59 protein-coding genes, 1 other RNA gene and 1 pseudogene (2 of these 61 cut by a window edge) are annotated in these 54680 nt (G+C 68.8%); 40 read left to right on the top strand and 21 right to left on the bottom strand.

Going from position 1 to position 54680, the window contains the following annotated elements; genetic code table 11:
* The 5 genes from V8246_RS08185 to V8246_RS08165 form a co-directional block, all read right to left on the bottom strand.
* Positions 1-158 carry the 5' portion of a hypothetical protein gene (locus V8246_RS08185; RefSeq protein WP_336188723.1) on the bottom strand. 223 nt of this gene lie to the left of the window's left edge, so the window shows 158 of its 381 coding nt (coding positions 1-158); it begins with the start codon at positions 156-158; its stop codon lies off the left edge, out of view.
* A 15-nt stretch (positions 159-173) separates the two neighbouring features.
* A complete protein-coding gene (locus tag V8246_RS08180; RefSeq protein WP_336188722.1) occupies positions 174-2345 on the bottom strand; it encodes a bifunctional (p)ppGpp synthetase/guanosine-3',5'-bis(diphosphate) 3'-pyrophosphohydrolase in 2172 nt (723 codons plus the stop codon).
* 125 nt (positions 2346-2470) lie between these two features.
* Positions 2471-2770, bottom strand: coding sequence for a DNA-directed RNA polymerase subunit omega (gene rpoZ, locus V8246_RS08175; protein WP_162108735.1), 300 nt, complete (start codon positions 2768-2770; stop codon positions 2471-2473).
* A gap of 134 nt (positions 2771-2904) precedes the next feature.
* Complete coding sequence (gene gmk, locus V8246_RS08170; protein ID WP_336188721.1) at positions 2905-3519, bottom strand: guanylate kinase; 615 nt, start codon at positions 3517-3519, stop codon at positions 2905-2907.
* Positions 3520-3651: 132 nt separating this feature from the next.
* Positions 3652-4512: a YicC/YloC family endoribonuclease gene (locus tag V8246_RS08165; protein WP_336188720.1), complete on the bottom strand. Its 861-nt coding sequence runs from the start codon at positions 4510-4512 to the stop codon at positions 3652-3654.
* Between the two features lie 111 nt (positions 4513-4623).
* On the opposite strand from V8246_RS08165, the gene rph reads away from it, so the two are divergent.
* The 11 genes from rph (at position 4624) to V8246_RS08110 (ending at position 13571) form a co-directional block, all read left to right on the top strand.
* Positions 4624-5349, top strand: coding sequence for a ribonuclease PH (rph, locus tag V8246_RS08160; RefSeq protein ID WP_298149683.1), 726 nt, complete (start codon positions 4624-4626; stop codon positions 5347-5349).
* Between the two features lie 106 nt (positions 5350-5455).
* Positions 5456-5845, top strand: coding sequence for a VOC family protein (locus V8246_RS08155; protein ID WP_162108731.1), 390 nt, complete (start codon positions 5456-5458; stop codon positions 5843-5845).
* Positions 5846-5849: 4 nt separating this feature from the next.
* Positions 5850-6443, top strand: a complete 594-nt coding sequence (rdgB, locus tag V8246_RS08150; RefSeq protein ID WP_336188719.1) for an RdgB/HAM1 family non-canonical purine NTP pyrophosphatase — start codon at positions 5850-5852, stop codon at positions 6441-6443.
* A 3-nt stretch (positions 6444-6446) separates the two neighbouring features.
* Positions 6447-7601, top strand: a complete 1155-nt coding sequence (gene hemW / locus V8246_RS08145; protein ID WP_336188718.1) for a radical SAM family heme chaperone HemW — start codon at positions 6447-6449, stop codon at positions 7599-7601.
* A gap of 88 nt (positions 7602-7689) precedes the next feature.
* Complete coding sequence (locus V8246_RS08140) at positions 7690-10170, top strand: DUF1631 domain-containing protein (protein WP_336188717.1); 2481 nt, start codon at positions 7690-7692, stop codon at positions 10168-10170.
* Entirely contained in the window at positions 10167-10514 is a 348-nt protein-coding gene (locus V8246_RS08135) for a PilZ domain-containing protein (RefSeq protein ID WP_336188716.1), read from the top strand. The genes V8246_RS08140 and V8246_RS08135 overlap by 4 nt, the downstream gene beginning before the upstream one ends.
* A gap of 67 nt (positions 10515-10581) precedes the next feature.
* Complete coding sequence (gene pepQ, locus V8246_RS08130) at positions 10582-11922, top strand: Xaa-Pro dipeptidase (protein ID WP_336188715.1); 1341 nt, start codon at positions 10582-10584, stop codon at positions 11920-11922.
* 24 nt (positions 11923-11946) lie between these two features.
* On the top strand, positions 11947-12279 hold the full coding sequence (locus V8246_RS08125) for a hypothetical protein (protein ID WP_336188714.1): 333 nt from the start codon (positions 11947-11949) through the stop codon (positions 12277-12279).
* Between the two features lie 56 nt (positions 12280-12335).
* Complete coding sequence (locus V8246_RS08120) at positions 12336-12716, top strand: VOC family protein (RefSeq protein WP_336188713.1); 381 nt, start codon at positions 12336-12338, stop codon at positions 12714-12716.
* Positions 12717-12731: 15 nt separating this feature from the next.
* A complete protein-coding gene (locus tag V8246_RS08115) occupies positions 12732-13127 on the top strand; it encodes a YciI family protein (protein ID WP_336188712.1) in 396 nt (131 codons plus the stop codon).
* Between the two features lie 18 nt (positions 13128-13145).
* Entirely contained in the window at positions 13146-13571 is a 426-nt protein-coding gene (locus tag V8246_RS08110; RefSeq protein WP_336188711.1) for a GFA family protein, read from the top strand.
* Positions 13572-13581: 10 nt separating this feature from the next.
* Here V8246_RS08110 and V8246_RS08105 read toward each other — a convergent pair whose 3' ends face one another.
* From V8246_RS08105 to V8246_RS08095, 3 genes are all read right to left on the bottom strand, one after another.
* Positions 13582-15117 (bottom strand): serine hydrolase domain-containing protein, encoded by a 1536-nt coding sequence (locus tag V8246_RS08105; RefSeq protein ID WP_336188710.1) that lies wholly within the window; start codon positions 15115-15117, stop codon positions 13582-13584.
* 67 nt (positions 15118-15184) lie between these two features.
* Positions 15185-16510: an aminopeptidase P N-terminal domain-containing protein gene (locus V8246_RS08100; RefSeq protein ID WP_336188709.1), complete on the bottom strand. Its 1326-nt coding sequence runs from the start codon at positions 16508-16510 to the stop codon at positions 15185-15187.
* On the bottom strand, positions 16510-17052 hold the full coding sequence (locus V8246_RS08095) for a UPF0149 family protein (protein ID WP_336188708.1): 543 nt from the start codon (positions 17050-17052) through the stop codon (positions 16510-16512). The genes V8246_RS08100 and V8246_RS08095 overlap by 1 nt, the downstream gene beginning before the upstream one ends.
* Before the next feature lie 202 nt (positions 17053-17254).
* Here V8246_RS08095 and V8246_RS08090 point away from each other — a divergent pair, with 202 nt between their 5' ends.
* From V8246_RS08090 to rpiA, 7 genes are all read left to right on the top strand, one after another.
* The gene (locus V8246_RS08090; protein ID WP_336188707.1) at positions 17255-19450 is read left to right on the top strand and encodes an EAL domain-containing protein; all 2196 of its coding nucleotides are present in this window, start codon (positions 17255-17257) and stop codon (positions 19448-19450) included.
* Between the two features lie 139 nt (positions 19451-19589).
* Positions 19590-19811: a TIGR02449 family protein gene (locus V8246_RS08085; RefSeq protein ID WP_336188706.1), complete on the top strand. Its 222-nt coding sequence runs from the start codon at positions 19590-19592 to the stop codon at positions 19809-19811.
* Positions 19808-20104: a cell division protein ZapA gene (locus V8246_RS08080; RefSeq protein WP_185894202.1), complete on the top strand. Its 297-nt coding sequence runs from the start codon at positions 19808-19810 to the stop codon at positions 20102-20104. The genes V8246_RS08085 and V8246_RS08080 overlap by 4 nt, the downstream gene beginning before the upstream one ends.
* Before the next feature lie 84 nt (positions 20105-20188).
* A non-coding RNA gene (gene ssrS / locus V8246_RS08075) (6S RNA) lies at positions 20189-20375 on the top strand.
* Positions 20376-20553: 178 nt separating this feature from the next.
* Positions 20554-21180 carry a 5-formyltetrahydrofolate cyclo-ligase gene (locus V8246_RS08070; RefSeq protein WP_336188705.1) on the top strand — a complete coding sequence of 209 codons (627 nt, stop codon included), beginning with the start codon at positions 20554-20556 and terminating at the stop codon, positions 21178-21180.
* Complete coding sequence (locus tag V8246_RS08065) at positions 21177-21644, top strand: EVE domain-containing protein (RefSeq protein WP_336188704.1); 468 nt, start codon at positions 21177-21179, stop codon at positions 21642-21644. The genes V8246_RS08070 and V8246_RS08065 overlap by 4 nt, the downstream gene beginning before the upstream one ends.
* Positions 21645-21785: 141 nt before the next feature.
* Entirely contained in the window at positions 21786-22436 is a 651-nt protein-coding gene (gene rpiA, locus V8246_RS08060) for a ribose-5-phosphate isomerase RpiA (protein ID WP_336188703.1), read from the top strand.
* Positions 22437-22459: 23 nt separating this feature from the next.
* Here the strand turns inward: rpiA and V8246_RS08055 are convergent, their stop codons facing one another.
* Positions 22460-22804 (bottom strand): hypothetical protein, encoded by a 345-nt coding sequence (locus tag V8246_RS08055; RefSeq protein ID WP_202923478.1) that lies wholly within the window; start codon positions 22802-22804, stop codon positions 22460-22462.
* Positions 22805-23010: 206 nt separating this feature from the next.
* On the opposite strand from V8246_RS08055, the gene V8246_RS08050 reads away from it, so the two are divergent.
* From V8246_RS08050 to V8246_RS08040, 3 genes are read left to right on the top strand one after another with little or no spacing between them, the layout of a single operon-like run.
* Positions 23011-23439, top strand: a complete 429-nt coding sequence (locus V8246_RS08050; RefSeq protein WP_336188702.1) for a hypothetical protein — start codon at positions 23011-23013, stop codon at positions 23437-23439.
* Positions 23440-23497: 58 nt separating this feature from the next.
* Positions 23498-23947, top strand: coding sequence for a DUF192 domain-containing protein (locus tag V8246_RS08045; protein ID WP_336188701.1), 450 nt, complete (start codon positions 23498-23500; stop codon positions 23945-23947).
* Positions 23948-23985: 38 nt separating this feature from the next.
* Entirely contained in the window at positions 23986-24834 is an 849-nt protein-coding gene (locus V8246_RS08040; protein ID WP_336188700.1) for a SirB1 family protein, read from the top strand.
* A gap of 196 nt (positions 24835-25030) precedes the next feature.
* Here V8246_RS08040 and V8246_RS08035 read toward each other — a convergent pair whose 3' ends face one another.
* Positions 25031-25261, bottom strand: a complete 231-nt coding sequence (locus V8246_RS08035) for a rubredoxin (RefSeq protein ID WP_185894209.1) — start codon at positions 25259-25261, stop codon at positions 25031-25033.
* A 27-nt stretch (positions 25262-25288) separates the two neighbouring features.
* Here V8246_RS08035 and thiE point away from each other — a divergent pair, with 27 nt between their 5' ends.
* From thiE to V8246_RS08005, 6 genes are all read left to right on the top strand, one after another.
* Positions 25289-25927, top strand: coding sequence for a thiamine phosphate synthase (thiE, locus tag V8246_RS08030; RefSeq protein ID WP_187573441.1), 639 nt, complete (start codon positions 25289-25291; stop codon positions 25925-25927).
* 69 nt (positions 25928-25996) lie between these two features.
* Complete coding sequence (gene hemL, locus V8246_RS08025) at positions 25997-27289, top strand: glutamate-1-semialdehyde 2,1-aminomutase (protein WP_336188699.1); 1293 nt, start codon at positions 25997-25999, stop codon at positions 27287-27289.
* Entirely contained in the window at positions 27286-27915 is a 630-nt protein-coding gene (locus tag V8246_RS08020) for an HAD-IA family hydrolase (RefSeq protein WP_336188698.1), read from the top strand. Before hemL ends, V8246_RS08020 begins: the two co-directional genes overlap by 4 nt.
* A 70-nt stretch (positions 27916-27985) precedes the next feature.
* Complete coding sequence (locus V8246_RS08015) at positions 27986-29110, top strand: DJ-1/PfpI family protein (RefSeq protein WP_336188697.1); 1125 nt, start codon at positions 27986-27988, stop codon at positions 29108-29110.
* 6 nt (positions 29111-29116) lie between these two features.
* A complete protein-coding gene (locus V8246_RS08010; protein WP_336188696.1) occupies positions 29117-29803 on the top strand; it encodes a response regulator transcription factor in 687 nt (228 codons plus the stop codon).
* A complete protein-coding gene (locus V8246_RS08005; protein ID WP_336188695.1) occupies positions 29800-31107 on the top strand; it encodes a HAMP domain-containing sensor histidine kinase in 1308 nt (435 codons plus the stop codon). The genes V8246_RS08010 and V8246_RS08005 overlap by 4 nt, the downstream gene beginning before the upstream one ends.
* On the opposite strand, the gene V8246_RS08000 is transcribed toward V8246_RS08005, so the two are convergent.
* Positions 31082-32311: an acetylornithine transaminase gene (locus tag V8246_RS08000; protein ID WP_336188694.1), complete on the bottom strand. Its 1230-nt coding sequence runs from the start codon at positions 32309-32311 to the stop codon at positions 31082-31084. The genes V8246_RS08005 and V8246_RS08000 overlap by 26 nt on opposite strands.
* A gap of 113 nt (positions 32312-32424) precedes the next feature.
* Here V8246_RS08000 and V8246_RS07995 point away from each other — a divergent pair, with 113 nt between their 5' ends.
* On the top strand, positions 32425-33309 hold the full coding sequence (locus V8246_RS07995; RefSeq protein WP_336188693.1) for an ion transporter: 885 nt from the start codon (positions 32425-32427) through the stop codon (positions 33307-33309).
* A 9-nt stretch (positions 33310-33318) separates the two neighbouring features.
* On the opposite strand, the gene V8246_RS07990 is transcribed toward V8246_RS07995, so the two are convergent.
* The 4 genes from V8246_RS07990 to V8246_RS07975 are packed head-to-tail and all read right to left on the bottom strand — an operon-like array spanning position 33319 to position 35787.
* Positions 33319-33855 carry a cysteine hydrolase family protein gene (locus V8246_RS07990; protein WP_313221454.1) on the bottom strand — a complete coding sequence of 179 codons (537 nt, stop codon included), beginning with the start codon at positions 33853-33855 and terminating at the stop codon, positions 33319-33321.
* 25 nt (positions 33856-33880) lie between these two features.
* Complete coding sequence (locus tag V8246_RS07985; protein WP_336188692.1) at positions 33881-34318, bottom strand: VOC family protein; 438 nt, start codon at positions 34316-34318, stop codon at positions 33881-33883.
* Between the two features lie 13 nt (positions 34319-34331).
* Complete coding sequence (locus V8246_RS07980) at positions 34332-35150, bottom strand: NAD(P)-dependent oxidoreductase (RefSeq protein WP_336188691.1); 819 nt, start codon at positions 35148-35150, stop codon at positions 34332-34334.
* A 40-nt stretch (positions 35151-35190) separates the two neighbouring features.
* Positions 35191-35787 carry a serine/threonine protein kinase gene (locus tag V8246_RS07975; RefSeq protein WP_336189074.1) on the bottom strand — a complete coding sequence of 199 codons (597 nt, stop codon included), beginning with the start codon at positions 35785-35787 and terminating at the stop codon, positions 35191-35193.
* 129 nt (positions 35788-35916) lie between these two features.
* On the opposite strand from V8246_RS07975, the gene V8246_RS07970 reads away from it, so the two are divergent.
* Positions 35917-37923 (top strand): VTT domain-containing protein, encoded by a 2007-nt coding sequence (locus V8246_RS07970; protein WP_336188690.1) that lies wholly within the window; start codon positions 35917-35919, stop codon positions 37921-37923.
* Between the two features lie 33 nt (positions 37924-37956).
* Here the strand turns inward: V8246_RS07970 and V8246_RS07965 are convergent, their stop codons facing one another.
* The 3 genes from V8246_RS07965 to V8246_RS07955 form a co-directional block, all read right to left on the bottom strand.
* Positions 37957-38532 (bottom strand): LON peptidase substrate-binding domain-containing protein, encoded by a 576-nt coding sequence (locus tag V8246_RS07965; protein WP_336188689.1) that lies wholly within the window; start codon positions 38530-38532, stop codon positions 37957-37959.
* Positions 38533-38541: 9 nt separating this feature from the next.
* On the bottom strand, positions 38542-39921 hold the full coding sequence (gene mpl / locus V8246_RS07960; protein WP_336189073.1) for a UDP-N-acetylmuramate:L-alanyl-gamma-D-glutamyl-meso-diaminopimelate ligase: 1380 nt from the start codon (positions 39919-39921) through the stop codon (positions 38542-38544).
* A 122-nt stretch (positions 39922-40043) separates the two neighbouring features.
* Complete coding sequence (locus V8246_RS07955; RefSeq protein ID WP_336188688.1) at positions 40044-40622, bottom strand: adenylate kinase; 579 nt, start codon at positions 40620-40622, stop codon at positions 40044-40046.
* A 120-nt stretch (positions 40623-40742) separates the two neighbouring features.
* Between V8246_RS07955 and V8246_RS07950 the strand changes: the two genes are divergently transcribed.
* The 4 genes from V8246_RS07950 (at position 40743) to V8246_RS07935 (ending at position 43002) form a co-directional block, all read left to right on the top strand.
* Complete coding sequence (locus tag V8246_RS07950) at positions 40743-41999, top strand: 6-phosphofructokinase (protein WP_336188687.1); 1257 nt, start codon at positions 40743-40745, stop codon at positions 41997-41999.
* Between the two features lie 7 nt (positions 42000-42006).
* Complete coding sequence (locus tag V8246_RS07945; protein ID WP_336188686.1) at positions 42007-42399, top strand: DUF488 family protein; 393 nt, start codon at positions 42007-42009, stop codon at positions 42397-42399.
* Between the two features lie 70 nt (positions 42400-42469).
* The gene (locus V8246_RS07940) at positions 42470-42601 is read left to right on the top strand and encodes a hypothetical protein (RefSeq protein WP_336188685.1); all 132 of its coding nucleotides are present in this window, start codon (positions 42470-42472) and stop codon (positions 42599-42601) included.
* 32 nt (positions 42602-42633) lie between these two features.
* On the top strand, positions 42634-43002 hold the full coding sequence (locus V8246_RS07935; protein ID WP_336188684.1) for a DUF4440 domain-containing protein: 369 nt from the start codon (positions 42634-42636) through the stop codon (positions 43000-43002).
* Here V8246_RS07935 and V8246_RS07930 read toward each other — a convergent pair.
* Positions 42999-43520 (bottom strand): hypothetical protein, encoded by a 522-nt coding sequence (locus tag V8246_RS07930; protein ID WP_336188683.1) that lies wholly within the window; start codon positions 43518-43520, stop codon positions 42999-43001. The genes V8246_RS07935 and V8246_RS07930 overlap by 4 nt on opposite strands.
* 260 nt (positions 43521-43780) lie before the next feature.
* On the opposite strand from V8246_RS07930, the pseudogene V8246_RS07925 reads away from it, so the two are divergent.
* Both V8246_RS07925 and V8246_RS07920 read left to right on the top strand, forming a co-directional pair.
* Positions 43781-45808, top strand: a pseudogene (locus tag V8246_RS07925) (sodium-translocating pyrophosphatase); the annotation flags it as partial.
* A gap of 33 nt (positions 45809-45841) precedes the next feature.
* The gene (locus V8246_RS07920) at positions 45842-46204 is read left to right on the top strand and encodes an OmpA family protein (protein WP_336189072.1); all 363 of its coding nucleotides are present in this window, start codon (positions 45842-45844) and stop codon (positions 46202-46204) included.
* A 227-nt stretch (positions 46205-46431) separates the two neighbouring features.
* On the opposite strand, the gene V8246_RS07915 is transcribed toward V8246_RS07920, so the two are convergent.
* Entirely contained in the window at positions 46432-46962 is a 531-nt protein-coding gene (locus tag V8246_RS07915) for a hypothetical protein (RefSeq protein WP_336188682.1), read from the bottom strand.
* Between the two features lie 278 nt (positions 46963-47240).
* Positions 47241-48272: a LysR substrate-binding domain-containing protein gene (locus V8246_RS07910; RefSeq protein ID WP_336188681.1), complete on the bottom strand. Its 1032-nt coding sequence runs from the start codon at positions 48270-48272 to the stop codon at positions 47241-47243.
* 351 nt (positions 48273-48623) lie between these two features.
* Between V8246_RS07910 and V8246_RS07905 the strand changes: the two genes are divergently transcribed.
* The 5 genes from V8246_RS07905 to V8246_RS07885 form a co-directional block, all read left to right on the top strand.
* Positions 48624-49067, top strand: a complete 444-nt coding sequence (locus V8246_RS07905) for a hypothetical protein (protein ID WP_336188680.1) — start codon at positions 48624-48626, stop codon at positions 49065-49067.
* Positions 49064-49870, top strand: coding sequence for an SDR family NAD(P)-dependent oxidoreductase (locus V8246_RS07900; protein ID WP_336188679.1), 807 nt, complete (start codon positions 49064-49066; stop codon positions 49868-49870). The genes V8246_RS07905 and V8246_RS07900 overlap by 4 nt, the downstream gene beginning before the upstream one ends.
* 125 nt (positions 49871-49995) lie before the next feature.
* Positions 49996-51204: an efflux RND transporter periplasmic adaptor subunit gene (locus V8246_RS07895; protein WP_336188678.1), complete on the top strand. Its 1209-nt coding sequence runs from the start codon at positions 49996-49998 to the stop codon at positions 51202-51204.
* A 90-nt stretch (positions 51205-51294) separates the two neighbouring features.
* The gene (locus V8246_RS07890; RefSeq protein WP_336188677.1) at positions 51295-54453 is read left to right on the top strand and encodes a multidrug efflux RND transporter permease subunit; all 3159 of its coding nucleotides are present in this window, start codon (positions 51295-51297) and stop codon (positions 54451-54453) included.
* Positions 54454-54514: 61 nt separating this feature from the next.
* On the top strand, positions 54515-54680 hold the 5' end (the start) of the coding sequence (locus V8246_RS07885) for an SDR family oxidoreductase (protein WP_336188676.1). The gene runs 584 nt beyond the window's last position; 166 of the gene's 750 nt are visible here — the first part of the coding sequence; it begins with the start codon at positions 54515-54517; its stop codon lies off the right edge, out of view.

The raw sequence follows: 54680 nt of genomic DNA, 5'->3' as shown, positions 1-54680 counted from the left end.
TCGATCAGCAAAAGTGCGGCGTCCAGCGATTCGCGGTTATCTATTGCAGACTTTGGCGCCATCCCTGAGCCTGCGGTAGAAAAGAACGCCAAGCGACCTTCCTTATCGATCGCGAGCCAGTCGAATTCGATACCGACGATCTCGGGCGCAGGCCGCATACCTTTATGGATTCCTTACTGCCGGCGCACGCCGTGCACGACGTTGAGCCGCCGCAGCCGGCGCATCACTTCCGCCAGGTGGTTGCGGTCGCGCACCTGGATGGAGAAGCGCAGCACGGCGACGTTGATGTCGCGCTCCAGGTACTCCACGCGTTCGATGTTGGACTGGCTCTTGGCGACCGCGGCGGCGACCTGCGCCAGCACACCCGGACGGTTCTCCACGTCGATCAGCAGCGCGGCGTCGTAGTCGCCGGTGACCTTGGCGTCCCAGGCGATCGGCACCCAGCGTTCCGGCGACTTGCGGAACTCGGTGACGTTGGGGCAGTCCAGGCGGTGCACCACGATGCCCTTGCCGGCGGTGTGATAGCCCATGATCTCGTCGCCCGGGATCGGCTGGCAGCACTGCGCGAAACTGACCACGCCACGTTCGCCGCCGGTGATCAGGATCTTCTCCTGCGAATGCTTCGAATGGCCGCCGCCGCGCAGCTCGGCGAACGCGGTCAGCGCCTGCGCCGCCTGCGCGGGCATCCAGTTGCCCAGGGCGACGTCGGCCAGGAACGCCTCCAGCCGCGGGTACTTGTGCTCGCTGAGGAAGGCCTCCAGGCGCTGCTGCGGCAGGCGCTCGAGCGAGCTGTCCAGGTCCTCCAGCGCGCGGTCGAGCATGCGATGTCCCAGCTGCACCGCATCCTCGTGCTCGAGCTGCTTCAGTTGGTGGCGGATCGCGGTGCGCGCCTTGCTGGTCACCACGAACTCCAGCCACTGCGGCTTGGGCGCGGCCGACTTGGCGGTGATGATCTCCACGCTCTGCCCGCTGGCCAGCTTGGTGCGCAGTGGCACCAGCTTCTTGTCCACGCGCGAGGCCACCGCCTGGTTGCCGACATCGGTATGCACCGCGTAGGCGAAGTCCAGCGCGGTGGCATTGCGCGGCAGCGACAGGATCTTGCCCTTCGGCGTGAACAGGTACACCTCGTCCGGAAACAGGTCCACCTTCACGTTGTCCAGGAACTCCAGCGACGAGCCGGCCGCACGCTGGTTGTCGATCAACTCGACGATCCACGCATGCGCGCGGTTCTGCGCGCTGTTGGGCGAGTCGGTGCCGTACTTGTAGGTCCAGTGCGCGGCGATGCCGCGCTCGGCGATCAGGTCCATCTCGGTGGTGCGGATCTGCACCTCGATCGGCGAGCCGTACGGCCCGAACAGCACCGTGTGCAGCGACTGGTAGCCGTTGGCCTTGGGAATGGCGATGAAATCGCGGAAGCGGCCATCCAGCGGCTTGTACTGCGCATGCACGGCCCCCAGGGCGTGATAGCACGACGGTACCGAATCGACGACCACGCGGAAGCCGAACACGTCCATCACCCGGTCGAAGCTTTTCCCTTCGCTGCGCATCTTGTTGTAGATGCTCCAGGGCGTCTTGACCCGGCTGACCAGGCGGTGCTCGATGCCCTCCTTCGCCAGCCGCTGCGACAGGTGCGCTTCGATCTGCGCCATCGATTCGCGGCGCATCACCGGCTGGCTGCGGATGTGCTTGTCGATGACCGCATGCCGCCACGGATGCAGGGCGCGGAAACCGAGGTCCTGCAGTTCGGACTTGACCAGGTTCATGCCCAGCCGCTGGGCGATGGGCGCGTAGATCTCCAGCGTCTCGCGGGCGATGCGCCCGCGCGCCTCCGCGCTCTGCGCGCCCAAGGTGCGCATGTTGTGCAGGCGGTCGGCCAGCTTGATCATGATCACGCGCAGGTCGCGCGACATGGCCAGCAGCATCTTGCGGAAGCTTTCGGCCGCGGCTTCCTGGCGGTCGCGGAACTTCAGCTTGTCCAGCTTGGTGACGCCATCGACCAGTTCGGCGACGGATTCGCCGAACTCGCCGGCGATTTCCTCACGGGTGAGCGGCGTGTCCTCGATGGTGTCGTGCAGGATGGCCGCGATCAGCGTCTCGGCATCCATGCCCAATTCCGCCAGCACGCCCGCCACGGCCACGGGATGGGTGATGTAGGGTTCGCCCGACTTGCGGGTCTGGCCGGCATGCGCGGCGGCACCGACTTCCCACGCCCGCCGCAGCAGCGGCAGCTGCTCCTTGGGCAGGTACGCCGCCGTCTTCTCGAACTGGGCCACGTAGTCCGGCACGCCGTCGTCGCGCGACGAAGACGGGCTGCGGAGGGCCTTGGCGGAACGACCTGGATTCATGCCGCCAGACTATGCCAGTCAGGTCGTCACGGCAACGCGCACTGGCGGCCCCGAAACGCGAAAAGCCCGCTTGCGCGGGCTTTCCAGCGATCGTCCGTTCCGATGGGAACGATGGACGGATGCGATCAGTCGTCGCCCTTGGACAGGTCGTCGTCGGCGACCACTTCGGCGGCGGCCCATTCCAGCGCTTCACGCTCGGCGCGCTCGCGCTCGGCCTTCTCGACGCGGTCGATCAGGTCGTTGTCGATCTTGCGCGCGGCGATCTCGCGCAGCGCCAGCACGGTCGGCTTGTCCTGCGCTTCGGTGTTGTCGATCTGGGCATCGACGCCGTTGGCCAGCTGGCGGGCGCGCTTGGCGGCCATGGTGACCAGCTCGAAACGGTTGTTGACGACTTCCAGGCAATCTTCGACGGTGATGCGGGCCATGCGGGCTCCCGGCGACCGTTGGCCGCCCAGTGAATACGGAAAGGGGCGGCGATTGTAGGCAGCCGGGCCCGGTAATGCAAGTCTTTTCTTGAAAATCAACCAGTTAACCGACAAAAACCGGCGCTGCGCCGACCTCAATCCGCCAGCAGGGCCGAGATCAGGCGGGCGTGGCGGACATCCTGGGCCTCGCGGCGCAGCCGGCTGGCGGTGAAGATGGCATGCATCTGGGCCACCGCCTCCTCGAACACGTCATTGACGATCACGTAGTCGAACTCGCCGTAGTGCGACATCTCCTCGCGGGCCGCCGCCAGGCGTCGCTGGATGACCTCCTCGCTGTCCTGCCCGCGGGCGCGCATGCGCTGCTCCAGCGCCTGGCGCGACGGTGGCAGGATGAACACGCTGACCGCATCCGGCACTTTCTCGCGCACCTGACGCGCGCCCTGCCAGTCGATCTCCAGCAACACATCCTTGCCGGCGGCCAGCTGCGGTTCCACCGACTGGCGCGCGGTGCCCTTCCAGTCGCCGTGCACGCGGGCGTACTCGAAGAAATCGCCGGCGCGGATCATCGCCTCGAACTCGTCGGCGCTGATGAAGTGATAGTGCTGCGCATGGCGCTCGCCCGGTCGCGCACCGCGCGAGGTGAACGAGATGGACAGGGCGATGTCGGCGTCCCGGGCCAGCACCGCGTTGACGATGCTGCTTTTGCCGGCCCCGGACGGCGCCGCGACGATGTAGAGGGTTCCGCGCATCAGGTGACCGGGAATCGGGAATGGGGAGTAGGGAATTGTAGAAGCAGCGCAGCGTGAACGTGGCAGGCGGGGCGGCGGACGGAAGCCTTCCCGCTTCTCCCATTCCCTACCCCCCATTCCCGATTCCCGGCGCTACTCAATGTTCTGCGCCTGTTCGCGGATCTGGTCGATCAGCACCTTCAGCTCGACCGCGATGTTGGTAGTGCGGATGTCCACCGATTTCGACCCGAGCGTGTTGGCTTCGCGGTTGAACTCCTGCAGCAGGAAGTCCAGCCGCCGGCCCTGCGGCTCCTTCTGGGTGAAGATGCGGCGGATCTCCTTCACATGGCTGTCCAGCCGGTCCAGTTCCTCGTCCACGTCGAGCTTCTGCAGCCACAGCACCAGTTCCTGTTCGAGCCGGCCTGGCTCCATGTTCTGCGCCACGTCGGCCATGCGGGCCTCCAGCTTTTGCCGCTGGCCGGCACGGATCTGCGGGATGAGCGTGCGCACCTCGGTCGCCAGGGCCGCGATGCCGTCCACCCGCTCCAGGATCGCCGCGACCAGCTTGCCGCCCTCGCGCTCGCGCGCAGCGACGAACTGGTCCAGCACCGCATCGAGCAGCGCCAGCGCCTCGGCCTGCAGGGCCTCCATGTCCACGCCCTTGCTCTGCAGCACGCCTGGGAACTGCAGCAGGTCGGTCAGCCCGGTGCGCAGGTTCGGCATGCGCGAGGACAGGTCCAGCGCCAGTTCCGAGAGCTGCGCCACCACACGCGGGTTGAGCTGCAGCGCGCCGTTGCCCTCGGGCGCGCGCAGGCGCAGGGTCAGGTCCAGCTTGCCGCGCGAGACGCGCGCGACGACCCGTTCGCGCAACGCGGGTTCCAGCACGCGCAGCTCATCGGGCAGGCGTACGCCGAGTTCGAGGAAGCGGTGGTTGACCGCGCGCAGTTCGGCCGCCAGCGTTCCACCCTCGGTGGCGCGTTCGGCGGCGGCGAACGCCGTCATGCTGCGGATCATGCGGAGGCCCATCGGGACAATGAGCGGCGCATCTTAGCAGTCCCCGCGCCGTCGTCCCGGCCCGGCGGGGGCGGACTGCTAAACTTCGCCCCCCTCATCGCGGATGCCCCCATGTCCTTTTCCCGCCCCAGCGGCCGCCAGCCCGACCAGATGCGCGACGTCAGCATCCTGCGCAACTACACCCGGCATGCGGAAGGCTCGGTGCTGGTCAGCTTCGGCCACACCCGGGTGCTGTGCACCGCCAGCGTCGACAACAAGGTGCCGGGCTTCCTGCGCGGGAAGGGCGAGGGCTGGGTCACCGCCGAATACGGCATGCTGCCCCGCTCCACCCACACCCGCAGCGACCGCGAGGCCGCGCGCGGCAAGCAGGGCGGGCGCACGCTGGAGATCCAGCGCCTGATCGGCCGCACGCTGCGCGCCTGCGTGGACCGCGGGGCGCTGGGTGAGCGCACCATCACCCTGGACTGCGACGTGCTGCAGGCCGACGGCGGCACCCGTACCGCCGCCATCACCGGCGCCTACGTGGCGCTGGTGGATGCGGTGAACTGGCTGAAGTCGCGCAACGAGATCAAGCGCGATCCGATCCATGGCGCGGTGGCCGCGGTCTCGGTGGGCATCTACCGCGGCACGCCGGTGCTGGACCTGGACTACGCCGAGGACAGCGATTGCGACACCGACATGAACCTGGTGATGAACGATGGCGGCGGCTTCATCGAGCTGCAGGGCACGGCCGAGGGCCACGCGTTCCGCCGCGACGAACTGGACGCGCTGCTCGCGCTGGGCGAGAAGGGCATGGGCGAATTGTTCGCGGCGCAGCGGGCTGCGCTGGCGGGCTGAGTTCCGCTCCCTTGTAGGAGCGCCCCATGGGCGCGATGCTGTCGCTTGAACCGGCCTCAAGCGCATCGCGCCCAGGGGGCGCTCCTACAGATATCCGGTAATCCTCATGCAGATCCTCAGCCTGGTCACCCTGCTGGTCGACGACTACGACCGCGCCATCGCGCACTACTGTGGCGCGCTGGGCTTCGCGCTGCGCGAGGATACCGACCTGGGCGGCGGCAAGCGCTGGGTGCGCGTGGCGCCGCCCGGTGACGGCACCACCGACCTGCTGCTGGCCGTGGCCACCACCGACGCACAGCGCGCGCGCATCGGCGACCAGACCGGCGGGCGCGTGGGCTTCTTCCTGCAGACGGACGATTTCTGGCGCGACCATGCGCGGATGTCGGCGGCCGGCGTCGAGTTCCTCGAGTCGCCGCGCGAAGAAAGCTACGCCACCGTCGCCGTCTTCCGCGATGCCTACGGCAATCGCTGGGACCTGCTGCAACCGAAAGGATGACCGCATGAAACTCGTCCTCGCCTCCTCCAACGCGGGCAAGCTGGAAGAACTGCGCGGCCTGCTGGCCGACACCGGCATCGAACTGGTCGCGCAGTCCGACCTGGGTGTGGAGGACGCCGACGAAACCGGCACCACCTTCGTCGAGAACGCCCTGATCAAGGCCCGTCACGCCAGCCTGCAGACCGGCCTGCCCGCACTGGCCGATGATTCGGGCATCTGCGTGGACGCCCTGAACGGCGCGCCGGGGCTGTATTCGGCCCGCTATGCCGGCGGACACGGCGATGCCCAGCGCAACATCGACAAACTGCTGGACGCGCTGCATGAGGTGCCGGGCGAGCAGCGCGGCGCGCACTTCTACTGCGTGCTGGTGCTGCTGCGCCATGCGCACGACCCGCAGCCGCTGATCGTCGAAGGCGAATGGCAGGGCCGCATCCTGCACCAACGCCGCGGCACGGGGGGCCACGGTTACGACCCGGTGTTCTTCGACCCGCAGTTCGGCCAGTCGGCCGCGGAAATGCCGCTGGACGAAAAGAACCGCGTCAGCCATCGCGGCAAGGCGCTGGCGGCGCTGAAGCAGCGCCTGCTCGCACTGGCCTAGCCCATGCTGATTCCGCCCCCCCTTTCGCTCTACGTGCACCTGCCGTGGTGCGTGCGCAAATGCCCGTACTGCGACTTCAATTCGCACCAGGGCAAGGGCGGGCTGCCCTTCGACGCGTACGTGGACGCCCTGCTGCGCGACCTGGACCACGACCTGCCGCTGGTGTGGGGCCGCACCGTGCACAGCGTGTTCTTCGGCGGCGGTACGCCCAGCCTGTTCCCGCCCGAGACGATCGATCGCTTCCTGCAGGGTGCCAGCAGCCGGTTGCGCTTCGCGCCGGGACTGGAGGTGACGCTGGAGGCCAACCCCGGCACGGCCGAACACGGGCGCTTCGAGCACTACCGTGCCGCGGGCGTGAACCGCATCAGCTTCGGCATCCAGAGCTTCGACGACGAGAGCCTGCAGAAGCTGGGACGCATCCATGACAGCCGCGAGGCCGAACATGCGGTGAAGTTGGCGCAGGATGCCGGCTTCGACAACCTCAACCTGGACCTGATGTACGCCCTGCCCGGGCAGACGCTGGCGATGGCCGAGTACGACCTGCGGCGTGCGTTCGCCCTGCAGCCCGCGCATGTCTCGCACTACCAGCTCACGCTGGAGCCCAACACGGTCTTCTTCGCCCGGCCGCCACAGGGCATTCCCGACGACGACCTCGCGTGGGATATGCAGGAGCATTGCCAGGCGCTTCTGGCCGACGCCGGCTACCAGCACTACGAAGTGAGCGCCTACGCGCGCGAAGGGCGCCGCTGCGCGCACAACCTCAACTACTGGCGTTATGGCGATTACATCGGCATTGGCGCCGGCGCGCACGGCAAGATCACCGTGGGCGCCACGCAGCAGGTGCTGCGGCGCTGGAAGACCAAGCATCCCACGACCTATCTCGCTGCGGCAGGCACGCCGGACGCGATCGGCGGGGACGACGACATCACACCGGAACGGCGCCCGTTCGAGTTCATGCTCAACGCGCTGCGGCTGCAGGACGGCTTCGCCCTGGCGGATTTCACCGCCACCACCGGGCTGCCGACGGAACAGATCGCGGCCCCCTTGGAACAGGCCCGGCAGCGCGGCTGGCTGGCGCTGTCCGGGACGCATGTGATGCCCACCGCGCTGGGGCGCCGCTTCACCAACGACGTGATCGAACTGTTCCTGGACCGTTGACGCCCATCGCCCCGCCGGGGCGACGGATGGATGCGCCGGCAACGGCGGGTGTGATAATGATGCGGCTACAGGGGAGCCCACTGCACCGATGACCGGCACACGACCGCCTTCGCCCGCTGCCACGCCGACCACCATCGCGTCGTCGGCCTTGCCGCCGCGCGTGCGACGCGTGCTGCAGAACCTGTACGACCATATCGCGCCGGACTTCATCACCGCGCTGAACGCGATGCTGGTGGAGTTCGAGCAGCAGCTGTTCAAGCAGGCCGAGCAGGCGCGCAACAACCATCTGCAGGCCCAGGTCTTCGTCGACCTGCGTGCCCTGCAGAAGCACCGCACCGAGCTGGTGCCGCACTACATGTTCGGCCTGGAAGCCGAACTGGCCGGTATCCGCACGCCGCGCCCGGTGGCCACGGCGGCGTCGGCGCTGCGCCTGGATTACCAGACGCTCACGCTGGTCGAGGATGCGGTGATGGACCAGGAAATCGTGCTGCGCGAAGTGGCGCGTCGGCACGAGCAGCGCGGCAATGCGCAGATCCTCATGCTGGGCCAGCGCTTCGGCGTGCTGGCCCGGGCACCCGCTTACGACGCGGACACGCTGCCGCTGGGCCCTCACCGTCTCTGCCAGGTGCTGAAGGAGGCCGCCACCTGCCTGCAGCTGTCGCTGGATGCGCAGCTGGTGCTGTATCGCACCTTCGACCACAAGGTGATGCAGAACTACAGCGAATGGGCCGGGACGGTGAACCAGTTCCTGTCGCGCGAGGGCATCCTGCCGGGTCTGGTCTACATGCCGCGCCGCGTCCGCGTGCAGGAAGCGGTCCGCCATCCCCGCGACGCGGCCGATACCCACGCCCGCCCCCTGACGGGCTGGCAGGGTTCGGCCTCGCACTGGGCCACGCTCACGCCCGAGCAGCTGAACGCGGTGGCGGGCGCACTGACCGGCAGCGGCCCCCCGGCGGCCGGTCCGCACGCAGCGGGAGCGGCATCCGCGGCAGGCGCGGTTCCAGGCGCCGCAGCGGACAAGGCGCCTGCGCCGGGCGATGCCGCAGGCTCGTTCGAAGTGCTGCAGAAGCTGCTGGCGATCCGGCGCGGCGGGCTGCAGGCCGATGCCCGGGCGCTCGCAGGCGCAGGCGGTCCGCCCGGTGGCCCGGGCACGCTGGCGCAGGGCGCTGGCGGCAATCCCGCAGGATCGACCGCACCGGGCAGCGGAGGCGGCGCCTCGGGTCCGTCCGGACCGGGTGCTGGCGCACCGCGGCTGCTTCCCACGCCCGACGTGTTGAACACACTGCAGGCCATGCAGTCCGCGCCCCTGCCCGCGCGCGCGCCTGAGCAGCCACGCCGCACGGTGCAGGACCTGCAGCAGGCGATGCTGGCGGCCGCCCGCGCGCAGCACGGACCCGATGCCACGCTGGCCAGCGCGGATTCGGACACCTTCGAACTGCTCGACCTGCTCTACAACGAGATCGAACGCGAGGTGCAGCACGATGCGCCCGCCGCCGACATGCTGGTGCGGCTGCAGGTGCCGGTGGTGCAGGCCGCGCTGCGCGACCGCAACTTCTTCCTGCGCGCGCAGCATCCGGCGCGCGACCTGCTCAACACCGTGGCCGAGTCCGGCGCCACCTGGCTGGGCGAAGAGGACGTGGACCCGCAGCTGTTGCAGAAACTGCACCAGGCGGTCGAGACGGTGGTGGAGACTTACGAGGGCGACGAGGCCGTCTTCGAGGACGCCAGCCGCGAGGTGCAGCAGCACCTGCAGGCCGCCGCGCGCAAGGCCGAACTGGCCGAACGACGGCAGGTCGAGGCTGCCCGCGGCAAGGACCGCCTGGAAATCGCCAAGCAGCGCGCCGCCGAGACCATCGAATCGGCCATGGCCGAGGCCAAGCCGCAGAAGTTCGTGCAGGCCCTGCTCAGCCAGGCCTGGGCCGACGTGCTCACGCTCACGCAGCTGCGCAACGGCGAAACGTCCGGCGAGTGGACCGACGCGCTGCAGACCACCCTGGAAATCGTGGCCGCGACCACCACCGCGCAGGGAGCCAACGCGGAACTGGCCGGCAAGGTCGAGAAATCGCTGGTCCAGGTGGGCTACCACGAAGATGAGGCGGCGGCGATCGCACGCCGGCTCTCCAGCGCCGAGGAAGACGAGACCACCTCACGCACCGAACTGACGGCCCGCCTCAAGGCGCGCGCACGTCTGGGCGGGCAGAACGAGGTCAAGAAGAAGCCCGCGTCGCCCCGCACGCCGGAAGAGCAGGAATGCTACGACTACCTGCGCACCTTGCCGTTCGGCACGTGGTTCGAGTTCACCCGCAACCAGCAGGGCGACGTGCAGCGGCAGCGGCTGTCATGGTTCAGCCCGGTCACCGGCAACGCGCTGTTCGTCAACCAGCGCGGCCAGCGCGTGGGCGAACATTCGCTGGACACGCTGGCGCACCTGATGGCCAAGGGCCAGGCGCAGGTGGTCACCGAAGACCGCGGCCGCCTGATCGATCGCGCCTGGAACGCCACCCTCAATGCGCTGCGCAGCCTGACCGGCCGCCGCGGCGAAGCCGAATCCGCTGGAGGCGCCGCATGATGCGCGAATTCCGCCGCGCCCGCCGGCGCAACGTGCCCAGGCCGGTGGCCGTGTTCGACCTGATGACGGAACAGGTGATCGGCCGCGTGGGCAACCTGTCCGAGTCGGGCATGCTGCTGGTGGCCACCGAACCGGTGGTCGACGATGCGCTGTACCAGTTGCGTTTCCACCTGCGCGACGAGCGCGGCCAGGACGTCCCCATCGACGTGGGCGCGCACCTGGTCTGGTCAGCGGCGGCGAACACGCCCGGACAGGCCTTCGCCGGCCTGCGCTTCCTGACCATCGACCGCGAACCGCTGGAACGCCTGCGTCGGTGGGTCAACGCCGGGCCCGAAGCCGAATAGGACCCCCACCACGGCCCGTCCGGGCCGGATGCGGCAAAATGGCGACTCTCCCGCACGAGCCGCCGCCATGAACGCCCCCGCTTCCTTCGACACCGATCTCGTCCCGCTGTACGCCGATCATCTGGCGACGATGAAGCGGCGTGCCGACGAAGCGTTGGCGCGGGGCGGTTTCGACCACCTGGTCGTGCCCAGCGGCACGCAGCACTGGCAGGTCTTCGACGACCGCGACTACCCGTATGCCGTCAACCCGCAGTTCAAGGCCTGGCTGCCGCTCACGCGCCTGCCCTACAGCTGGCTGGTGTACACGCCGGGCGAACGGCCGAAGGTGATCTACTACCAGCCGTTCGACTACTGGCACGTCGTGCCGGATGCGCCCAGCGGCTGGTGGGTGGACCACTGCGACATCCACATCATCCGCACGCCCGACGAAGCCGCCGCCCTGCTGCCGCCTGCCGCGCGCAGCGCCATCCTCGGCGAGCCACAGAGCACGCTCGGTGACCATGCGCCGAACAACCCGGAGCCCGTGATCCAGTACCTGGAGTACCAGCGTTCGTACAAGACGCCGTACGAGATCGCGCTGATGCGGCAGGCGCAGCGCCTGGCCGTACGCGGCCACCGCGCCGCCGAAGCGGCGTTCCGCGCGGGCCAGAGCGAATTCGGCATCCACATGGCCTACTGCACGGCGGTGGGCCAGGACGCCAACGAGCTGCCCTACGGCAACATCATCGGCCTCAACGAGCACGCCGCGGTGCTGCACTACATGGAGCTGCAGCGCGTCGCGCCCGATCCGCTGCGCAGCTTCCTGATCGACGCCGGCGCCAGCGTCCACGGCTATGCCAGCGACATCACCCGCAGTTACGCCTACGACACCGGCAGCGAGTTCCAGGCGATGATCGATGCCGTGGATGCCGCCCAGCAGAAGATGTGCGCCGGCGTGCGCAGCGGCGTGGACTACAGGCAGCTGCACGTGGATGCGCACCACACCCTGATGGGCATCCTGAAGGACTTCGGCGTGATCACCGTGTCGCCCGAAGCCGCGGTCGCCACCGGCGTCAGCGCGGCGTTCTTCCCGCATGGCCTGGGCCACCCGATCGGCCTGCAGGTGCACGACGTGGCCGGCTTCGCCGCCAGCGACCGCGGTGGCCGCATCGAACGCCCGGCCGGCCACCCCTACCTGCGCATGACGCGCGTGCTGGAACCGGGCATGGTCGTCACCATCGAACCCGGCCTGTATTTCATCGACCTGCTGCTGGACGAGGTGAAGAAGAACGGCCACGCCGCCAGCGTCGACTGGACGCGCGTCGATGCGCTTCGCCCCTACGGCGGCATCCGCATCGAGGACGAAGTGCTGTGCACCGAGGGCGAGGCCGATAACCTGACGCGGCCGGCGTTCGCGGAAGCGCCCTGAGTTGGCGCACGACGGGCTGCACGCATGATGTTCATGATCGGCCAGGGCGAGAACGTGGTGGCGGTCGGTCCGCCCGAACCCCACCACTGTCCGCGCTGCGACCAGGTGCGCGATTTCGAGCCGCAGTTCGCGTACAAGTACGGCCGCTTCGACCTGCTGTTCGGCTTCGTCTACGGCCGGCGCTATCAGCTCGCGTGCCCGGTCTGCCACCACGGCTGGCGTCTCGACACCCGTGAAGCCGAGCGCCTGTACGGCCGACCCGACATCCCCTTCCGACTGCGCTACGGCCTGGTGATCCTGCTGGGCGTCTTCGCCGCGCTGGGCGCGGCCTCACTGGCAATGCCGCCAACGGGCTGACACACTCCGCGCCTGCAGCGCACGCGACGCCCCGTCACGACACCCGGAGGTCCCGCATGAAACGCGTCACCGGCATCGGCGGCATCTTCTTCAAGTCGGCGGATCCCCAGGCGCTCAGCGCCTGGTACCGCGACCACCTGGGGCTGGACACGGCCGACTGGGGCGGCGCGCTCTTCCCGTGGGGTGGCGAAGGCAGTCCGCCCGGGATGACGATCTGGAGCCCGTTCAAGCAGGACACCTCCTACATGGCGCCCAGCACCGCGAGCTTCATGGTCAACTTCCGCGTGGCCGACCTGGACGCACTCCTGGCCGCACTGCGCGAGGAAGGCTGCAACGTCGTCGGCGATCCGCAGGTCTCCGAGCAGGGCAAGTTCGGCTGGGTGCTGGACCCGGAAGGCAACAAGGTCGAACTATGGGAACCGCCCGCTAGGCAATGACGGAGGCATGAGCCCATGACGAATTCCGAGTACCTGTTGATCTCCCGCGGCCAGTGGGACGAAACCGCATCGCCGCAAGACGTGCAGGACGCCATCGACCGCTTCTACGCATGGTATGAGCGCGGTCTGGCCGACGGCGTGTTGAAGCCCGGCAGCCGGCTGGAGAGGCGGGGCAAGCGCGTCACCCGCGACGGCATCACCGACGGACCGTTCGCGGAAGCGAAGGAACTGGTGGGCGGCTACTGGTTCATCGTCGCCGACTCGCTGGAAGACGCCGCACGCATCGCCGCACAGAACCCGTGCCTGGCCTTCGGCCTGGAACTGGAGATCCGGCCGCTGGAAGCCGCGCGCGCGCGTGCGGACGAGGTGACGAACGAAACACCGGCGACGTGGCGCGCTGCCCGTGACTGACGTACGCCGATGACCGCGATGCCTGCCACGCTCGAAGGCCGCTGCCATTGCGGCGCGATCACCCTCGCCTTCTCCACCACGCGGCGACCCGCGGATACCGCCCCACGCGCCTGCGATTGCAGCTTCTGCCGGGCGCATCGCGCGGCCTGGGTGTCGGATGCGGACGCGCAACTGATCATTCACGCGCACCGCCCTGAGCTTCTGCGCCGCTACAGGCAGGGCTCGTTCGCTGCCCAGTTCCTGCTGTGCGGCGACTGCGGCGTGCTGGTGGCGGTGGTGTTCGAGGAGGAGAGCCACGCGTACGCCGCCGTCAACGTCGGCTGCCTGGACACGCGCGACGCGTTCGCACCGGTCGTCGCCGTCTCGCCGCAGGCGTTGGGTCCGGACCAGAAGACGGCACGCTGGCGTCAGGTGTGGATACGCGATGTACGGGTGATGGCCTGAGTCGGCCCGCTCACTCCACCTCAGGCACTCGCCGGTACAATGCGCGCGCGTCGGATGCGGGGTGCAGCACGCTTACGGCTTGCACCCGGCCGTCCGGGCCGCGATGGAACAGCAAGCGCAGGCTGCCCGAGGCCGAGGCATACCGATTCGGCGCCAGCGGATGCAACGCGGAGGCCGACGCGGCTTCCGGCAGACGCCATGTCAGTTGGTCGTCATTGACCTGCACCTCGAAGGTGTCGTCTTCCAGCAGGTCGGCGACCGCGCCGCGGATCTCCATCGGCACCTGCGCATCCAGCCGATAGCGCCCGGCGAGATCCGGAGCAGGCGGCGGCGGATGCGCCAGCGAACGCAGCAACGCGTTGTCGCCGTGGCCGAGCGCGTCGGTCAGCGCATTGCGGATCTCGCGGGCGAGAGCGTCGCCGTTGGCGCCGTTGGTGAGGATGACGAAGCCGTCGCCGCTTTCCGGATAGCCCTCGATCCAGGCGCGGTAGCTGTCGTTGGCGCCGCCGTGATGGAACGTGCGCGACGGTCCTTCGCCGTCCAGTCGCGGCCCGAGGCCGAACCAGCTGCGCGCCACCGGCGTGAGCATGCGAACGGCGGTGTCACGGCGCAGGAAACCGTCGCGGCCCTGGTAGCTGCGGATGATCGCAGCGACGAAGGCGCCCAGGTCGTTCGCGCTGGTCCACAGGCCGGACGCCGCGGCTTCGGCGAAGGTTTCGTAGCCGCGCGGCAGCGCGGCGGGTGCGCCGCGTTCGTCATGCGCGTGCGCGATGTTGCCGTGATCGGGCGGTAGCGGGCTGGCGTAGGTACTGCGCGTCATCCGCAGCGGGTCGAATACCTGCGCCTGCGCGATCCGCGCGAATGGCTCGCCGGCAAGATCTTCCAGCAGCATCTGCCCGACGCTGACGGCACCGCCGGAGTAGTCGCTGCGCTCTCCCGGTGCGAAGCGGAAGTTTACCGGCGCATTCTTGGCCGGCGGCTCACCCTGCAGCACCTGCGCCAGCGTCGGCACCGCTTCTCCCGGGGGGTAATCGGCGAACCCATGCACGCCCAGGCCGGAGGTGTGCGACATCAGCATGCGCGGGGTGACGGCGCCCTCCCCACCCGGCGCATCGGGTAATCGCCAGCGCGTGAGGTCGCCGGCGACGTCGCGGTCCAGCGAGACACGGCCGGCATCGACGAGGCGCAGCGTAGTGGCCGCGGCGACGACCTTGCTGACCGAGCCCACCGAGAACACGGTGTCGGCATTCACCGGCTCGCTGCCGCCCGCGATGCGCACGCCATAGCCGCGCGCCGCGACGACGCGGCCGTCGCGAACCAGCGCGATGCCGACGCCGGGCACCTGGTGGTGGCGCATGCGCGCTTCCAGCGACCAGTGCGGCAGCGGTGCGTCGGCCCGCAACACGTTCGGCCGCAGGCCCCGCTGCAGCGGAGCCCAGGGATCCGCGGGGGGCTCGGCCGCGTGTGCGACGGACGCCGCGACCGCCAGCATCAGGGCGCACGCAAACGTGCGTGCGATCCGGTTCCATCCCGTCCTGTCGGCCATGCACCTGCTCCTCCGTGGTGGGGTGCACCGGCAACGCCCTGGCGGGCGCTGCGTTGACAACGTGCCGTCAGCCCGCAGCCATCTCCGCTTCGATCTCGTCGGCGCTGCGGGCCAGCGCATCGGTCAGCACGACCGGACCCTCGGCGGTGACCAGCACGTCGTCCTCCGTGCGGATGCCGATGCCCCGCCACTTCGCATCCACCGTGGTGTCGTCGTGGGACACGTAGAGGCCCGGTTCGATGGTGAACACCATGCCGGGCTCCAGCAGGCGCGATTCGCCGTCGATGCGGTAGTCGCCCACGTCGTGCACGTCCAGCCCCAGCCAATGGCCGGTCTTGTGGCGGTAGAAGCGGCGGTACGTGCCCTCGGCGAGGTTCTTCTCCAGCTTGCCCTTCAGCAGGCCCAGCTTGAGCAGCCCCTCGGTCAGCGTCTCGACCGCGGCCACGTGGCCGGCCTCATAGGGCACGCCGACGCGCGCGCAGTCCAATGCGGCGCGCTGTGCCGCGCCGACCAGGTCGTGCAGCGCCCGCTGCGCGGGCGTGAAGCGCCCGTTGACCGGGAACGTGCGGGTGATGTCGGCGGCGTAGCCCCGATACTCCGCACCGGCGTCGATCAGCACCAGGTCGCCGTCGCGCGCCTGCGCCGTGTTGGCGCGGTAATGCAGCACACACGCATTGCGGCCGGCGCCGACGATGCTGTTGTAGGCCGGCCAGGCGTCGTGGGCACGGAACACGCGCTCCAGGTCGGCCTGCAGTTCGTACTCGCGGATGCCGGGGCGCGCGACGCGCATCGCGGCCCGGTGCGCATGCACGCTGATGTCGGCGGCGCGCCGCATCAGCTTGATCTCGTCCTTCGACTTGAACAGGCGCAACTCGTGCAGCAGATGGCCCAGTTCCAGGAATTCGTGCGGCGGCTGCGCGCCCTGCTTCACGTGCGCACGCACGTGTCGTACCCAGCCGATCAGCTTGAGGTCGAAGTCGGCATCGCGGCCGAAGTGGTAGTAGACGCGCGAGCGCCCTTCCAGCAGCCCCGGCAGGATCTCGTCCAGGTCGTCGATGGGATAGGCATCGTCCATCCCGTAGTCGTTGACCGCGCCGTCCTGGCCGGCGCGCGGGCCGTCCCAGCCTTCCCGTTCGGGGTCACGCTCGCGGCAGAACAGGATGGCCTCGCCATGCTTGCGGCCCGGCACCAGCACCAGCACCGCGTCCGGTTCGGGGAAGCCGCTCAGGTACCAGAAATCCGAGTCCTGGCGGTACGGGTAGTGGGTGTCGTGGCTGCGCACGCGTTCCGGCGCGGCCGGCAGCACCAGGATGGCGTCCTCGCCCGCCATCCGCATCAGCTGCCGGCGCCGGCGGGCGAACTCCGCCGCGGCGATGCCGGTCAGCACCTTCATCAGTTCAGGCTCCGGCGGTGCCGGGGCCCCAGCACACAATCGCCATGCAGCAGCAGGGCCGCGACGCGCACGAACTCTTCCAGTTCGGCCAGGGCATCCTCGTCTTCCTCATCCTCGCTGCTCTCGGCCGAGGCCTTGGCCAGGCGCGCCAGGTCCTGCAGCGCCTCACTGCTCTCCTCCGACAGCGGCGGCGCGGCGCCGGCGGCCAGTCCGAATGCGCCCAGGAAACCCCGGCACCAGGAGAACAGGGCTTCGGCGCGCTCGTCCAGCGAGCGATCGGCCACGGGCAACAGCAGGTCGAAGGAAAAGCCGCGATCCTCGAGCTGGACGATGGCCGCTTCGCGCAGCTGGTCCAGCACGCTGCCGGGCGCCGGCGCAGGCAGGGCGTCGTCGGCGAGCGCGCGGGCCAGCCAGGTGCCGTCGGTGGCACCGCCACCGGCCAGCCAGCCGCACAGCGCACCGTGCAGTTCCGAGGCGTCCATGGCCAGTCCCAGCTGGCGGGAAGCCGCGTCGACGGCGGCGATATCGGGAAGGTCGGGCATAGAAGAACGCAATCCGCCGCAGGTTTCGGACACCCGCGCAAGTGTACCAACGAAAAGCCGCATCCCGGCTTGTTGTGCGTGCGTGCGCATGCCTACACTCCGGTATCGCCTCGGCCCGGACAGCCCGTCCACCCCCATGCTTGCCCTTCCTGTCGCTGCAGTCCTCGCAACGGCGTCCCCGCTGTCGTCCCGAGCCCCGGTCATGCTGCTCGCCGGCGCGGTGCTGCTGGGCGTGGTGGCGATCGGCACGCGGCGCTGGTGGCGGGACTGGCTGGCGGCCCGCCAGGCGCCGCAGGAGCCGCTGCGCAGCGACGCGCTGCGCAATCGCGACGAGCGCCTGAAGCTGGCCCTGTGGGCCTCGGGCGAACAGTTCTGGGACTACGACCTGGTCCAGCGCCGGCTGTACCGCATGCGGGCGGACGAGACCGCGGTGCAGAGCTCGGACATCACGGTGCTCACCCGCCAGGGCGAGGTGCCGACCATCCACGAGGAAGACCTGCCGCTGGTGATGGAACGCCTGCGCCTGCACCTGCAGGGCAAGGCGCCCATCTTCACCTCCGAGCACCGCATGGACATGCAGGGCAACGGCACGTGGGTGTGGGTGCGCGCCCGCGGCCGGGTGGTGGAGCGCGACGCCGACGGCCAGCCGGTGCGCATTGCCGGCACCGCGCGCGACATCACGGCCAGCCGCAATGCCGAGTACGAGCACCGCATCGCCGGCGAGGTGATGCGCAGCATGAACGAGGCGGTGGCGGTGCTGGACTGGGCGCACCAGTTCATCACCATCAACCCGGCCTTCACCCGCATCACCGGCTATGCCGAAGAGGAGATCATCGGCCAGCCGATGACCATGCTGGACAGCGACCAGCACGAGGATGCCTTCTTCGAACGGATGAACCGCGAACTGCGCCTGACCGGCCGCTGGTCCGGCGAGGTGTGGAAGGTACGCAAGGACGGCGAGGAGATCCTCTGCCGGATCGAGACCAACGTGGTGCCCGATGCCAGCGGCGAGCGCCCGCTGTACGTGCAGGTGCTCACCGACATCACCGAACAGAAGCGCGCCGAACAGGAACTGCGCTACCTGGCCAACTACGACACGCTGACCAGCCTGCCCAACCGCTCGCTGCTTTCCGAGCGCCTGTCGCGCGCCATCGTGCGGGCCCGCCGCGAACACGGACATGTGGCGGTGCTGTTCATCGACCTGGACCGCTTCAAGGACATCAACGACTCGCTGGGCCACGCCACCGGCGACCGCATCCTGCGCGCGGCCGCCGCGCGCGTGCAGCAGACCGTGGGCACGCAGCACACCGTCGCACGGCTGAGTGGCGACGAGTTCACGGTGGTGCTTGAGGACATCAACGGCATGCCCGATGCCGAGGACGTGGCGCAGCGGATCATCCACGCATTCCACGCGCCGCTGAATTTCGGCGAACGGCTGGAGCTGGCGGTATCTCCTTCGATCGGCATCAGCCTGTACCCCGAGCACGCGCAGGTCCCCACCGAACTGCTCAAGCATGCCGACACGGCGATGTACCAGGCCAAGGCGATGGGCCGGCACACCTATCAGGTGTATTCGGAATCGATGGACGAGAAGAACCGCCATCGCGCCATCCTGGCCAGCGCTTTGCGGCGGGCGATCGACCGCAACGAACTGTCGCTGGTGTTCCAGCCGCGGCTGTCGATCTCGCGCCAGCGCGTCACCGGCGTAGAGGCCCTGCTGCGTTGGGACAGCAAGGAATTCGGCATGGTCTCGCCGGCGCAGTTCATCCCGCTGGCGGAAGAATCCGGAATGATCCTCGAGCTGGGCGCCTGGGCGCTGCGCGAGGCCTGCCTGACGCTGCGCGAATGGCACGAGCAGGGGCTGGAAGAGCTGTCGATGGCGGTCAACGTTTCGTCCACCCAGCTGCAGCGGGGCGACCTGCAGGCGGTGGTGGCGCGTACGCTGCAGGAGACCGGCATCCCCGCCAACCGGCTGGAGCTGGAGCTCACCGAGAGCGTCATCATGACCCACCCCGAGCAGAACGCCGACACCCTGCGCGCCTGCCGCCGACTGGGCATCTCGCTGGCCATCGACGACTTCGGCACCGGCTACTCGTCGCTGGCCTACCTGAAGCGCCTGCCGCTGACCACGCTCAAGATCGACCGCGAGTTCATCGGCGACCTCACCCACGACACCGACGACGAGGCCATCACCAGCACCATCATCACGATGGGGCAGTCGCTGGCGCTGAAAGTGGTCGCCGAGGGCGTCGAGACCTGGGACCAGTACGAGTTCCTGCGCAACCACGGTTGCGACGAGGTGCAGGGACACTGGGTCTCGCAGGCCCTGGGCGCGGACCAGTGCCTGCGCTTCATCCGCGAGTACTACCCCGGCTCGGGCATGCGCGTGGCGTCCTGACCCCTGTAGGAGCGGGCCATGCCCGCGATGCTCCTGCGTGGTCCGACCGAAAAGCGTCGCGGGCATGGCCCGCTCCTACCGGGGGCCGCTGCCCCGGCCGCCCTTGACCGTCCGCCAGACGCACGCCTAATGTGCCACCATGGATAACGCCGACCTTCTCGACCAGCTCCGCTCGCTCGGTACGCGCATCCAGGATCTGGCGGACCGCTGCCAGCGCCTGGCGGACGAGAACCGCAGCCTGCGCCAGCAACAGGAGCACCTGGTCGGCGAACGCTCGCAGCTGCTGGCCAAGAACGAACAGGCGCGCTCGCGCGTGGAAGCGATGATCAGCCGCCTGAAGTCGCTGGAGCAGCACACATGAGCGCCACCGAACCGGTCAGCGTCCATATCCTGGACCGCGAGTACACCGTCGGCGTCGCGCCCGACGAACGTTCCAGCCTGATGGCGGCGGCCAAGCTGCTGGACAGCCGCATGCGCGAGGTGCGCGGCAGCAACCGCATGGCAGCGGTGGACCGCGTGGCCGTGCTGGCCGCCCTCAATCTGGCACACGAATTGCAGCAGCTGCGCGACGAGCAGCAGGCGCGCAACCGCGAGGTCGAGCGCACGCTGCAGGACCTGCACCGCAAGCTGGACAGCGCGCTGGGCACGCCGTAACGCCGCGCGCACCACACCGACTGCCCACTGAATCCGCCGACGAACGGGCTAGGCAAAAACGCGGCATTGGCTATACTGGCCATGCGTCCTCTGCTGTTCTCGACAGTGCGCGCAAACATTCGCCTTGTCCCTTAATGACGACCACGGGAAGGTGACGGTTACCGGGAGTGCAAGTCTGCCTCGCAGCGGAAAGCCCGATGGTCACCCAACCTTCCCACTTGAACCCCGGGTTCAAGGTCGTTTCGCGAACATCGTGCATGGCGGAGGACGTATTTTTCCCGCGGCAGCGGCATCAGCCGCGACCCGGCCGGTCCAGTTGCACCCGCCCTTGAGCGGGAAGACTTCGAAACGAAGCCGATTGCACCAGGGACCCGACGCGCAGGGTCGTGACTGACGCCGCTCCCGCGGTCCCACCGGCAACGCCGGTACGCATGCCGTAAAATTCGCGCATGCCCGACTCCCTGTCTTTCGCCCACGCCGCCGAGCGCAATGCCCTGCGCCGTGAACTGCGTGCGCGTCGCCGCGCCCTGCCCGCCACCGCGCGCATTGCCGGCGCCGATGCACTGGCCACGCGTCTGTTCGCACTCCCGTTCTTTCCGGCCAAGGGCTACGTCGCCGGCTATTGGGCGACAGATGGCGAAATCGGCGTGCACAGCTGGCAGCTGCGCCTGCCACCCGGCCTGGTCTACTGCCTGCCCCTCCTGGCCGACGACGAGACGCTCCGCTTCGCCCCCTGGCGACCGGGCGACGAACTGGTGACCAACCGCTACGGCATTCCCGAACCGGATGTCGATCCCCGCGCCGGCCTGACCGCGGCGGACATGGCGTTGATCGTCGTGCCGTTGGTCGGCTTCGACGGTGCGGGCCACCGGCTGGGCATGGGCGGCGGATGGTACGACCGCACGCTGGCGTCACGCCTGCAACGCCCCGCACCGCCCTGGCTGGTCGGTGTCGGCTTCGAGGCCCAGCGCATCGACGCGGTCGGCGCGCAGGCCTGGGACGTACCGCTGGATGCCATCTGCACCGAGTGCGACACGCTGATTCCTTTCTCCTCTTTGCCGGACGCCCCACCATGACCGCCCGCAAGCGCTACTGGCTGATGAAGTCGGAGCCTGATGCCTTCTCCATCGACGATCTTGAAAAGGTCGGCACCGAACCGTGGAACGGCGTGCGCAATTACCAGGCGCGCAACTTCATGCGCAGCATGCAGGTCGGCGACGGCGTGCTGTTCTACCACTCCAACTGCAAGGAGCCGGGCATCGTCGGTACCGCGACCGTGTCCAGTGTCGCGTATCCGGACGAAACGCAGTTCGACCCGAAGTCCGACTACCACGACCCGAAGAGCACGCGCGAAGATCCACGCTGGTCGCTGGTCGACGTCGCGTTCGAACGCAAGCTCACGCGCACCATCACGCTGGATGAGATCAAGCAGCATGCCGACGCCCTGGGCGAGGGCTTCGCGCTGATCCAGCGCGGCAACCGGCTGTCCGTGCTGCCGGTCACCGCCGCGCAGTGGAAGTTCCTGCTGGCGCTCGAGTAGCAAGCAAACCTGTAGGAGCGCCCTCGGGCGCGATGCTCTTGTTGGTGATTGTTCTCGGACCCAAAGCATCGCACCCCAAGCACCCCTTTGTGGCACGAAGGGCGCCCACACGGACACCATTTTCCCTGTTGAGATGACACCATGAGCGAAGCAAAGCGCCTGGCCGGCGAAAAGGCCATCGAGTTCGTCGAGAACGGCATGATCGTCGGCGTGGGCACCGGCTCCACCGTGGCCTATTTCATCGATGCGCTGGGGCGGGTCAAGGACCGCATCAAGGGCGCGGTGTCCAGCTCCGAGCAGAGCACCGCGCGGCTGAAGCAGCACGGCATCGAGGTACTCGACCTCAACCACACCGGTACGCTGTCGCTGTACGTGGACGGCGCCGACGAATGCGATCCGCACAAGCGCCTGATCAAGGGCGGCGGCGCGGCGCTGACGCGCGAGAAGATCATCGCCGAAGCCAGCAAACAGTTCGTCTGCATCGTCGACCCCAGCAAGCAGGTGCCGGTGCTGGGCAAGTTCCCGCTGCCGGTGGAAGTCATCCCGATGGCGCGCAGCCTGGTCGCGCGCGAGATCCTGGCGCTCACCGGCGGTCAGCCGGTCTGGCGCGACGGCACCGTCACCGACAACGGCAACGTGATCCTGGACATCCACAACCTGTCGATCACCGATCCGGTGGCGATGGAGCGCGAGATCAACCAGATTCCGGGCGTGGTCAGCGTGGGCCTGTTCGCCCGGCGTCCGGCCGACATCGTCATCGTCGGCGGGGAGCCGCCGGTCGTCCTGCGCTGAGCGGGCGCGGAACCGGGACCGGCTCAGGCGCTGTCGGACAGCGCCTTGACCAGCTCGCCCACCAGCTCGCGTTTCTTCGGCGACAGCTGCAAATAGGCATCGATCGTCTGCCGCTCACGGCTGCCGACGCCTGCGGGCCACGTCATGCGCGGTTCCGCCACGCGTGATCGCGGCGCGGTGCCGAAGCGCAGCGTGTGCGGCTCCACTCCCAGCAGATCCGCCAGTACCTGCAGCTTGTCCTGCGCGGGAATGGCCTGGGCGCCCAGCCAGCGCGACGTGGTCTGCACGCTGACCGAGCGCCCGCGGTAGTGCGTGTTGAACAGGTGGAACAGGACGGTGGGGCGCGGCTCGTATCCCGCCTGCTGCATGGCGTGCGCCAATCGCTGTGAGAATTTTTCGCGCTCGTTGCCCATGGAGGAAACGTTAGCGGCGACGAATCACACTTATTCACCACTTAAGTTAATTGACGCGCACTTATCGAGTTCATAAAGTCGGGACGTCCTGCAGCCAGCCCTTGGATTCCCCCGGGCCGACGACCACAGGGCTTCCCCACCGACACAAGGAACTGTCGATGATGCTCTTCGAGACCCAAGCGCCCGATGCGCCCCGCCCTGCCGGCCCGCATGACGGGGCCGCCCTCGCGCCACACCAAGCTCCACTCGACGATGCCCTGCATCTGCTGCAGGCCGACCCCGGCCACAGCCTGGCCGATCCGAGCCTTGCCCGGCTCACACCGGCCAGCCTGGACCGCCTGTTCGTGGCCGCGCGCCAGCAGGCGGACCGGAGCCACCAGGGCATCCTGTTGCTGCTGGACCTGCTGCAGCCGGCGCAGCGTGCCGATCCGGCCACCGCTTCACGGCTGATGGCCGGCGTGGCGCGCCAGTTGCGCCATCACCTCGAAGACCAGCAACGCTGGCAGGCCCTGGCCGACAACGCCGCTTATTACCGCGACAATCGTCAGGTCGCCGAACGCATCGCCGCGCGACTGCTGCAGGTGGAGTGACCAGCGCATGCCACATGCAGCGCTACACTAGCCTCTCCCCTGGATGCCGGACTCCGACATGCGCTCCCGAGCTTGGCCTGTGCTTGCGTTCTCCCTCCTCCTGCTCAGCGGCTGCGCCAGCGGGGGGCCTTGGGTGGAGGTCGGTGGCGAGCGTTTCCGTGTGGAGATTGCCGATGACGATGCAGAGCGCGCTCGCGGACTGATGTTCCGCGACCGCCTGGAGGACGGCACCGGCATGCTGTTCATCCACGAGGCCGAGGAACCGCAGGCCTACTGGATGAAGAACACCCGCATCCCACTGGATATCCTGTACTTCGACGACGCCCGCAGGCTGGTGAGCCAGCAGCGCAACGTCCCCCCCTGCTCCGGTGGCGACCGCTGTCCGTCGTATCCCAGCGACCAGCCCGCGCGTTATGTGCTGGAACTCAACGCCGGCGAAGCCGAACGCCTCAAGCTGCAGGAGGGTGCGGAGCTGATCCTCGGCAAGGGCATTCCGTCCGTCCGCTGAGGCTTGATTCGCGGTGGGATTGGCCCCAGTCTGTCGGCATGGGGGATCGACTGACATTGCCGGAATGGAATGCGTTGGCCAGCCAGCCCGATGACACGGTGCCGCTGCTGGAAACCGCGCTGCTGATCGCACGCGACGAGTATCCCGACCTGGACCCCGACCTCTACGACACGCTGGTCCAGAGCCACGCCGAGCACCTGCGCCACGAGATCGCCACGATCGAACCGTGGCCGCTGAAGATGGCCGCCATCAACCGCCATCTGTTCGACGAACTGGGCTACACCGGCAACCACGACGAGTACTACGACCCACGCAACAGCTACCTCAACGAGGTGTTCGAGCGCCGTCTGGGCAATCCGGTATCGCTGGCGATGGTGCAGATGGAAGTCGCGCGGCGGCTGGGCGTACCGCTGGATGGCGTGTCGTTCCCCGGCCACTTCCTGGTGCGCCTGCCGGTGGACGATGGCCTGCTGGTGATGGACCCCTTCAACGGCGGCCGCCCGCTCGGCGTGGACGAACTGCGCGAACGCGCCAAGCCCCATCTGGGCGGCGACATCCCCGACGATGCCGCGCTGCTGCACATCCTCAACCCGGCCTCGCACCGCGCCATCCTGGTGCGCACGCTGCGCAACCTGCACGGCGTCTACGCCGAACGCGAGGAATGGGACCGGGCCGCCCGCAGCGCCGACCGCGTGCTCAAGCTGACGCCCGACCAGCCCGACGCCCTGCGTGACCGCGGGCTGGCGTACCTGAAGATGGAGTACCGCGCCGGCGCGCAACGCGACCTGGCGCGCTATCTGCACCTGTCGCCGGACGCGAAGGACGCCGCGGAACTGCGCGAACAACTGATCGAACTCAACGCGGCGCGCACGTCGCGGATGCATTGAACGCGCAGCGCCTGCCGGCGCCGTTGTAGGAGCGGCGCAAGTCGCGACCGCGGAAAGTCCCTTCCGTCGACCTGCGGTCGCGCGCGTGTCAAACCACCGAAGTGCGTTGATGGAAGCACGTCATGGCCCATGCCGCCGCAAGGACGCCCGATCCATGCGGTCGCGACTCACGTCGCTCCTACAGTGCCCCGGAAAATCAGTCCAGCTCCACCATCTCGAAATCGTCCTTGCCGACGCCGCAGTCGGGGCACGTCCAGTCGTCCGGGATGTCCTCCCAGCGCGTGCCCGGGGCGATGCCTTCTTCCGGCAGGCCGTCGGCTTCGCTGTAGATGAAGCCGCAGACCACGCACATCCAGCTGCGGTAGAGGGTGGCGGTGGCGTCGGTCACGGGGATAATGCCGGCTTGGAGAAGCGGCCATTGTCCCATCGCCGCCCACGCACCGGAAGTTCGACGATGACACCCCTGCCGCCCACCGTCCGCACCGCCCGCGGGCTGTACCTGATCACCCCGGAGGAGCCGGATACCGCCCGCCTGCTGGCGCGCGTGGCCGCGGTGCTGCCGCAGGCGACCTGGCTGCAGTATCGGCAGAAGGGCGCCGGTCCCGATCTCCGCCTCGTCCAGGCCGCCGGGCTACAGGCCTTGTGCAGGGAGGTGGGCGTGCCACTGATCATCAACGACGACGTGGCGCTGGCTGCGACGATCGGTGCCGCCGGCGTACACCTGGGCGAAGAGGATGGCGACATCGCCGCCGCACGCACGCAACTCGGTGCTCAGGCCATCATCGGAGCGTCCTGCTACGACGCGCATGCGCGGGCCGAACGTGCCGTCGCCGCAGGCGCCAGCTATGTGGCGTTCGGCGCCTTCTTCCCGACCACCAGCAAGGTCACCACGCGCCGCGCGACACCGGGCTTGCTGGCCGCTGCTGCGACGCTGGGCGTCCCCCGGGTGGCGATAGGCGGCATAACGCCGGACAATATGAGCCCGCTGGTGGCCGCAGGCGCCGACCTGGTCGCCGTGATCGGCGGCGTGTTCGAGGCGGCTGATCCCGTGGCCGCTGCGCAGGCCTATCGATCAGGATTTGACCGCGCGTGACGTTCCTGTGGGAGTGGTGCCGACATGCCGGCACCACTCCCACGACGATCCCTACTTTCTGGAATGCCCATGAACCACGACCAGTCCCACGCCCTCTTCGCCCGCGCCCAGCAGTTGCTGCCCGGCGGCGTCAATTCGCCGGTGCGCGCGTTCAAGTCGGTGGGAGGCGAGCCGTTCTTCGTGCAGCGCGCGGATGGCGCCTACCTGCATGACGTGGACGGCAACCGCTACATCGACTACGTCGGCTCCTGGGGCCCGATGATCGTCGGCCACAACCATCCGGCCGTGCGCGAGGCGGTGCAGGCGGCCATCCAGAACGGCCTGTCGTACGGCGCGCCCTGCCCGGCCGAAGTGACGATGGCGGAAACGATCACGCGCCTGGTGCCGTCGTGCGAGATGGTGCGCATGGTCAACTCGGGCACCGAGGCCACGCTGTCGGCGATCCGGCTGGCCCGCGGCGCCACCGGCCGCAACCGCATCGTCAAGTTCGAAGGCTGCTATCACGGCCATGGTGATTCGTTCCTGGTCAAGGCCGGCAGCGGCATGCTGACGCTGGGCGTGCCGACCTCACCTGGCGTGCCGGCAGGACTCAGCGAGCTGACGCTGACGCTGAGCTATAACGACTTCGCCGGTGCGACTGCGCTGTTCGAGCAGTACGGCAGCGAGATCGCCTGCCTGATCATCGAACCGGTCGTCGGCAACGCCAACTGCCTACCCCCGCGCGAAGGCTACCTGCAGCATCTGCGCGCCCTGTGCACGCAGCATGGCGCGCTGCTGATCTTCGACGAAGTGATGACCGGCTTCCGCGTGGCGCTGGGGGGCGCGCAGGCGCACTACGGCATCACGCCGGACCTGACCACGTTCGGCAAGATCATCGGCGGCGGCATGCCGGTGGGCGCCTACGGTGGCCGTCGCGCGCTGATGCAGCAGATCGCGCCCGCCGGCCCGATCTACCAGGCCGGCACGCTGAGCGGCAATCCGGTGGCGATGGCCGCGGGCCTGGCGATGCTGGAGCTGATCCAGGCGCCGGGTTTCCACGACGGGCTCGCCACCGCGACGGCGGCGCTGTGCGAAGGCATGGAGGCTGCCGCGCGCGAGGCCGGCGTGCCGCTGACCACCACGCGCGTGGGCGCGATGTTCGGGCTGTTCTTCACCGACCAGCAGGTCGATACCTACGCCCAGGCCGTGGCCTGCGACACCGCGGCGTTCAACCGGTTCTTCCACGCGATGCTGGAGCGCGGCGTGTACCTGGCGCCGTCGGCGTTCGAAGCCGGCTTCATGTCCAGCGCGCACACGCCCGATGTCATCGACGCGACGATTTCCGCTGCCCGCGACGCCTTCAAGGTGGTCGCCGCGGGATGAAGCCGCGGATCCACCAGGTGCTGTTCGATTTCGACGGTGTTCTGGCGCACTACCGGCACGAAATCCGGATCGCACACCTCGCGGCGCATGCCGGCTGCGCGCGCGAGCGCGTGCGCGAGGTGCTGTTCGTATCGGGGCTGGAAGTCGAGTACGACAGCGGCCGCGTCGACACGGCGACGTACCTGCGCCGGATCGGCGAAGGGATCGGTGCCGCCGTCGACGAGGGCGCATGGATCGCCTCGCGGATGGCCGGCAGCACGGCCATGGACGACGTGCTGACCCGTGTCACCGCACTGCACCCGGACGTGGCGATGGGCGTGCTGACCAACAACGGGGCGATGATGACGCAGGCCATCCCGCGCATCGTCGCGCCGCTGGCAGCGCGGATCGAGGGCCGCGTACTGACCAGCGGCGGCCTGCAGCGTCGCAAGCCGGCACCTGCCACCTTTACGCATGCGCTGGAGCTGCTCGGCTGGGACGCCGCCAGCACGCTGTTCGTCGACGACAAGTTCACCAACGTGCAGGGCGCGCGCGAGGCCGGTCTGTACGCAGAGACCGTCACCGACGGACGTACGCTGGGCAAGGCGCTGAAGCGCTATGTCTTCGGCCCCCAGACCGGCTGGTGACCGGCCCGGTTTGAACCTTGATTGATCCGGCGGCCGGACACTGGTGCCCCTCCATCGGAGAACCGTCGTCATGCGCTACATGTCACGCACGTTCCACCTGGCCTGCGCACTCCTGCTGGCCACGGCCGCCACACCGCTGCACGCGGCGAAAGCGGACAGGATCCTGATCGTCGTCAGCGGCGAGGGCCGCGACCAGGGCAAGACCCGCCCCGGTTACGAGTTCGATGAGCTTTCGCAGGCGTGGCTGATCTTCCAGGCCAACGGCTTCGCCATCGATGTCGCCAGCCCGCAGGGCGGCGCGGTGGAGGCCGACAGATACGACCCGCAACAACCCTTCAACGCTGCCCTGCTCGCCGACACGGAGGCCACGCGCATGCTGGCCGCCACGCGCAGGACGGACCAGGTGAAGGCCGAGGACTACGCGGCGATCTATGTGGTCGGCGGCAAGGGCGCGATGTTCGACCTGCCGCGCGATACCGCACTGACCACGCTGCTGGGCGATGCCTACGCTCGCGGGGCGGTGATCGGCGCGGTCTGCCACGGCCCCGCCGCACTGGCCGAGGTGCGCCTGCGCGATGGCACGCCCCTGGTGCAGGGCAAGGCGTTGACCGGATTCACCAACGAGGAAGAGGCGGTCTTCGGCAAGCGCTGGGCGAAAGAATTTCCGTGGCTGCTCGAGGACCGTATGCGCGCGCGTGGTGCGCAGTGGCAGGAAGCGCCGCTGATGATGGCAAAGGTCGTCGTGGATGGCCGCCTGGTCACGGGGCAGAATCCATACTCCACCCCCGGCGTCGCCGACGCCGTCATCCGCGCCTTGGGGCGCACGCCGGTGTCGCGGGAGCCATGGCGCGACGAACGGACGATGGGTCTGGCGGCGCAGGCGCGTGCTGGCGACGTGGATGCCGCTGCCGCCGCACTGGCGACCGATGGCGGGCGCTACCACGTCGACCTGCTCGGCATGCTCGGGTACTACCAGGCACAGGCCGCGACCCGCAACGAGGACGTGCGCCACGGGCTGCAGCTGATGCAGCTGGCGATGCCGTACATGGCGCAGCCGGAATTGAAACTCGGCGCCGCCGAGGCGCATCTGCGTCTGGGCGAACGGGAGCAGGCGAGATCGCTGGTGCGGCAGGTGCTGGCGGGCCAGCCGGACATGGCCGAAGCTAAGGCCCTCCTGCAACGCATCGACGGCTGAACGACGATGGCACCTGCGGCCCGCATTCTGGTGATCGAAGACAACGCGCTGCTGCGGGCGCAGCTGCAGCGGCTGTTCGCCGACGCCGGCATGGCGGTCGATTTCGCCTCGGACGGCCTGGCCGGATTGCAGATGGCGCTCGACGCGCCGCCCGAGGTGCTGGTGCTCGACGTGGGCCTGCCCGGACTCGATGGCCTGCGCCTGTGCGAGCGCCTGCGCACGCAGGCCGATCGCCACATCCCGGTGCTGATGCTGACCGCGCGCGATGCGCTGGAGGACAGGCTGCAGGGCTTCCGCGCCGGCGCCGACGACTACCTGGTCAAGCCCTTCGCGGGTGCGGAACTGCTCGCACGCTGCCAGGCACTGACCATCCGCCACCGCAGCGGCGAGACGCACGTGCTGCGGATCGGCACCCTGCGCATCGACCGCCGGCAGGGCCAGGCGGTGCGCCATGACAGGCCGCTCGACCTGCACCAGACCGCCTATCAGATCCTGCTCGCCCTGGCCGAAGCATGGCCGCGCACGCTGACGCGCAGCGAGCTGATCCAGCGCCTGTGGGGCGATGCGCCGCCGGACTCCGATCCGCTGCGCACGCATCTCTACCTGCTGCGCCAGGCACTGGACAAGCCCTTCGCCACGCCGATGCTGAAGACCGTGCACGGCGTAGGCTTCCGCCTGCAGGCGGATGCATGAGCGCATCCTCCCTGCCGCGTCGACGGCTGCGCAACCGGTTGATGCTGGTGTTCGCCGGCTTCACGCTGCTGCTGGCCGCGCTGTTCGGCCTTTACGCGCTGCTCTTCGTCTACACGGTCGAAGACCGGCTGTTCGACACGCTGCTCGAGCGCGAAGCCGCTGCACAGCGAGCGCACTTTGCCGCGCATGGGCGCTGGTCCCCGCCACGCAATGGCTTCATGACCGTGGTGGAGCGGACCGACGCACTGCCCGACGGCATCGGCGACGTGCTTGGCGAGGAACCGGCACGCCGGGAGTTCGCCGGCACGCAGGGACGGCACTACCACCTGCGCGCACTGGATCCTCCCGCACCCGCGCCGCGCGCCTGGCTGGTCGCGGAGGTCAGCGGCTTGCTGGCGGTCCGGCCGATGCGGTCGGAGATGCTGCAGCTGCTGGCATGGACCGGCGCCATCGCCGTGGCGCTGGCGCTGCTGGTCGGCGGTTGGCTGGCACGACGGACCACCGCGCCGCTCTCGCGGCTGGCGGACGCTGTCGGGGAGGCGACGCCGGAACGGCTGCCACCCCATTTCGCGGCCGGCTTCCCCGACGACGAGGTCGGGCTGCTCGCGCGCCGCCTTGACGACCTGATCGCGCGCATCCGCGCCTTCGTGGAGCGCGAACGCGAGTTCACCCGCGATGCGAGCCACGAACTGCGCACGCCCCTCACCGTGATCCGCGCCGCCAGCGAACGCCTTTCCGCCGATCCCGGCCTGGACGCGGATGCACGTGCCAGCGTCGATCACATCGGCCAGTCGGCCGCGCATCTCGAGCAGACCATCGCCCTGCTGCTCGCGCTGGCGCGTGAACAGGAATCGCCGGTCGTCGCATCGGACACGACCGTGCTGCCGGTGCTGGAACGTGTCGTGGTCGAGCAATCGCCATGGCTGGAAGGCAAGCCCGTGGAGGTGAGCGTGGACGTCGCGACCGACCTCACCAGCACACTGCCGGCGCCGGTGCTGCAGGTGCTGCTCGCCAACCTGGTCGGCAATGCCTTTGCGCACACCCGCGCGGGGCGCATCGCGATCACGGGCGACGGCGATACGCTGCGCATCGCCAATCCCGGCGCCGCGGTCGGTGAGCACGATTTCGCGCCCTTCGCGAAAGGCGAAGAAAGCACGGGCTTCGGGCTGGGCTTGTCGATCGTGCGCCGGCTGTGCGAACGGCACGCCATCGACCTGCGCTTCGAACAGGGGAAAGGCGGCACGGTGGCCCACCTCCCGCTCCGCACGGGGGCGACGCTCAGCCCGGCTTCGCGAACGCCCTGAGGGCTGCGTGCAGGCGACCGAGACCGTCGCCGACTTCCTCATCGGTGATGTTCAGCGATGGCACGAAGCGCAGCACGTCCGGACCCGCCTGCAGCATCAGCAAGCCCTGCGCCGCCGCCAGGTCCAGTACCTCGCCTGCGCGCCCGGCGTATCTTGCGTCGAGCACGGCGCCCAGCATCAAGCCGCGACCGCGCACCTGCGAGAACAGGCCGAGTTCGGCGTTCATCGCATCCAGCCCCTTGCGAAGCGCGGCCGACTGGCGCGCCACGTTGTTGGCGATCTGCGGCGAGGACAGTTTGCGCAGCGCCACGCGCGCCACCGCCGCGGCCAGCGGGTTGCCGCCGAACGTCGTGCCATGCGCGCCGAACTGCATCGCCTGCGCGACCTTGGGGCCGGCCAGCATCGCGCCGATCGGGAACCCGCCGCCCAGGGCCTTGGCCAGCGTCACGATGTCGGGCACCACGCCGTCCTGCCAGTGCGCGAACAGCGTGCCGGTGCGGCCCATGCCGGCCTGGATTTCGTCCAGGACCAGCAACGCGCCGTGGTGGTCGCACAGCTCGCGCACCGCACGCAGGAAGCCGGACGCGGCCGGCATCACCCCGCCCTCGCCCTGCACCGGTTCCAGCATCACCGCGGCCACGTCGCCGCAGGACATGGCGATCTCGAGCTGGGTGGCGTCGTTGAAGTCGACGTAGCGGAAGCCCCCGGGCAAAGGTTCGTAACCTTCCTGGTACTTGGGCTGGGCGGTGGCGGTGACGGTAGCCAACGTGCGGCCGTGGAAGCTGCCACGGAAGGTCACGATGACGCGCTGGTCCGGCGCGCGGCCCTGCGACGCCGCCCATCTGCGCACCAGCTTGATCGCGGCCTCGTTGGCCTCGGCGCCGGAGTTGCACAGGAACACGCGTTCGGCGAAGCGCGAAGCGGTGACCAGTTCCTCGGCCAATCGCAGCGGCGGCTCGCTGTAGAACACGTTGCTGGTGTGCCAAAGCTTGCCGGCCTGCTCGGTGAGCGCGGCGACCAGGTCCGGATCGTTGTGGCCCAGCCCGCATACGGCGATACCCGCGGACAGGTCCAGGTAGTCGCGGCCCTCGCTGTCCCACACGCGTGCGCCCTGGCCGCGCTCCAGGATCACCTCGCGCGGGCGGTAGACCGGCAGGTAATAGCGCTGTCCGTTCGACAGCAGATCGGAAGTCGTGGCGCTCATGGGCGGACGGGCAACAGGAAGGAGTGCGTATTGTGACGCATGCCGGCGCCACAGGCAGGCTCCGCCCCCCCGTCCGCAGGACGCACGGTCGCCATTGGTGCATCATCGCGCCCATGAAGTTCCAGCCGCGCCTGTTCTCCGATCCCCAGCTCAATCCCGCGACCGACGCGGGCTGGAGAAGGCGCTGGTTCGACATCATCTATCGCCACGACACGCCGCCGTCGCGCAATTTCGACCTGGCGCTGGTGCTGGCGATCCTGGCCAGCGTCATCGTGATCATGCTGGACAGCGTACAGGCCTTCCACGCGCGCCATGCCGGCGTCCTGTACGCGCTCGAGTGGGCCTTCACCCTGTTGTTCACCGCGGAATACGCGCTGAGACTGGCGACGGTCCGCCGTCCGCTGCGTTACGCGGTCAGCATCTGGGGCATCATCGACCTGCTGTCCATCCTGCCCACGTACCTGTCGGTGCTCGTACCGGGCGCGCAGAGCCTGCTGGTGGTGCGCATCCTGCGCATCCTGCGGTTGTTCCGCATCCTGAAGCTGACCCAGTACGTCGAAGAGAGCGGGCAACTGGTGGGCGCGCTCTGGCGGAGCCGGCGCAAGATCTTCGTCTTCATCTGCGCGGTGCTGACGCTGGTCGTCATCTTCGGCGCACTGATGTACGTAGTCGAGGGTCCGGAACACGGCTTCACCAGCATTCCCACCAGCATGTACTGGGCCATCGTGACGATGGCGACCGTCGGCTTCGGCGACATCGCGCCGCAGACCACGGCCGGCAGGGCCATCACCTCGGTGCTGATCCTGATCGGTTACAGCATCATCGCCGTGCCCACCGGCATCTACACCGCCGAACTGGCCAGCAGCCTGCGCGAAGCCTCGCACGAGCGCGGCCACCTCGATCGCCGTGGCTGTCCCGAATGCGGCCTGGAGGGCCACGACCCCGACGCACTGCATTGCCGCCATTGCGGCGCGCGCCTGCCCGTCCCGATGGGCTGAATCCGCCGCCTAGGCGGCGAACGCGATCTCGCCGGCAGGCAGCGCCCGGATGCTGACGCCGAAACTGCGGATGGCCGGCAGCGTGGCGTTGTGGTGGGCGCGGATCTGCGCGGCATCGGCGTGCGCCTTGTCGTGCGTGGTGTGCGCGTCCGCCGCCAGCACCACGTGGTAGCCGTGCGCCGCGGCGCTGCGCGCGGTGGTATCCACGCAGAACTCGGTGGCATATCCGCACAGCACCACGCCTTCCACGCCGCAGAACGACAGCACTTCGTCCAGGCCGGTGCGCAGGAAGGAATCCGGCGTGGCCTTGCGGACGCGGTAGTCGCCCTCGGCCACCTGCAGGCCCGGATGCAGCGCCCAGCCCGGCGATTCGGCCTCCAGGTCGCCCGCGCGCTCATGCTGCACGAACACCACCGGCATGCCGGCCTCGCGCGCCTTCGCCGACAGCGCGTTGATGCGCTCGACCACCGCATCGGCGTCGGCCGGCGGCGGTTGCGGTTCGAACAGGCCGCGTTGCACATCGATCACGAGCAGGGCCAGATTCATCTGCACAACTCCTTGCGAGGGCGTGTCACCAGCTTCCCGTATTCGGCATCGAAAGCCAAGGCTCCTGTGGCGGCAGCGCAGTGCCCTTCTGCAGCAGTTCGATGGAGATCAGGTCCGGCGTGCGGATGAAGGCCATGCGGCCGTCGCGCGGGGGGCGGTTGATGGTGATGCCCATCGACTGCAGGTGCGCACACAGCGCGTAGATGTCGTCCACTTCGAAGGCCAGATGGCCGAAGTTGCGGGCGCTGCCATAGTCCTCGGGCGGGCTGCCGTCTTCCGGCGGCCAGTTGTACGTCAGCTCGATTTCCGCTTCGGGATTCATCTGTGCGCCGAAATACACCAGCGTGAACCGGCCCTGCGGGCTCTCCATGCGGCGGGTTTCGCGCAGGCCCAGGCCGTCGGTGAGGAAGCGGCCCGTGGCGTCCAGATCGTGGACGCGGATCATGGCGTGCAGGTATTTCATGGTGAGCTCGCGGTCAGTCCAGGAACAGGTCGGGTAGCGGCGACTGCGACGGATCCACCGCATAGCCGGAGAAGTCGGCGACGCCGGCCTCGCGCAGCACGTCCTCGTCGATGAGGAACCGGCCGTGGAAGCCGCGCGCCTCGCGCACCAGCACGGCGTGCGCGGCATCGGCCACGATCTGCGGCGTGCGGCAGCGCGGGATCTCCACGCCGGGAATCATGTTCAGCGCATCGGTGGCGATGATGGTGCGCGGCCACAGCGCGTTCACCGCGATGCCCTGCGGCCCGAACTCGCCGGCCAGGCCCAGTGTCACGAAGCTCATGCCCATCTTGGCCAGCGTGTAGCCGGTGTGCGGCGCCCACCACTTGGGGTCCAGCGACGGCGGCGGCGCCAGCGTCAGGATATGCGGATTGGCGGCCTGCTTCAGGTAGGGCAGGCAGGCCTGCGCGCACAGGAAACTGCCGCGCGCGTTGACCTGCTGCATCAGGTCGAAGCGCTTCATCGGCGTGTCCAGCGCACCCGCCAGCCAGATGGCGCTGGCGTTGTTGACCAGGATATCGATGCCGCCGAAGGCGTCCGCGGTAGCGGCCATCGCCGCATTCACCTCGTCCTCTTCGCGGATGTCGCACTTCAGCGCCAGGCCGCGGCCGCCTGCGTCGTTGACCGCCTGCGCAGCGGTGTGGATGGTGCCGGGCAGCTTGGGATTGGGCACCGACGACTTGGCGGCGATGGCCACATTGGCACCGTCGCGTGCCGCACGCAGGGCGATGGCCAGGCCGATGCCGCGCGAGGCACCGGTGATGAAAAGGGTCTTGCCGGCCAGTGAAGTCATGGCGTGCTCCGGAAGGGAATTCGGGTGGATGCGGACATGCTCACGGCTTCGGCCCCTGCCCCTCGTTGTCTTCCCACTTCAGTACGCGCCGGGTGAGGAAGCGGTACACCGGCTTGCCGGTACGGAACCACAGATCGCGCAACCAGGAGGTGCGCCTGAGCACGCGCTTCTCGGTGGGGGTGAGGGACGCAGCGCAGTATGTACGCTTGTGCTTGAGCAGATGGCGCAGGTCCTGCCGCGCCAGCAGGCGCATCCAGCGCGAACGCGGATGGCCGCGGGTGGCGAGCTGGAAATCGATGATCGCCGGGCGCCCGTCTTCCAGGACCAGCCAGTTGGCTTCCTTCGCCAGATCGTTGTGGGCGATGCCGCGGCGATGCAGCTGCTTGAGCAACCGGTGCGCGGCACGGAAATAGGGAAGGTCCCCGCGCGGCGGCCGTTGGTACATCGCCGCGCCCTCCATGTAGCTGCGGTCGAGCCGGCGTCCGGTCCAGGCCAGCAACTGCGGCACATCGGCCATTCCGGCGACCTTGCGCAACGCCAGCGCTTCGCGCCGCGCCAGCCACCACGCCGGCAGTCTCAACCACAGCGGCACATGCACCAGATCGCGGCGTACGAACGTCCCCCCCTGGCCCTGCATCAGCGAGATGCGGCCGAAGGTGTCGGCCTTGAGTGCGGCGATTTCGGAAGGCGAGCGCAGGTCCACCCGGTCATTCTACCGTCCGCGGAAGGGGGGCGCTGGTCAGCAGGCGCCGCCTATAATCCCGCGATGGAATCCTCCTGGCTCGACAACCTGCTGGCCTGGATCAGCGCGCATCCCGTGGCCGCAGGGCTGGTGATCTTCGCCATCGCCTTCTGCGACGCCGTGATCATCCTGGGCGCCATCGTGCCCGCGCTTCCGCTGCTGTTCGCCGTGGGCGTGCTGATCGGGCTGGGCGAGATTTCCGGGCCGTACGCCGTCGTGTGCGCGACCCTGGGTGCGCTGATAGGCGATGCGAGCAGCTATTGGGTGGGCCACCGCTGGGGCCCGCAACTGCGGACGGTGTGGCCATTCCGCCGCTATCCGCAATTGCTGGACCGGGGCGAGGTGCTGTTCCGCCGCAATGCATGGAAGAGCATCTTCGTGGCTCGTTTCGTGGGACCGATCCGGCCGTTCGTGCCGGCCGTGGCCGGCATCTCGCGGATGCCGTTGCGCCGCTACGGCACGGCCAGCGCCGCGGCCTGTCTGGCGTGGGCGGTGTCGTTCCTGCTGCCGGGCTGGGTGCTGGGCCACGCTTACGACGCCGTCGCCGCGGTGGCAGGCCGTCTGGCCCTGGTGCTGGGCCTGCTGGTGGTGGTGCTGGCCCTGGCCTGGGCGCTGGTGCTGTACACCTATCGCTGGTTCGCCGCGCATGCCGATGTGCTGCTCGCGCGCGCGTTGGCATGGTCCCATGCGCACCCGGTGCTGGGCCGCCACACCGCCGCGGTCTTCGATCCGACCCGGCGCGAATCGGTGCCCCTGGCACTGCTGGCGATCCTGCTGCTGGCCATCGTGTGGGTGTGGTTCGCCTTCCTGATCATCGTCGTCGGCCATGGCGAACCGCTGGCCATGGATCTGTGGGTGCACGAACTGATGCGCGCCCTGCGTAATCCGCTGGCCGACCGGCCGCTGGCGGCCCTGGCCTCGCTGGGCGACGAGCAGGTGCTGGCGCCGGTCTCGCTGCTGGTGCTGGCCTACCTGTGCTGGCGCAAGCGCTGGATGGCGGCCGGTCACTGGCTGGCGGCGCTGGCGTTCGGACTTGCGCTGACCGCGTGGCTGGGCGCGTCGGTGGACATTCCCAAGCCGCCGTCGGTGAGCAGTGGCTTCGGCTTTCCGTCGATCGCGGTGACCATGTCCACCATCATCTTCGGTTTCTTCGCGGTGCTGATCGCACGCGAACTGCCAGGACGCACGCGGGTGTGGCCCTACCTGGTCTCCGGCATCGTGGTGGCGTTGATCGGCTTCGCGCGACTCTACCTGGGCGCGCACTGGCTCAGCGACGTCATCGGCGGCATGCTGTTCGGGCTGGTGTGGCTGCTGGTGCTGGGCATCGCCTACCGCCGCCGCATGGTGCGATCGTTCTGGATCAAGCCGATCGCATGGCTCTTCTATGGCAGCTTCGTGCTGGCCGGGCTGTGGCACGCGCCACGCAATGTGGAACGCATGCTGGCGCAGTTCCAGGCACCGGTGACCGAGCGCAGCGTCGCCCTGCAGGACTGGTGGACGCAGGGTTGGCAGTCGCTGCCCGCACGCCGTAACGAGTTCGACGACGAGCAGCGCTGGCCACTGGACGTGCAGATCGCCGGACCGCTGGCGCCCTTGAAGGCAAGCCTGGCCGCCGACGGATGGCGCGAACAGCCGCAGGCCGGCTGGGAAGAGGCCCTCAACCTGCTCGACAGCGACCTGCCCGACGATGAGCAGCCCGTGCTCCCCGCCACGCTCGACACCCGCGCCGAAAGCCTGCTGATGGTGCGCAAGGGCGACCAGCCGGGCGAAGTGTTCGTGTTGCGCCTGTGGCCGGCCGACACGCGCCTGCTGCCCGGCGATGTGCCGCTGTGGATCGGTAGCGCGCAGGTCCTGCAACAACAGCGTGCCTTCAACCTGGTCCGCCTGTGGCGGCCCCTGCGCGAAGCGCGCACCGCGCTGGATGCGGTGACGCGGGCCACGGCCGGACTCGACCATGCGATCGCACCTCACCCCGAGTCGGGGCTGCCGGTGCTGCGGATCTGCACCGAAGGCGGGGCTGCCCCACGCTGACTCGTCAGGCGGGTTTTCGCAGGGGGTACGGCGTCAGTCGATCCACTCCAGCAGGCGCTGCAGCCGGGCATGCACGTCGTCTTCCTGCAGCAGGGACACGCGCTGTTCGGGCGTGATCGGCAGTACCTGCGCCAGGCGCCATCCCACCCAGCCCGCATGTTCGAAGATCCGCGGCGGCAGTTTGGCCAGGTCGGTGCCCGCCTTCTCCATCATGGTCTGCAGCAGCGTACCCAGCAGTGCGTGCTCGGGACGGATTTCCCCGTCCTCGTCGGCGCACCGCCACTCCACATCCGCCATCACCAGCCCGTTGTCGCGCACGCGCGTGCGGACCACGTGGAAACGCCGATGGCCGCGCACGCGCAGGGACAGCAGCCCGTCCTCGCCCATGTCGAAGTTCTCGATACGCGCTTCGACGCCGTAGGCCGCCGGCGTCGCGGGCGCCCCCGATTCGTCGCCCTCCAGGATCAGGCAGACACCGAACCCGCTCGCGGAACGCCCGCAGTCGCGTACCAGATCCAGGTAGCGCCGCTCGAAGATGCGCAGATCCATCGCCGCCCCCGGCAGCAACACATTGTGCAGGGGGAACAGCGGCAGGGATTCGTGCGCCACGCCGGCCACTCAGCCTTGCAATGCCGCCAGGAACCGCCGCGGCGCGCCGTCGAAGCCGCCGTTGGACATGAACACCACATGGTCGCCGGGGCGCGCCTGCGTCTTCAGCGCCGCGATCAACGCATCCGCATCGGGCACCGTACGTGCGTCGCCACGGATGGCGGCGACGATCCTGCCGGCATCCCATGCGAGTTCCGGTCGGTGCAGGAACACGACTACGTCCGCGATGTCCAGCGACGGCGCCAGTGCATCGGCATGTGCGCCGGAGCGCATCGAATTGCTGCGCGGCTCCATCGCCACCAGGATGCGCGCCTCGCCGACGCGCGCACGCAGGCCTTCCAGCGTGGTGTGGATGGCGGTGGGATGGTGGGCGAAATCGTCGTAGACGGTGATGCCGTCGTGCTGGCCGATCACTTCCAGCCTGCGCTTCACGCTGCGGAATGCCGCCAGCACGGGCAGTACGGTGGCTACGTCCACGCCGACCGCATGGCACGCGGCCAGCGCGGCCAGGCCGTTGAGTACGTTGTGCCGGCCCAGCATCGGCCAGTGCACCTCGCCGATCTCGGTGCCGTGGTGGCGCACGGCGAAGGCGCTGCCGTCCTCACGGATCAGGCGCGCACTCCAGTCCAGCGACGGATCGAAGCCGAAGCGTTCCACCGGCGTCCAGCAGCCCATCGCCAGTACCTCGGCCAGGCGCGGATCCTCACCGTTGACGATCAGGCGGCCACGGCGTGGCACGGTGCGCACCAGGTGATGGAACTGGCGCTGGATCGCGGCCACGTCCGGAAAGATGTCGGCGTGGTCGTACTCGAGGTTGTTGAGGATGGCGACCAGCGGGCGGTAGTGGACGAACTTGCTGCGCTTGTCGAAGAAGGCGGTGTCGTACTCGTCGGCCTCGACCACGAACTCGCGGCCGCCGCCGATGCGCGCGGATACGCCGAAGTCCTCGGCCACGCCCCCGATCAGGAAGCCCGGCGAACGGCCGGCGGCCTCGAGCAGGTAGGTCAGGATGGTGGTGGTGGTCGTCTTGCCGTGCGTGCCGGCCACGGCCAGCGTGTCGCGTCCGGGCAGCACACGCTCGGACAGCCACTGCGCGCCGGAGATGTAGCGCCGGCCCTGGTCCAGCACCGCCTCGACCGCGGGATTCCCGCGCGACAACGCGTTGCCGATGACGATCTCGTCGCAGTCCGGCGCGATGTTCTGTGGCTGGTAGCCCTGCGCCAGCGCGATGCCGAGCGTTTCCAGCTGGGTGGACATGGGCGGATAGATGGCCTGGTCGCTGCCTTCGACCGTGTGGCCGAGTTCGCGGGCCAGGGCGGCCACGCCGCCCATGAAGGTGCCGGCGATGCCGAGAATGTGGATCTTCAAGACTGCGTTTCCGGAGTGGATGCGTGAACTTTAGCCGAGCAGGCGGCGTTCGGCACGGCGGCTGCAGGCCGGCCCGCCCCGCAACGGAAAAGGCCCCGACGATGCAGGGCCTTTCCACTCACTTGCCAGTGCCGGCGCAGGCCTCAGCCGACCGCCTTCTCCGGCGCGATCGCCTCGGTGATGCGGGTGAACACCTCGTCCAGCGAGCCCACGCCGTCCACGACGGTCAGTTCGCCCTGCTGGCGGTAGAAGTCGATGACGGGCGCGGTCTGGTCGGTATAGACCTGCAGGCGCTTGCGCACCGATTCCGGATTGTCGTCCGCGCGGCCCTCGGCCTGGGCGCGGCCGGCGATGCGCTCGACCAGCAGTTCGGTGGGCACGTCCAGCTGCACGGCGAAATCGAACTTCTGCCCCAGCCTGGACAGCAGCTGGCCCAGCGCGGCGGCCTGCACCAGGTTGCGCGGGTAGCCGTCGAGGATGAAGCCGGCCTTCGTGTCGTCGCGCGAGAAGCGGTCCTCCAGCATGCCCAGCAGGATGTCGTCGCTGACCAGTTCGCCGCGCGCCATCACTTCCTTGGCCTGCAGGCCCAGCGGGCTGCCGGCGGCCACTTCGGCGCGCAGCAGGTCGCCGGTGGAGATGTGCGGTACCTGCAGGTAGTCTTTCAGGCGCGCTGCCTGGGTGCCCTTGCCCGACCCGGGTGGGCCCAGTAGAACCAATCGCATGCTGTCACTCCCAAACTGGAATCCTGCGGGCGGTGGATCGCGCCGGGCGCCGGGCGCCGCGCTGCACCGCGTCATCTGTGTGAAGCTTACCGCATCCCCGCACCCCGGAACGCACCCCACATGGCCTCTGGCACCCTACTTTATGCGCAGTCCGGCGGTGTCACCGCCGTCATCAACGCCTCTGCGTCCGCCGTCATTACCGAAGCGCGGGCCCGGAAAATCAAGGTCTTGGCCGCACGCAACGGCATCCTCGGCGCCCTGCGCGAGGACCTGATCGACACCAGCAAGGAATCGGCCGCGGCCATCCGCGCCCTGGCCCATACGCCGGGCGGCGCCTTCGGCAGCTGCCGGGTCAAGCTGAAATCGCTGGAGGCCGACCGGGCCAAGTACGAGCGCCTGCTGGCGGTGCTGAAGGCGCACGACGTGCGCTGGTTCCTTTACAACGGCGGCAACGATTCGGCGGACACGGCGTGGAAGGTCTCGCAGCTGGCGCAGGCCTTCGACTACCCGCTGACCTGCATCGGGGTGCCGAAGACGGTGGACAACGACCTGGCCGTCACCGACACCTGCCCCGGCTTCGGCTCGGCGGCGAAGTACACGGCCGTCTCCGTGCGCGAGGCCGCGCTGGACGTCGCCGCGATGGCGGAGACCTCCACCAAGGTCTTCGTCTACGAAGCTATGGGCCGGCATGCCGGCTGGCTGGCCGCGGCCGCCGGGCTGGCCGGGCAGTCGCCGGACGACGCCCCGCACATCATCCTGTTCCCCGAGCGCGCCTACGACGAGGCGCAGTTCCTCGCGCAGGTGAAGAAGGTCGTCGACCGCGTGGGCTGGTGCGTGGTGGTGGCCAGCGAAGGCATCCAGCATGCCGACGGCCGTTTCGTCGCCGATGCCGGCGGCGGCAAGGATTCGTTCGGCCACACCCAGCTGGGTGGCGTGGCCTCGTATCTGGCCGGCCGGGTGAAGGACCAGCTGGGCCTGAAGGTGCACTGGACTCTGCCCGACTACCTGCAGCGCTCGGCACGCCACATCGCCTCGAAGACGGACTGGGAGCAGGCGCAGGCCGTCGGGAAGGCGGCGGTGCAGTTCGCGCTGAAGGGACAGAACGCGGTGATGCCGGTGATCGTGCGCACCTCCGACGCGCCGTTCCGCTGGAAGATCGAAGCCGCGCCGCTGTCGAAGGTGGCGAACCACGAGAAGAAGTTTCCGCCCGGCTTCATCCGCAAGGACGGCTACGGCATCACCGACAAGGCGCGCACCTACCTGCAGCCGCTGATCCGCGGCGAAGCCTACCCGCCCTACGGCACCGATGGCCTGCCGAAGTACGTGGCGCTGAAGAACGTGGCGGTGAAGAAGAAACTGCCGGCCTGGGAGGGGTGACCGCGCGATGGCCATCCGGATCGTCCGCCTCGGCAGTCCGCGTGCCAGGGACGAAGGCCTGCGCATCGGCACCGTGCGCAGGCCGCCGCGTGGCGTGCCGAAATCCGAGTTCGCCTCTCAGGACTGGTACGACGTCTGGTATCCCAACCTGGCACCAAGCGCCGACCTGGTGAAGGAGGCGCAGGACGCTACCACGCCCAAGGCATGGGCCGCCTTCGCGAAGAAGTACCGTGCCGAAATGGGCACGCCCGAGAACGCGCGAACGCTGGACCTGCTGGCGGCGCTGTCGCATGGCAGCGATTTCTCGGTGGGTTGCTATTGCGAGGACGAGGCACATTGCCACCGGTCGGTGCTGCGCACGCTGCTGGCCGAACGCGGCGCGGCACTCCGCGCAGGATGACTTCAGGCACCGTCGCCTCCGCGGCCACGGTGCTAGCGTGGATCTTGTCACCACGTCACCGGAGTACCCCATGTTCCGCAAAGTGCTTGTCGGGCTGCTCGCCGTCGCCGTCGGCCTCGCCATCGCGGGCGCGGGCTACCGTTTCGGGCAATACCTCGCGCAGAAGGACTCCGCGGGTCCCGCCGTGCGCGCCACGTCGTGATGGATCGCGTTCCAGCGCGCCGGCATGCCGCGATGGATGACCTGCTGGCCGAACTGACGGCGCTCGAGTCCGAACTCCATCACCCCGGCGCGACCTGCACGCGTACCCGGCTGGAGCGCCTGCTGCACCCCGATTTCCACGAAGTCGGCCGAAGCGGCAGGCGCTACACGCGGCAGGCGGTCATCGACTTCCTCGCCGACCGCACTTCGCTACCGCAGGTGGTCGCGTACGGCCATCGCCTCGAACGGCTCGCGGACGACGTGGCGTTGCTGCACTTCGCTTCGCTCGAAGCGCAACCCGATGGCGCGCCTGGCCATACCGCACAACGGGTGTCCGTGTGGCGGCATACGGCCCTCGGCTGGCAGCTTCACTACCATCAGGGCACGCCAGCGCAGGCCTAGGGGCAGGCCTTGCCTTCGAGGTCCAGCTTGGCCGCGAACAGGGTCAGCGAGGGCGCTTGCGCAGCAGTCGCTGCCTGTTGCTTCGCGTCCTGCAGGTAGATGCGGGTCTGGCCCTGCGCGTCCGCCGGCGGCAGCGCGGCGCTGCCGGGCTTGCGCCACACGCGGACCACGGCCTGCTGCGAGGGGCACGACGCGTTCGGCACGCGGATCACGTCGTTGAGCTTCCAGCCGGTTGCGGTGGATGGCTCGGCCTTGTCGAAGTCGACGAAGCGCGCGCGCGGCTGGCATTGCGGGCTGGTGCGCACGGGGGCATAGCGATAGGGATGCGCTGTGTCGCCAGTGAAGGCGCCTTCCAGGCGCGCGCAGGCCTCCGGAATCTGGCGCAGGCTGTGGACGACGCCCACCGCCTGCGGCGCGGCGGCGGCCCGCTGGATCTCGGGTGCGGGCCCGGCCGCATGGACCGGGGCTGCCATCAGCAGGCATGCGGCAAGCAACGGAAGTGCGACGGACTGACGCATGGCAACTCCTTGAAACGGATACGGAAACCGGAGGAAGGCCGCAAGGCTGGCATGGAAAGCCTGAACCGGCCCGTCACCGCTGGCGGCATGAAGCGCATCCGGTCATACTCGGGCCAGCTCCAGGGATGTCTGAACAAGGGTTTCGTGCTGCAGTCCATCGCAGCGGTCGAGTGCGCTCAATCGTTCAACAGGCTCCACCGGGATTGGGTTGCGTGTTCAAGCGTTCTGCTGGACGACATCCATCAACCTTGGGAGGGGTCATGCTGGAACAACACGGTTTGACGCTGGCGCTGGTCTGCGCCGGCGTGGCGATCATCTACGGCGTGCTGGCTGCGCGCTGGATCCTGAAACAGCCCGCGGGCAACAGCCGCATGCAGGAAATCGCGGCGGCCGTGCAGGAAGGCGCCAGCGCCTACCTCAACCGCCAGTACACCACCATCGGCATCGCCGGCATCGTGCTGTTCGCGCTGATCGGCTTCTTCCTGTCCTGGCCCAGCGCCATCGGCTTCCTGGTCGGTGCGGTGCTGTCCGGCGCCGCCGGCTACATCGGCATGAACGTGTCGGTACGCGCCAACGTGCGCACGGCCGAAGCCGCCAGCAAGGGCATGAGCGCGGCGATGGACGTGGCCTTCAAGGGCGGCGCCATCACCGGCATGCTGGTGGTCGGCCTGGGCCTGCTGGGCGTGGCCGGCTACTACGCCATCCTCCATCTGCACCTGGGCTACGGCACCGCCGAGGCGCTGCATGCATTGGTCGGCCTGGCGTTCGGTTCCTCGCTGATCTCGATCTTCGCGCGCCTGGGCGGCGGCATCTTCACCAAGGGCGCGGACGTCGGCGCCGACCTGGTGGGCAAGGTGGAAGCCGGCATTCCGGAGGACGACCCCCGCAATCCCGCCGTGATCGCCGACAACGTGGGCGACAACGTCGGCGACTGCGCCGGCATGGCGGCGGACCTGTTCGAGACGTATGCGGTCACCATCATCGCCACCATGCTGCTCGGCAGCCTGATGGTCGCGCAGGCCGGCGAGCACGCCGTGCTGTATCCGCTGGTGCTCGGCGGCGTGTCGATCATCGCCTCGATCATCGGCGCGATGTTCGTCAAGGTGAAGGCCGGCGGCTCCATCATGGGCGCGCTGTACAAGGGCGTGATCGTCTCGGCGGTGCTGGCGGCGATCGCGTTCTATCCGATCACCACGCAGCTGATGGCCGATTCCGGCTACGGCGCGATGAACCTGTACTTCTGCGCCCTGGTGGGACTGGTGCTGACCGGCGTGATCGTGTGGATCACCGAGTACTACACCGGCACGCAGTACGCGCCGGTCAAGCACGTCGCCGCGGCATCGACGACCGGCCACGGCACCAACATCATCGCCGGCCTGGGCGTCTCGATGCGTTCCACGGCGTGGCCGGTGGTGGCGGTGTGCGCGGCCATCCTGGGCGCGTATGCGCTGGGCGGCCTGTACGGCATCGCCATCGCCGCGACGGCGATGCTGTCGATGGCCGGCATGATCGTGGCGCTGGATGCCTACGGCCCGATCACCGACAACGCCGGCGGCATCGCGGAGATGGCGGAACTGCCGCCGGAGATCCGCAACATCACCGACCCGCTGGACGCGGTGGGCAACACCACCAAGGCGGTGACCAAGGGTTACGCCATCGGCTCGGCCGCGCTGGCCGCGCTGGTGCTGTTCGCCGACTACACGCACAACCTGCAGACCGCGCACCCCGGCACGGTGTTCACCTTCGACCTGTCCAACCATCTGGTGATCGTCGGCCTGCTGATCGGCGGCCTGATTCCCTACCTGTTCGGCGCGATGGCGATGGAAGCCGTCGGCCGCGCTGCGGGCAGCGTGGTGGAGGAAGTGCGCCGGCAGTTCCGCGAGATCCCCGGGATCATGGCGGGCACCGCCAAGCCGGACTACAGCCGCGCTGTCGACATGCTGACCAAGTCCGCGATCAAGGAAATGATCGTACCCTCGCTGCTGCCGGTGATCGTGCCGATCGTCGTCGGCCTGCTGCTGGGTCCGCAGGCACTGGGCGGGCTGCTGATCGGCACCATCGTGACCGGCCTGTTCGTGGCCATCTCGATGACCACCGGTGGCGGCGCATGGGACAACGCCAAGAAGTACATCGAGGACGGTCACCACGGCGGCAAGGGCAGCGAGGCGCACAAGGCCGCGGTCACCGGCGACACCGTCGGCGATCCGTACAAGGACACCGCCGGCCCGGCGATCAACCCGCTGATCAAGATCATCAACATCGTCGCGCTGCTGCTGGTGCCGGTGCTGCCGGTCAATGGCTGGCTGGGCAGCGCCAGCTCGATGGAGGCGTCCACGCATGCGGCCCCGATGGCGGCCGCCGACGTGGTGGATGGACGCAGCGCGCGCATCCTGTTCGACAGCGGCTCGGCCGTGGTACCGGCCGACACCAGCGCGCGCCTTTCAGGCGTGCTGGGCACCTTGAGCGCCGATCCGGGCCAGCGAGTACGCGTCTCCGGCTTCCACGATGCCAGCGGCGATGCCGCCGCGAACGAAGCACTGGCGAAGCAGCGCGCCGAAGCCATCCAGCAGTGGCTGGTGGTCAACGGCGTGGCGGCCGAGCGCATCACGCTGGACAAGCCGGCGCAGACGACAGGCAGCGGCGATGCCGATGAAGCGCGGCGCGTGGACGTGCTGGTGGAATAAACGCACGCACGACGCATCAGAAAAGGGCGGCCAGTGGCCGCCCTTCTTTTTGCGTTTCTGTAGGAGCGACGTGAGTCGCGACCGCACGCCACCCGCTTACGGAAGCCTCGCCCCCAGATGAGCAGGAAAGCGCCTGGTCTCCAGCGTACCCGCCTTTCCAACGCTTCATGACATGCGACGCCGTGCGGTCGCGACTTACGTCGCTCCTACAGTGACTCCGTCACGGATCACGACGTCGGCTGCAGCGCCACCACGCGCACGTCCACGTTCTTGCATGCATCGTCCCTGCAGATGCCGTTCACCCATGCCTCGCCGTTGCCGAACATCACGCCCTTGTAGTTGACCATCAACTCGGAATACCGCTGCCGCTTGATCGCCTCCGCAATGGGCGGCGTCATGATCCGGTCGTAGTCGCGCACGAAGGCCTCGGCGTCGGCGATCTTCAGCGGCTGGCCGTCGCGCACGGTGGCGAACGGGTAGTCGACCAGGGCCGCCACGGCAGCCGCGTCGTTCGCCGCCACCGCCTGCTGGAGCTGACGGATCACCGCCTCGTAACGGACATGGTCGCCCAGCGCCTCGTCGATGGCCTGGTTGACCGCGGACGGGTCATCGGCGATCGCGGACGCGGGTGCGGCGGCAGGGGGCGCTGCGACGCGACCGGCCGGCGCGGCGTCCGGGGTCGACGCGGCGGTATCGGGCGTGGCGGGCGTACAGCCCGCCAGCCACAGCGCCACCAACACGGCCATCGGTGTCTTCATCGTGCGGGTTCCTGTCAGGTGGAGACGCAGTGCGGCAGGGCATCCCCGACGACAACGCAACGCCGACGATGCCCCCCATGCTAGCCAGCCCGGTGCGCGATTGCGTTCGGGAATCGTTAGGCGACACGGTACCCCTGCGTCCCATAGACTCGGTGGCCACCTGCCTTTGCCGTCATCCCAGCGCACGCTGGGATCCATTGGCGTTGGCAGCCGCCCGTGGGGACCTGTCTGCGAAGGCAGAGGCAAGATGGGTCCCAGCGTCCGCTGGGACGACGACATCAGCTCAGCGCATCCGCCAGCACCTTGCGCCCCACCGCCGCCACCGCCGCTTCGACTTCCGGCGCAGCTTCCGCCGCCGCCCGGGCTTCGGCCTGCTGTTTCAGGTACACCGGGCAGTGCTCCATCATGTAGTCCACGTCGAACTTCATGCGCTCCACCAGGAAATCCACGAACGCACGCACCTTCGGCGACTGCACGTGGCCGCGGGGAAACACCGCGTTGAACTCGTACTCCGGCCCTGTCCATCCCGCCAGCACGCGCTGCAGGTGACCCTGCTCCAGGTACGGCTTGACCATGACGTCCGCGCCCAGCATCAGGCCTTCGCCGCACAGCAGTGCACCCTTCAGTGCGGCCGGATCGTTGGCCACCAGGATGGGATTGATCGGATAGTCGTGCTCGCCATCGGTGCCATGCAGCGTCATCGCCCAGCCGCTTCCGCGACGGTGCTTCTGCATCGCCAGCACGCGGTGGTGCTGCAGGTCGTCGGGGTGGAGCGGCTCGCCATAGCGCGCCAGGTATTTCGGGCTGGCGTACACCTGCGTGCGCAGCGTGCTCAGGCGGCGTGCCACCAGGTTGGAATCCGGCAGGCTGCCGATGCGCAGCGCCACGTCGATCTCACCCGAGATCAGATCCAGGTTGTCGTTGGCCAGGACCATCTCCACGCGGATCTCGGGATACTGCGCGTGGAATTCGCCCAGCAGCGGCGCGATCTTGTCGATGCCGATCGAATACGGCGCGGTGAAGCGCAGCCAGCCGCGCGGACCGGCGTGCAACTGGCTGACGGCGCTGGCCGCTTCGCTCAGTTCGCGCGCGATGCGCTGGCAGTGTTCGTAGTAGACATTGCCGGCTTCGGTCAGGCCCAGCTTGCGCGTAGTCCGGTGCAGCAGCTGCGCGCCCAGGCGCGTTTCCAGCTCCTGCACCTTGCGGCTCACCGTGGTCTTGGGCAGGCGCAACACGTTGGCGGCGGCGATGAAGCTGCCCTGTTCCACCACCTTGACGAAGATCAGGGTGTCGTTGAGATCGTGGCTCATCGTTTGACTCCGGGGGGGCGGGGCATTGGCCCGCTGACGGGATGATTATTCCCCTAAATCAGGACTAATCAAGTCCTCATTGGGGGCGTAATGTCACATCCATCGTCACAGTACGGGTTCCCTCGCCATGTTGCTCGCCCGCCTCTTTCAGACTCTGGACCACCCGGCCGCTTCCCAGGAGGCCCCGTCCTATCAAGCGTTTCGTCGCTCCAAGCACCTGATCCGGCAGGAAGTCGCGGGTCCGGTGGTGGCGCCGCGTTCGCAGCGGGGAGGGGTCGTGAGCGCGGGCCGGCGTCTTGCGCGGCTGGCCTCGGCAGATGGGATTATCCCCGTCGCGGGAGTATTCGTCCCATGAGCGGGACAGTCGCCCATGGCCATCCGACGAGCGGCACGCCGTCCGAGGCGCCGGCAACCCTGCACCTCGGCCGTTGCCAGCCGTTCGCCGCGGCGGCGCAGGATCGTGCAACGGAAGCGCAGGATCCGGATATCGGTCGGATCCAGCGCACCGCCACACTGCGCGGCATGCCTCGTTCCCTTCTCCGCGCCGCGCGACGCTGGCTCGACGCCGGCGTGCGCCTGGTCGCCCGCGTGGTCCGCGCATCGGCCGTCCCGTCGTCCTCCTCCCCCGCGACGGGTCGGCCGGTTTCGCGTGCAGTCTTCGCCGGCAAGGCGTTGGGGTTCCGCGAGTTCACCACCCCGCGCGCGTTCGCCCATGGCGAGCGTTCGCGCCTACGGGTGAAGACGACCGGCGTCAGTGCGCGCGTCATGCCGCTGCGCCAGCGGAGCTCGCAATGAGCCTGAGCCGCAACAGCCTCACCCCGGGTGCGCTGGTGCTCGGTGCAGGCGGCAACGTCGGCTTCGGCGTGGTCGGTGCCTTGCTCGAAGCGGGCAGCCCCGTGCTGGCGGTGGGTCGCGAAGGTCCACGCATGAGTGCGCTGGCCGAGCACTTCGACGACGAGCCCGGGCTCGACCTGCTGCATGCGCCGTGCATCCACGACGACCGCGATGCGGCGCGTCTGGCCGAACAGGTCCGCGAGCGCGGCCGTCCGCTGCGCGCGGTCTTCGCCAGCATGGGCACGCCCCCGCAGAGCGGTCGGCTGCTGGACCGCCCCGCGAGCTTCCTGCTGGAGCGCCTGGAAGCGGACCTGATCCCCCACCTGGCCGCCGCACGCCACCTGTTGCCGCTGCTCGCCGAGGGCCAGCATGCGGCCAACTATGTGCTGATCGGCGGTCCTTACGCCGAGCGCGGCTGGTCCGGTTATGGACACGCTTCGGTGACGGGCGCGGCGATGCGCATGCTCGCGCAGGTCCTGCACGAAGAAGCGCATGCACTGGGCGTACGCGTGCAGCTGTTGTCGGTCGACAAGCCCGTATGCACGCCCGAGAACGCCATCAACGCCTGCGCCGAATGGCCGGATGCGCTGGCGGTCGGACGCAGCGCGGTGTCCTTGCTGACCCGCGGCGACCGCGCCTCGCAGTCCATCGTTCCCTGGTCCGCACGCGACGCCAGGCCACCGGAGCAGACGCTCGTCTGCGACTTCGAAGAGACCTTGTGGGCGGTGGCCGGCGCCCGGCGCGACGGTCGCGCCTCGGCCTGACTGTCACGCCAGCGCATGCTCCGCCGTCCTCGCAGCAACGCCTCGATTTTCCGCTTGACCTCAACCTGACTTCAGGTCGCATCCTCGCCTGCCGCTTTCTCCTCTCCCCCAAAGAGACCACCCCCATGAACACGCATCTCTTCTCCCTTCCGCGCCCGCAACGCCTGCTTGCACTGGGCGCTTTCAGCGTCCTCGCCCTGGCCGTGCTGGCCGGCTGCAGCGGTCAGGCCGCCGAGCACGGCGCCCCGCCGCCGCCGCAGGTCAGCGTGGCGGCCGTACCGGTCAAGACCGTCAGCCAGTGGGACGAGTTCAGCGGCCGCGTCGAAGCCATCGAACATGTCGACCTGCGCCCACGCGTGTCCGGCTACATCGAACGCGTCAACTACACCGAAGGCCAGGAAGTGAAGAAAGGCGACGTGCTCTTCACCATCGACGCGCGCAGCTACCGGGCCGAACTGGCGCGCGCACAGGCCGAGCTGGCCCGCGCCCGCACCCAGGCCGAACTGGGCCGCAGCGAGGCCGCGCGCGCCAAGCGCCTGGCCGATCTGCAGGCACTGTCCACCGAGGAGTACGAACAGCGCCGCGCCAACGCCGACCAGGCGCAGGCCAACGTCGCCGCCGCCCAGGCCGCGGTGGAAAGCGCGCGCCTGAACCTGGAATGGACCCAGGTGCGCGCGCCCATCGATGGTCGTGCCGGGCGCGCGCTGGTCACCGCCGGCAATCTGGTCAGCGCCGGCGATGCGGCCAGCGTGCTGACCACGGTGGTGTCGCTGGACAAGGTGCACGTGCACTTCGACGCCGACGAACGCACGTTCCTGCGTTACGCCGAAATGGCGCGCAAAGGCGAACGCCCGAGCGAACGCGACGGCAAGGTGCCGGTGCAGGTCGCGCTGGCCGACGAGAGCGACTTCCCGCACGCGGGCGTGGTCGACTTCCTCGACAACCAGGTCGACCGCAGCACGGGCACCATCCGCGCCCGCGCCGTACTCGACAACGCCGACCGCGTCTTCACCCCCGGCCTGTACGCCCGCGTGCGCCTGCTGGGCAGCGGCGAGTTCAAGGCCGCGCTGGTCGATGACAAGGCGGTGCTGACCGACCAGGACCGCAAGTACGTCTACGTGGTCGACAAGGAAGGCAAGGCGCAGCGCCGGGACGTGCAGGTCGGCCGCATGGCCGACGGCCTGCGCATCGTCGAGAAGGGTCTGGCCGCCGGTGACCGCGTGATCGTCAGCGGCGTGCAGAAGGTGTTCTTCCCCGGCATGGCAGTGGACGCCAAGGCCGTGGCGATGGGCGCACAGGCGCCTGCGCCGACCCAGGCCGTCGCCAAGAACTGACGCCAGCCGCACCGCAGTGATGGAACCCACGCCTGCCGCGCCTGCGGCAGGCGACGGGGACGATCTTTCTTCTTTCCAGGAAATCCACCCATGGACTTCTCAAGATTCTTCATCGACCGGCCGATCTTCGCCGCCGTGCTGTCGATCGTGATCTTCGCCGCCGGCCTGATCTCGATCCCGCTGCTGCCGATCGGCGAATACCCCGAAGTGGTACCGCCCTCGGTGGTCGTGCGCACGGTGTACCCAGGCGCCAACCCGAAGGTGATCGCCGAAACCGTCGCCACGCCGCTGGAGGAAGCGATCAACGGCGTCGAGGACATGATGTACATCAAGTCCGTCGCCGGCTCCGACGGCGTGCTGCAGCTCACCGTCACTTTCAAGCCGGGCACCGATGCCGACGAGGCGGCGGTGCGCGTGCAGAACCGCGTGGCGCAGGCGCAGGCAAGGCTGCCCGAGGACGTGCGCCGGCAGGGCGTGACCACGCAGAAGCAGTCGCCGGTCTTCCTGATGGTCGTCCACCTGGTGTCCAAGGACGGCAAGTACGACTCGCTGTACCTGCGCAACTACATGCGTCTGCACGTGAAGGACGAACTTGCCAAGATCGCCGGCGTCGGCGACGCCCAGCTGTTCGGCGGCGGCGACTACGCCATGCGCCTGTGGCTGGACCCGGACAAGGTCGCCTCGCGCGGCATGACCGCCAGCGACGTGCTGCGCGCGGTGCGCGAGCAGAACGTGCAGGTCTCGGCCGGCCAGCTGGGCGCCGAGCCGATGCCCAACGGCAGCGACTTCCTGCTGCCGATCAACGCCAAGGGCCGCCTGGAGACGGTCGAAGAGTTCGGCGACATCGTGCTGAAGAGCGGCGTCGATGGCGAAATCGTGCGCCTGGCCGACGTGGCCCGCATCGAACTGGCCGCCGGCGACTACACGTTGCGCGCGCGCCTCAACGGCCAGAACGCAGCGGCCATCGGCATCTTCCAGGCGCCGGGCGCGAACGCGCTGCAGATCCGCGATGCGGTGGTCGCCAAGATGGAGGAGGTCCGCAAGACGCTGCCGCCGGGCGTCGAGATCACCTCGGTGTACGACACCACGGTATTCGTGCGCGACTCGATCAAGTCGGTCGTTTCCACGCTGTTGGAAGCCACCCTGCTGGTGGTGCTGGTGGTGATCCTGTTCCTGCAGACCTGGCGCGCCTCGATCATCCCGCTGCTGGCGGTGCCAGTGTCGGTGGTCGGTACGTTCGCAGTGCTGTACTTGCTGGGCTACTCCATCAACACGCTGACCCTGTTCGGCTTGGTGCTGGCCATCGGCATCGTGGTGGACGATGCCATCGTGGTGGTGGAGAACGTGGAGCGCCACATCGAGCACGGCGCTACCCCGCTCGAAGCCGCGCATCTGGCCATGAAGGAAGTCTCCGGCCCGATCATCGCCATCGCCCTGGTGCTGTGCGCGGTGTTCGTGCCGATGGCGTTCCTGACCGGAGTGACCGGCCAGTTCTACAAGCAGTTCGCGGTCACCATCGCCATCTCCACGGTGATCTCGGCGATCAACTCCCTAACACTGTCGCCGGCGCTGGCCGCCAAGCTGCTGAAGTCGCACGACGCACCGAAGGACGGACCGTCGCGCCTGATCGACCGCCTGTTCGGCTGGCTGTTCCGTCCGTTCAACCGCTTCTTCAACCGCAGCTCGCAGCGCTACGAGGGCGCGGTGTCGCGTGCGCTGGGCAAGCGCGGCGCGGTGTTCGCGGTCTATGTGGTGCTGCTGATCGGCGCGGGCGCGATGTTCAAGGCGGTGCCGGCCGGCTTCATTCCGGTGCAGGACAAGCTGTACCTGATCGCCGGCGTAAAGATGCCCGAAGGCGCCTCGATCGAGCGCACCGACGCCGTGCTGAAGAAGATGGCGAAGCTGGCGATGGAGGTCGAGGGCGTACAGGACGAGATCGCGTTCCCCGGCCTGAACCCGCTGCAGTTCACCAACACCCCCAACAGCGGCGTGGTGTTCTTCAACCTCAAGCCGTTCGGCGAGCGCAAGAACAGCGCCGAGCAGATCACCGCCGAGCTCAACCAGAAGTTCGCCGGCATCCAGGAGGGCTTTACCTTCGCGTTCATGCCGCCGCCGATCCAGGGCCTGGGCAACGGCTCGGGCTGGTCGCTGTTCATCGAGGACCGCACGCGCCTGGGCTACGGCGAACTGCAGAACGCCGTGCAGGCCTTCCAGGGCGCGGCCTCGCAGACCCCGGGCCTGGGCTTCCCGATCAGCAGCTACCAGGCCAACGTCCCGCAGCTGGATGCCGAGGTCGACCGGGTGAAGGCCAAGGCGCAGGGTGTGCCGCTGACCGAGCTGTTCGACACGCTGCAGACCTACCTGGGGTCGGCCTATGTCAACGACTTCAACATGTTCGGCCGCACCTGGCAGGTGATCGCGCAGGCGGACGGCGGCTTCCGCGACCAGGTGGAGGACATCGCCAACCTGCGCACCCGCAACGCCAACGGCGAGATGGTGCCGATCGGCAGCATGGTGAACATCAAGCAGACCTACGGCCCCGACCCGGTGATCCGCTTCAACGGCTATCCGGCCGCCGACCTGCTGGGCGAAGCCGACCCGCGCGTGCTGTCGTCCGGTGAGGCGATGGCCAAGGTCACCGAGCTGGCGCAGCAGGTGCTGCCGCCCGGCATGGGCATCGACTGGAGCGACCTGAGCTACCAGCAGGCCACCCAGGGCAAGGCGGCGCTGGTGGTGTTCCCGCTGGCCGTGCTGCTGGCCTTCCTGGTACTGGCTGCGCTGTACGAAAGCTGGACGCTGCCGCTGGCGGTGATCCTGATCGTACCGATGACGCTGCTGTCGGCGCTGTTCGGCGTGTGGGTCATGGGCGGCGACAACAACGTCTTCGTGCAGGTGGGCCTGGTGGTGCTGATGGGCCTGGCATGCAAGAACGCGATCCTGATCGTCGAGTTCGCCCGCGAACTGGAACTGCAGGGCAAGGGCATCGTGGAATCCGCCCTGGAGGCCTGCCGCCTGCGCCTGCGCCCCATCATCATGACGTCGGTGGCGTTCATCGCCGGCACCGTGCCGCTGGTGCTTTCCTCCGGCGCCGGTGCGGAAGTCCGCTCGGTCACCGGCATCACCGTGTTCGCCGGCATGCTGGGCGTGACCCTGTTCGGCCTGTTCCTCACGCCGGTCTTCTACGTAGCGCTGCGCAAGCTGGCTAACCGTCCGTTGGTGTCCCACGCGCCGGCCGTGACGCACGGATGACCTATCCCGCCGGGGTCGCGCCGTGCGATCCCTGGCCTCCCACCCGACAAAGGAAACCCACATGAACACCGCATCGAAGATCGCGCTGGTCACCGGCGCCACCCGCGGCATCGGCCGCGAAACCGTCCGCCAGCTGGCCGAAGCCGGCGTGCATACGCTCCTCGCCGGCCGCAACCGCGAGAAGGCCGTCGAAGCCGCACTGGACCTGCAGGCCCAGGGCCTGCCGG

The organism is Pseudoxanthomonas sp. F11 (assembly GCF_037046485.1).
Classification (GTDB): domain Bacteria; phylum Pseudomonadota; class Gammaproteobacteria; order Xanthomonadales; family Xanthomonadaceae; genus Pseudoxanthomonas_A.
Note: the sequence above shows the minus strand (reverse complement) of the source record. Positions and strands in the feature narration are given on the sequence as shown.

Coding starts and splice junctions, on each gene's coding strand:
- pepQ (WP_336188715.1), top strand. CDS start 10,582: ATGAACGCCCCCGCTTCCTTCGACACCGATCTCGTCCCGCTGTACGCC.
- V8246_RS08095 (WP_336188708.1), bottom strand. CDS start 17,052: ATGCCCGACCTTCCCGATATCGCCGCCGTCGACGCGGCTTCCCGCCAG.
- V8246_RS08180 (WP_336188722.1), bottom strand. CDS start 2,345: ATGAATCCAGGTCGTTCCGCCAAGGCCCTCCGCAGCCCGTCTTCGTCG.
- V8246_RS08115 (WP_336188712.1), top strand. CDS start 12,732: ATGACGAATTCCGAGTACCTGTTGATCTCCCGCGGCCAGTGGGACGAA.
- V8246_RS08045 (WP_336188701.1), top strand. CDS start 23,498: ATGCGCTCCCGAGCTTGGCCTGTGCTTGCGTTCTCCCTCCTCCTGCTC.
- V8246_RS08110 (WP_336188711.1), top strand. CDS start 13,146: ATGCCTGCCACGCTCGAAGGCCGCTGCCATTGCGGCGCGATCACCCTC.
- rph (WP_298149683.1), top strand. CDS start 4,624: ATGTCCTTTTCCCGCCCCAGCGGCCGCCAGCCCGACCAGATGCGCGAC.
- V8246_RS08120 (WP_336188713.1), top strand. CDS start 12,336: ATGAAACGCGTCACCGGCATCGGCGGCATCTTCTTCAAGTCGGCGGAT.
- V8246_RS07955 (WP_336188688.1), bottom strand. CDS start 40,622: ATGCGATTGGTTCTACTGGGCCCACCCGGGTCGGGCAAGGGCACCCAG.
- V8246_RS08070 (WP_336188705.1), top strand. CDS start 20,554: ATGCCCGACTCCCTGTCTTTCGCCCACGCCGCCGAGCGCAATGCCCTG.
- hemW (WP_336188718.1), top strand. CDS start 6,447: ATGCTGATTCCGCCCCCCCTTTCGCTCTACGTGCACCTGCCGTGGTGC.
- rpiA (WP_336188703.1), top strand. CDS start 21,786: ATGAGCGAAGCAAAGCGCCTGGCCGGCGAAAAGGCCATCGAGTTCGTC.
- gmk (WP_336188721.1), bottom strand. CDS start 3,519: ATGCGCGGAACCCTCTACATCGTCGCGGCGCCGTCCGGGGCCGGCAAA.
- V8246_RS07895 (WP_336188678.1), top strand. CDS start 49,996: ATGAACACGCATCTCTTCTCCCTTCCGCGCCCGCAACGCCTGCTTGCA.
- V8246_RS08105 (WP_336188710.1), bottom strand. CDS start 15,117: ATGGCCGACAGGACGGGATGGAACCGGATCGCACGCACGTTTGCGTGC.
- V8246_RS07995 (WP_336188693.1), top strand. CDS start 32,425: ATGAAGTTCCAGCCGCGCCTGTTCTCCGATCCCCAGCTCAATCCCGCG.
- V8246_RS07945 (WP_336188686.1), top strand. CDS start 42,007: ATGGCCATCCGGATCGTCCGCCTCGGCAGTCCGCGTGCCAGGGACGAA.
- V8246_RS08050 (WP_336188702.1), top strand. CDS start 23,011: ATGCTCTTCGAGACCCAAGCGCCCGATGCGCCCCGCCCTGCCGGCCCG.
- V8246_RS07890 (WP_336188677.1), top strand. CDS start 51,295: ATGGACTTCTCAAGATTCTTCATCGACCGGCCGATCTTCGCCGCCGTG.
- V8246_RS07985 (WP_336188692.1), bottom strand. CDS start 34,318: ATGAAATACCTGCACGCCATGATCCGCGTCCACGATCTGGACGCCACG.
- V8246_RS07940 (WP_336188685.1), top strand. CDS start 42,470: ATGTTCCGCAAAGTGCTTGTCGGGCTGCTCGCCGTCGCCGTCGGCCTC.
- V8246_RS08135 (WP_336188716.1), top strand. CDS start 10,167: ATGATGCGCGAATTCCGCCGCGCCCGCCGGCGCAACGTGCCCAGGCCG.
- V8246_RS08035 (WP_185894209.1), bottom strand. CDS start 25,261: ATGGGACAATGGCCGCTTCTCCAAGCCGGCATTATCCCCGTGACCGAC.
- V8246_RS07900 (WP_336188679.1), top strand. CDS start 49,064: ATGAGCCTGAGCCGCAACAGCCTCACCCCGGGTGCGCTGGTGCTCGGT.
- V8246_RS08090 (WP_336188707.1), top strand. CDS start 17,255: ATGCTGCTCGCCGGCGCGGTGCTGCTGGGCGTGGTGGCGATCGGCACG.
- V8246_RS07990 (WP_313221454.1), bottom strand. CDS start 33,855: ATGAATCTGGCCCTGCTCGTGATCGATGTGCAACGCGGCCTGTTCGAA.
- V8246_RS07950 (WP_336188687.1), top strand. CDS start 40,743: ATGGCCTCTGGCACCCTACTTTATGCGCAGTCCGGCGGTGTCACCGCC.
- hemL (WP_336188699.1), top strand. CDS start 25,997: ATGAACCACGACCAGTCCCACGCCCTCTTCGCCCGCGCCCAGCAGTTG.
- V8246_RS07935 (WP_336188684.1), top strand. CDS start 42,634: ATGGATGACCTGCTGGCCGAACTGACGGCGCTCGAGTCCGAACTCCAT.
- rdgB (WP_336188719.1), top strand. CDS start 5,850: ATGAAACTCGTCCTCGCCTCCTCCAACGCGGGCAAGCTGGAAGAACTG.
- V8246_RS07930 (WP_336188683.1), bottom strand. CDS start 43,520: ATGCGTCAGTCCGTCGCACTTCCGTTGCTTGCCGCATGCCTGCTGATG.
- V8246_RS07905 (WP_336188680.1), top strand. CDS start 48,624: ATGAGCGGGACAGTCGCCCATGGCCATCCGACGAGCGGCACGCCGTCC.
- V8246_RS08125 (WP_336188714.1), top strand. CDS start 11,947: ATGATGTTCATGATCGGCCAGGGCGAGAACGTGGTGGCGGTCGGTCCG.
- V8246_RS08165 (WP_336188720.1), bottom strand. CDS start 4,512: ATGATCCGCAGCATGACGGCGTTCGCCGCCGCCGAACGCGCCACCGAG.
- V8246_RS07920 (WP_336189072.1), top strand. CDS start 45,842: ATGGAGGCGTCCACGCATGCGGCCCCGATGGCGGCCGCCGACGTGGTG.
- V8246_RS08010 (WP_336188696.1), top strand. CDS start 29,117: ATGGCACCTGCGGCCCGCATTCTGGTGATCGAAGACAACGCGCTGCTG.
- V8246_RS08085 (WP_336188706.1), top strand. CDS start 19,590: ATGGATAACGCCGACCTTCTCGACCAGCTCCGCTCGCTCGGTACGCGC.
- V8246_RS08100 (WP_336188709.1), bottom strand. CDS start 16,510: ATGAAGGTGCTGACCGGCATCGCCGCGGCGGAGTTCGCCCGCCGGCGC.
- V8246_RS08000 (WP_336188694.1), bottom strand. CDS start 32,311: ATGAGCGCCACGACTTCCGATCTGCTGTCGAACGGACAGCGCTATTAC.
- V8246_RS08155 (WP_162108731.1), top strand. CDS start 5,456: ATGCAGATCCTCAGCCTGGTCACCCTGCTGGTCGACGACTACGACCGC.
- V8246_RS08140 (WP_336188717.1), top strand. CDS start 7,690: ATGACCGGCACACGACCGCCTTCGCCCGCTGCCACGCCGACCACCATC.
- rpoZ (WP_162108735.1), bottom strand. CDS start 2,770: ATGGCCCGCATCACCGTCGAAGATTGCCTGGAAGTCGTCAACAACCGT.
- V8246_RS07915 (WP_336188682.1), bottom strand. CDS start 46,962: ATGAAGACACCGATGGCCGTGTTGGTGGCGCTGTGGCTGGCGGGCTGT.
- V8246_RS08080 (WP_185894202.1), top strand. CDS start 19,808: ATGAGCGCCACCGAACCGGTCAGCGTCCATATCCTGGACCGCGAGTAC.
- V8246_RS08005 (WP_336188695.1), top strand. CDS start 29,800: ATGAGCGCATCCTCCCTGCCGCGTCGACGGCTGCGCAACCGGTTGATG.
- V8246_RS08020 (WP_336188698.1), top strand. CDS start 27,286: ATGAAGCCGCGGATCCACCAGGTGCTGTTCGATTTCGACGGTGTTCTG.
- V8246_RS07970 (WP_336188690.1), top strand. CDS start 35,917: ATGGAATCCTCCTGGCTCGACAACCTGCTGGCCTGGATCAGCGCGCAT.
- V8246_RS08065 (WP_336188704.1), top strand. CDS start 21,177: ATGACCGCCCGCAAGCGCTACTGGCTGATGAAGTCGGAGCCTGATGCC.
- V8246_RS07980 (WP_336188691.1), bottom strand. CDS start 35,150: ATGACTTCACTGGCCGGCAAGACCCTTTTCATCACCGGTGCCTCGCGC.
- V8246_RS08055 (WP_202923478.1), bottom strand. CDS start 22,804: ATGCAGCAGGCGGGATACGAGCCGCGCCCCACCGTCCTGTTCCACCTG.
- V8246_RS07910 (WP_336188681.1), bottom strand. CDS start 48,272: ATGAGCCACGATCTCAACGACACCCTGATCTTCGTCAAGGTGGTGGAA.
- V8246_RS08040 (WP_336188700.1), top strand. CDS start 23,986: ATGGGGGATCGACTGACATTGCCGGAATGGAATGCGTTGGCCAGCCAG.
- thiE (WP_187573441.1), top strand. CDS start 25,289: ATGACACCCCTGCCGCCCACCGTCCGCACCGCCCGCGGGCTGTACCTG.
- V8246_RS08015 (WP_336188697.1), top strand. CDS start 27,986: ATGCGCTACATGTCACGCACGTTCCACCTGGCCTGCGCACTCCTGCTG.
- V8246_RS07975 (WP_336189074.1), bottom strand. CDS start 35,787: ATGCAGGGCCAGGGGGGGACGTTCGTACGCCGCGATCTGGTGCATGTG.